The sequence below is a fragment of the Reinekea sp. G2M2-21 genome (assembly GCF_015687175.1).
Lineage (GTDB): Bacteria > Pseudomonadota > Gammaproteobacteria > Pseudomonadales > Natronospirillaceae > Reinekea.
On the sequence record NZ_JADPQG010000001.1, the window covers coordinates 1,614,143 to 1,671,813 of the forward strand.

At 47.9% G+C, this 57,671-nt stretch carries 46 protein-coding genes and 6 tRNA genes (2 of these 52 running past the window's edge); 21 read left to right on the forward strand and 31 right to left on the reverse strand.

Going from position 1 to position 57,671, the window contains the following annotated elements:
* The 6 genes from IYN85_RS07385 to IYN85_RS07410 all read right to left on the reverse strand — a co-directional run.
* Window positions 1-59, reverse strand: partial view of an RNA polymerase sigma factor FliA gene (locus IYN85_RS07385; RefSeq protein ID WP_230390516.1) — the start only. Its footprint begins 661 nt before the window's first position; 59 of the gene's 720 nt are visible here — the first part of the coding sequence; it begins with the start codon at window positions 57-59; the stop codon falls past the left edge of the window.
* 22 nt (window positions 60-81) lie between these two features.
* Entirely contained in the window at window positions 82-906 is an 825-nt protein-coding gene (locus tag IYN85_RS07390; RefSeq protein ID WP_196158170.1) for a MinD/ParA family protein, read from the reverse strand.
* A 108-nt stretch (window positions 907-1,014) separates the two neighbouring features.
* Window positions 1,015-2,349, reverse strand: a complete 1,335-nt coding sequence (gene flhF / locus IYN85_RS07395; RefSeq protein ID WP_196158171.1) for a flagellar biosynthesis protein FlhF — start codon at window positions 2,347-2,349, stop codon at window positions 1,015-1,017.
* 11 nt (window positions 2,350-2,360) lie between these two features.
* Window positions 2,361-4,580 (reverse strand): flagellar biosynthesis protein FlhA, encoded by a 2,220-nt coding sequence (flhA, locus tag IYN85_RS07400; protein ID WP_196158172.1) that lies wholly within the window; start codon window positions 4,578-4,580, stop codon window positions 2,361-2,363.
* A gap of 139 nt (window positions 4,581-4,719) precedes the next feature.
* Window positions 4,720-7,062, reverse strand: coding sequence for a glycoside hydrolase family 31 protein (locus IYN85_RS07405; protein ID WP_196158173.1), 2,343 nt, complete (start codon window positions 7,060-7,062; stop codon window positions 4,720-4,722).
* A 208-nt stretch (window positions 7,063-7,270) separates the two neighbouring features.
* Entirely contained in the window at window positions 7,271-8,926 is a 1,656-nt protein-coding gene (locus IYN85_RS07410) for an AMP-binding protein (protein WP_196158174.1), read from the reverse strand.
* A 266-nt stretch (window positions 8,927-9,192) separates the two neighbouring features.
* Between IYN85_RS07410 and IYN85_RS07415 the strand changes: the two genes are divergently transcribed.
* A complete protein-coding gene (locus IYN85_RS07415; RefSeq protein WP_196158175.1) occupies window positions 9,193-10,113 on the forward strand; it encodes an OmpA family protein in 921 nt (306 codons plus the stop codon).
* Here the strand turns inward: IYN85_RS07415 and IYN85_RS07420 are convergent.
* A complete protein-coding gene (locus tag IYN85_RS07420) occupies window positions 10,095-10,499 on the reverse strand; it encodes a YbaN family protein (RefSeq protein ID WP_370592165.1) in 405 nt (134 codons plus the stop codon). The genes IYN85_RS07415 and IYN85_RS07420 overlap by 19 nt on opposite strands.
* Window positions 10,481-11,791 (reverse strand): M48 family metalloprotease, encoded by a 1,311-nt coding sequence (locus IYN85_RS07425; RefSeq protein WP_196158177.1) that lies wholly within the window; start codon window positions 11,789-11,791, stop codon window positions 10,481-10,483. The genes IYN85_RS07420 and IYN85_RS07425 overlap by 19 nt, the downstream gene beginning before the upstream one ends.
* Before the next feature lie 183 nt (window positions 11,792-11,974).
* Here IYN85_RS07425 and IYN85_RS07430 point away from each other — a divergent pair.
* A tRNA-Glu gene (locus IYN85_RS07430) sits at window positions 11,975-12,050 on the forward strand.
* Between the two features lie 87 nt (window positions 12,051-12,137).
* Window positions 12,138-12,213: transfer RNA gene (locus tag IYN85_RS07435), tRNA-Glu, on the forward strand.
* Window positions 12,214-12,725: 512 nt separating this feature from the next.
* On the opposite strand, the gene IYN85_RS25835 is transcribed toward IYN85_RS07435, so the two are convergent.
* Window positions 12,726-13,169: a cyclic nucleotide-binding domain-containing protein gene (locus IYN85_RS25835; RefSeq protein WP_196158178.1), complete on the reverse strand. Its 444-nt coding sequence runs from the start codon at window positions 13,167-13,169 to the stop codon at window positions 12,726-12,728.
* Window positions 13,170-13,279: 110 nt separating this feature from the next.
* Between IYN85_RS25835 and IYN85_RS07445 the strand changes: the two genes are divergently transcribed.
* Entirely contained in the window at window positions 13,280-13,759 is a 480-nt protein-coding gene (locus IYN85_RS07445; RefSeq protein WP_196158179.1) for a dCMP deaminase family protein, read from the forward strand.
* Window positions 13,760-13,894: 135 nt separating this feature from the next.
* Here the strand turns inward: IYN85_RS07445 and IYN85_RS07450 are convergent, their stop codons facing one another.
* Together IYN85_RS07450 and glpK are read right to left on the reverse strand one after the other, a co-directional pair.
* Entirely contained in the window at window positions 13,895-15,937 is a 2,043-nt protein-coding gene (locus IYN85_RS07450) for a methyl-accepting chemotaxis protein (protein ID WP_196158180.1), read from the reverse strand.
* A 137-nt stretch (window positions 15,938-16,074) separates the two neighbouring features.
* Window positions 16,075-17,559, reverse strand: a complete 1,485-nt coding sequence (gene glpK / locus IYN85_RS07455; protein ID WP_196158181.1) for a glycerol kinase GlpK — start codon at window positions 17,557-17,559, stop codon at window positions 16,075-16,077.
* 222 nt (window positions 17,560-17,781) lie between these two features.
* Between glpK and IYN85_RS07460 the strand changes: the two genes are divergently transcribed.
* From IYN85_RS07460 to IYN85_RS07475, 4 genes are all read left to right on the forward strand, one after another.
* Complete coding sequence (locus IYN85_RS07460; RefSeq protein ID WP_196158513.1) at window positions 17,782-18,663, forward strand: carbohydrate ABC transporter permease; 882 nt, start codon at window positions 17,782-17,784, stop codon at window positions 18,661-18,663.
* A gap of 5 nt (window positions 18,664-18,668) precedes the next feature.
* Window positions 18,669-19,520, forward strand: a complete 852-nt coding sequence (locus IYN85_RS07465; RefSeq protein ID WP_196158182.1) for a carbohydrate ABC transporter permease — start codon at window positions 18,669-18,671, stop codon at window positions 19,518-19,520.
* A gap of 3 nt (window positions 19,521-19,523) precedes the next feature.
* Window positions 19,524-21,632 (forward strand): alpha-galactosidase, encoded by a 2,109-nt coding sequence (locus IYN85_RS07470; protein ID WP_196158183.1) that lies wholly within the window; start codon window positions 19,524-19,526, stop codon window positions 21,630-21,632.
* 181 nt (window positions 21,633-21,813) lie between these two features.
* Window positions 21,814-23,031, forward strand: a complete 1,218-nt coding sequence (locus IYN85_RS07475; RefSeq protein ID WP_196158184.1) for an ABC transporter substrate-binding protein — start codon at window positions 21,814-21,816, stop codon at window positions 23,029-23,031.
* 116 nt (window positions 23,032-23,147) lie between these two features.
* On the opposite strand, the gene IYN85_RS07480 is transcribed toward IYN85_RS07475, so the two are convergent.
* Entirely contained in the window at window positions 23,148-24,176 is a 1,029-nt protein-coding gene (locus IYN85_RS07480; protein ID WP_196158185.1) for an oxidoreductase, read from the reverse strand.
* 140 nt (window positions 24,177-24,316) lie between these two features.
* Here IYN85_RS07480 and IYN85_RS07485 point away from each other — a divergent pair, with 140 nt between their 5' ends.
* Together IYN85_RS07485 and IYN85_RS07490 are read left to right on the forward strand one after the other, a co-directional pair.
* Entirely contained in the window at window positions 24,317-26,083 is a 1,767-nt protein-coding gene (locus tag IYN85_RS07485) for a tetratricopeptide repeat protein (protein WP_196158186.1), read from the forward strand.
* Window positions 26,080-27,168, forward strand: coding sequence for a DUF3524 domain-containing protein (locus IYN85_RS07490; protein ID WP_196158187.1), 1,089 nt, complete (start codon window positions 26,080-26,082; stop codon window positions 27,166-27,168). Before IYN85_RS07485 ends, IYN85_RS07490 begins: the two co-directional genes overlap by 4 nt.
* Here the strand turns inward: IYN85_RS07490 and IYN85_RS07495 are convergent.
* On the reverse strand, window positions 27,161-29,347 hold the full coding sequence (locus tag IYN85_RS07495; RefSeq protein WP_196158188.1) for a YgiQ family radical SAM protein: 2,187 nt from the start codon (window positions 29,345-29,347) through the stop codon (window positions 27,161-27,163). The genes IYN85_RS07490 and IYN85_RS07495 overlap by 8 nt on opposite strands.
* A gap of 165 nt (window positions 29,348-29,512) precedes the next feature.
* Here IYN85_RS07495 and IYN85_RS07500 point away from each other — a divergent pair, with 165 nt between their 5' ends.
* Complete coding sequence (locus tag IYN85_RS07500) at window positions 29,513-30,346, forward strand: Cof-type HAD-IIB family hydrolase (protein ID WP_196158189.1); 834 nt, start codon at window positions 29,513-29,515, stop codon at window positions 30,344-30,346.
* 17 nt (window positions 30,347-30,363) lie between these two features.
* Here the strand turns inward: IYN85_RS07500 and IYN85_RS07505 are convergent, their stop codons facing one another.
* Entirely contained in the window at window positions 30,364-31,179 is an 816-nt protein-coding gene (locus tag IYN85_RS07505; RefSeq protein ID WP_196158190.1) for a crotonase/enoyl-CoA hydratase family protein, read from the reverse strand.
* 218 nt (window positions 31,180-31,397) lie between these two features.
* Here IYN85_RS07505 and IYN85_RS07510 point away from each other — a divergent pair, with 218 nt between their 5' ends.
* On the forward strand, window positions 31,398-31,964 hold the full coding sequence (locus IYN85_RS07510) for an acyl-CoA thioesterase (RefSeq protein ID WP_196158191.1): 567 nt from the start codon (window positions 31,398-31,400) through the stop codon (window positions 31,962-31,964).
* A gap of 256 nt (window positions 31,965-32,220) precedes the next feature.
* Window positions 32,221-32,424 carry a hypothetical protein gene (locus IYN85_RS07515; protein ID WP_196158192.1) on the forward strand — a complete coding sequence of 68 codons (204 nt, stop codon included), beginning with the start codon at window positions 32,221-32,223 and terminating at the stop codon, window positions 32,422-32,424.
* A 401-nt stretch (window positions 32,425-32,825) separates the two neighbouring features.
* On the opposite strand, the gene IYN85_RS07520 is transcribed toward IYN85_RS07515, so the two are convergent.
* The 5 genes from IYN85_RS07520 to rpsA form a co-directional block, all read right to left on the reverse strand.
* A tRNA-Gly gene (locus IYN85_RS07520) sits at window positions 32,826-32,900 on the reverse strand.
* A gap of 59 nt (window positions 32,901-32,959) precedes the next feature.
* Window positions 32,960-33,035 (reverse strand) — tRNA-Glu (locus IYN85_RS07525).
* A gap of 78 nt (window positions 33,036-33,113) precedes the next feature.
* Window positions 33,114-34,238, reverse strand: coding sequence for a hypothetical protein (locus IYN85_RS07530; RefSeq protein ID WP_196158193.1), 1,125 nt, complete (start codon window positions 34,236-34,238; stop codon window positions 33,114-33,116).
* Window positions 34,239-34,468: 230 nt separating this feature from the next.
* Window positions 34,469-34,759 (reverse strand): integration host factor subunit beta, encoded by a 291-nt coding sequence (gene ihfB, locus IYN85_RS07535; protein ID WP_196158194.1) that lies wholly within the window; start codon window positions 34,757-34,759, stop codon window positions 34,469-34,471.
* A gap of 267 nt (window positions 34,760-35,026) precedes the next feature.
* Window positions 35,027-36,709, reverse strand: a complete 1,683-nt coding sequence (gene rpsA, locus IYN85_RS07540; protein WP_196158195.1) for a 30S ribosomal protein S1 — start codon at window positions 36,707-36,709, stop codon at window positions 35,027-35,029.
* Between the two features lie 33 nt (window positions 36,710-36,742).
* Between rpsA and IYN85_RS07545 the strand changes: the two genes are divergently transcribed.
* On the forward strand, window positions 36,743-37,087 hold the full coding sequence (locus IYN85_RS07545; protein ID WP_196158196.1) for a hypothetical protein: 345 nt from the start codon (window positions 36,743-36,745) through the stop codon (window positions 37,085-37,087).
* A 14-nt stretch (window positions 37,088-37,101) separates the two neighbouring features.
* Here IYN85_RS07545 and cmk read toward each other — a convergent pair whose 3' ends face one another.
* From cmk to gyrA, 5 genes are all read right to left on the reverse strand, one after another.
* Window positions 37,102-37,788, reverse strand: a complete 687-nt coding sequence (gene cmk, locus IYN85_RS07550) for a (d)CMP kinase (protein WP_196158197.1) — start codon at window positions 37,786-37,788, stop codon at window positions 37,102-37,104.
* A gap of 133 nt (window positions 37,789-37,921) precedes the next feature.
* Window positions 37,922-38,800, reverse strand: coding sequence for a prephenate dehydrogenase/arogenate dehydrogenase family protein (locus tag IYN85_RS07555; RefSeq protein ID WP_196158198.1), 879 nt, complete (start codon window positions 38,798-38,800; stop codon window positions 37,922-37,924).
* A 148-nt stretch (window positions 38,801-38,948) separates the two neighbouring features.
* Window positions 38,949-40,037: a prephenate dehydratase gene (gene pheA / locus IYN85_RS07560; RefSeq protein WP_196158514.1), complete on the reverse strand. Its 1,089-nt coding sequence runs from the start codon at window positions 40,035-40,037 to the stop codon at window positions 38,949-38,951.
* Between the two features lie 22 nt (window positions 40,038-40,059).
* Window positions 40,060-41,151 carry a 3-phosphoserine/phosphohydroxythreonine transaminase gene (serC, locus tag IYN85_RS07565; protein WP_370592166.1) on the reverse strand — a complete coding sequence of 364 codons (1,092 nt, stop codon included), beginning with the start codon at window positions 41,149-41,151 and terminating at the stop codon, window positions 40,060-40,062.
* A gap of 17 nt (window positions 41,152-41,168) precedes the next feature.
* Window positions 41,169-43,844 carry a DNA gyrase subunit A gene (gene gyrA, locus IYN85_RS07570; protein WP_196158200.1) on the reverse strand — a complete coding sequence of 892 codons (2,676 nt, stop codon included), beginning with the start codon at window positions 43,842-43,844 and terminating at the stop codon, window positions 41,169-41,171.
* Between the two features lie 228 nt (window positions 43,845-44,072).
* Here gyrA and IYN85_RS07575 point away from each other — a divergent pair, with 228 nt between their 5' ends.
* The 6 genes from IYN85_RS07575 (at window position 44,073) to IYN85_RS07600 (ending at window position 50,083) form a co-directional block, all read left to right on the forward strand.
* Window positions 44,073-45,389 (forward strand): TRZ/ATZ family hydrolase, encoded by a 1,317-nt coding sequence (locus tag IYN85_RS07575; RefSeq protein WP_196158201.1) that lies wholly within the window; start codon window positions 44,073-44,075, stop codon window positions 45,387-45,389.
* 138 nt (window positions 45,390-45,527) lie between these two features.
* The gene (gene ubiG, locus IYN85_RS07580) at window positions 45,528-46,235 is read left to right on the forward strand and encodes a bifunctional 2-polyprenyl-6-hydroxyphenol methylase/3-demethylubiquinol 3-O-methyltransferase UbiG (protein WP_196158515.1); all 708 of its coding nucleotides are present in this window, start codon (window positions 45,528-45,530) and stop codon (window positions 46,233-46,235) included.
* Complete coding sequence (locus IYN85_RS07585; protein WP_196158202.1) at window positions 46,232-47,005, forward strand: YciK family oxidoreductase; 774 nt, start codon at window positions 46,232-46,234, stop codon at window positions 47,003-47,005. The genes ubiG and IYN85_RS07585 overlap by 4 nt, the downstream gene beginning before the upstream one ends.
* Before the next feature lie 198 nt (window positions 47,006-47,203).
* Window positions 47,204-48,163: a GGDEF domain-containing protein gene (locus IYN85_RS07590; protein ID WP_196158203.1), complete on the forward strand. Its 960-nt coding sequence runs from the start codon at window positions 47,204-47,206 to the stop codon at window positions 48,161-48,163.
* A gap of 234 nt (window positions 48,164-48,397) precedes the next feature.
* Window positions 48,398-48,961 (forward strand): ANTAR domain-containing response regulator, encoded by a 564-nt coding sequence (locus IYN85_RS07595; RefSeq protein WP_196158204.1) that lies wholly within the window; start codon window positions 48,398-48,400, stop codon window positions 48,959-48,961.
* 27 nt (window positions 48,962-48,988) lie between these two features.
* The gene (locus tag IYN85_RS07600) at window positions 48,989-50,083 is read left to right on the forward strand and encodes an ABC transporter substrate-binding protein (RefSeq protein ID WP_196158205.1); all 1,095 of its coding nucleotides are present in this window, start codon (window positions 48,989-48,991) and stop codon (window positions 50,081-50,083) included.
* A gap of 151 nt (window positions 50,084-50,234) precedes the next feature.
* On the opposite strand, the gene IYN85_RS07605 is transcribed toward IYN85_RS07600, so the two are convergent.
* The 5 genes from IYN85_RS07605 to IYN85_RS07625 form a co-directional block, all read right to left on the reverse strand.
* On the reverse strand, window positions 50,235-51,995 hold the full coding sequence (locus tag IYN85_RS07605; protein ID WP_196158206.1) for a sugar phosphorylase: 1,761 nt from the start codon (window positions 51,993-51,995) through the stop codon (window positions 50,235-50,237).
* A 13-nt stretch (window positions 51,996-52,008) separates the two neighbouring features.
* Window positions 52,009-53,238: a glycosyl transferase gene (locus IYN85_RS07610; protein WP_196158207.1), complete on the reverse strand. Its 1,230-nt coding sequence runs from the start codon at window positions 53,236-53,238 to the stop codon at window positions 52,009-52,011.
* 31 nt (window positions 53,239-53,269) lie between these two features.
* Window positions 53,270-54,076, reverse strand: a complete 807-nt coding sequence (locus IYN85_RS07615) for a mannosyl-3-phosphoglycerate phosphatase (RefSeq protein WP_196158208.1) — start codon at window positions 54,074-54,076, stop codon at window positions 53,270-53,272.
* A gap of 2 nt (window positions 54,077-54,078) precedes the next feature.
* A complete protein-coding gene (locus tag IYN85_RS07620; protein ID WP_196158209.1) occupies window positions 54,079-54,978 on the reverse strand; it encodes a kinase in 900 nt (299 codons plus the stop codon).
* Between the two features lie 630 nt (window positions 54,979-55,608).
* Window positions 55,609-56,445, reverse strand: coding sequence for a WYL domain-containing protein (locus tag IYN85_RS07625; RefSeq protein WP_196158210.1), 837 nt, complete (start codon window positions 56,443-56,445; stop codon window positions 55,609-55,611).
* A 256-nt stretch (window positions 56,446-56,701) separates the two neighbouring features.
* Here IYN85_RS07625 and IYN85_RS07630 point away from each other — a divergent pair.
* Window positions 56,702-56,778: transfer RNA gene (locus IYN85_RS07630), tRNA-Val, on the forward strand.
* Between the two features lie 428 nt (window positions 56,779-57,206).
* On the opposite strand, the gene IYN85_RS07635 is transcribed toward IYN85_RS07630, so the two are convergent.
* Window positions 57,207-57,283: transfer RNA gene (locus IYN85_RS07635), tRNA-Pro, on the reverse strand.
* 44 nt (window positions 57,284-57,327) lie between these two features.
* Window positions 57,328-57,671, reverse strand: the 3' portion of a protein-coding gene (locus IYN85_RS07640) for a MerR family transcriptional regulator (protein WP_196158211.1). Its footprint extends 28 nt past the window's final position; the window shows 344 of its 372 coding nt (coding positions 29-372); its start codon lies off the right edge, out of view; the stop codon is at window positions 57,328-57,330.

A 57,671-nucleotide genomic window follows, 5' to 3' on the forward strand; every position in this document is an offset into this window, starting at 1 on the left:
AGCACACCATACTGCTCGATCAATTGTTCGTAGTTCGGACTGCGTTTGGTCTCATACATAGAATAATTCTGCACTGACATTTCAAGCTGCCCCGGCACCCTGAATGAGTCGCTCCACAAAAAATTCCAGATTGCCTTTAGGTGTACTCGGCAAAGGCCATGTCGCGACCCGCTGCGCCAAGGTACGGTAAGCAACCGCCGCTTTCGATCTAGGGTAGGCTTCTAACACCGCTTTCTGGCGCTGAACCGCTTTGCGTACAGACTCATCCATGGGAATTGAGCCACAGTAATGCAGAGTGACGTCCAGAAAACGATCCGTCACTTTGGCCAGTTTATTGAATAACAATTGCCCTTCTTTGGGCGTTTTCACCATATTTGCCACCACCCGAAAGCGGTTCATGCGGCAATCCCGGTTCAACACTTTAATGAGAGCATAGGCGTCGGTAATAGAAGTTGGTTCATCGGTCACAACAACTAGAGCTTCCTGTGTTGCCCGCACAAAACTGGTCACCGTCTTGGAGATGCCCGCTGCCGTGTCGACAATCAACACATCCATATAATCGGCTAATTCACTAAACGCCGTGATAATGCCAGCGTGCTCAAGCTCACCCAAGTTGGCCATGTGCTGCGTGCCGGATGAAGCCGGAATGATTTTGATGCCAGCAGGTCCATCGACCATCACGTCAGACAACCGTGCATCACCATTTAATACATCACTGATATTTCGGTTGACGGAAAGTCCGAGCAAAATATCGAGGTTCGCCAGCCCCAGATCCGCGTCCAACAGCACAACGCGCTTCCCCTGTTCTGCCAATGCGATGGCCAGGTTGACGGATACATTGCTTTTTCCTACGCCACCTTTACCGCCGGTGACTGCGACGACCTGTACTGGATTCAATCTATTCATTACCTATTTTCCTTCAATTCCAATCAGTATAGATCAGCCTTCGAAAAATGCCGTCTCATGATGAAGAAAGTCGTTAAACGAGGTTTTTGACGGTCATTCGACCGATGATCAACTCGCCGATGCCAATGCGGCTGGCTCATGTGTCAGCCCTTTAACCAGTCGCTGTATCAACTTTCTCGCGTCGGCGACTTCTATATCCTGTGGAATGCTTTGCCCGGTGGTGCAGTACCACAATGGCCATCGGTGCTTCATGACTGGCTCAAGAACCCCGCCAAAACAAGATGATTCGTCCAGTTTTGACACAATCGTCCCTGTAAACACAGGATTTTTATGCAACGCAATAAACTGGTTCACGGCGGAGTTCAACATGGTGGCGGGCAATACCAACAGCGTCTGCACACGATTGACAAGCTCACCGAAACTCATGATCTGATTCCAGTTGGCCAGTGCTTCGCTACTGCCACTGGTGTCAATCAACACCAACCGCTTACCCTTAAACGACTGTAATACCTTCGATAATGAATCTTTTTCGCGCATGGCCTTAAACGAAACACCCAGTATGTCAGAGACAGATTTCAGAATTTCCTGTCCGCCTACCTGATACCAGTCCATCGAGACAATTGCGACAGAATCAACACCGTAGTCTTTCACCGCATGAGCCGCAAGTTTCGCAATCGTGGTGGTTTTTCCCGCCCCTGTTGGTCCTGTTAAGGCAAACACGCCTCCGGTCGATAACGGTTCATACAGCGGAACCGGCAACGCGGAAGCCAGCCTTCCCATCATCCTGCGCCAGTTCTGATCTAAGGAGTCTTCGCGGTCGTAATTCGCTAAGATTTTGCGGATCAACGAACCGCCGAATCCCAGGGTTTGTAATCGTGCTTCGAGCCGTTCATATTGTGGCGTCATTGTTGGTGCAGTGACGGGTTCCCGTAATTGATCTGTTTGTTCTTTAAGCAAATCCTTTAGACTGTCAATTTCCCGACGCAGCAGCGCAATATCTGCTTCAGCCATTCTCGTTGCCTGCTCCACGGGTTCAGATTGCTCGAATCGCGATGTGTGACGGGTTTCCTCTGCCAGAACCTGAGGCGATCGACTGTTCTCTGTCTTTCTGGAATGCGTTGGAGCCACCGACATTTTCACGGGCGTTTTTACGTCATCAAAGGCGGATTTATTTTTATCCGACATCACGCTGAATAATTGCTGCATTGTTTCTTTATCAAGCGACTCCGTTAACTGAGGATTCACCTTAATAATGTCTGAATCATTTTTGGGCGGCTGATTTTGCTGATGTATTGAGAATTCCTGCTCATCGACACCCGCGACAATTTCCAGGCCATTGGCCAAACGCCGGTTCGACAAAATAACCGCTTCAGGCCCCAGGGTTTCGCTGATGGTTTTCAAACCGGCCTGCATATTTGCGGCAGTAAATCGTTTTATTTTCATCAATTCATTCCTCATTGACCGCCAACGGTCCCGACAATCGTGATGTGTTTGTTATCGGGTATTTCCTGGAAACTCAGTACTTTCAAATTGGGAACCCCATGTCGGACAAATCGCGCCAGCAGCATCCGTAACGATGCGGAAACCAGTAATATGGCTGGCTTACCTTCACTGTCGAGTTTCTGAACCATCTCGGTCAATGAGTTCTGCAATCGTTCAGCCATTCCCGGTTCCAGCGCAATACTGTCAAGATTTCCATCAGCACCTGCCTGTTGAACTGTCTTCTGCAATAACTGTTCCAGAGCACGATCCAGTGTCACCACCGGGATTTCTTTCTCGTTGCCGACAATGCTCTGAATAATCAAGCGGGCAAGACCCATACGCGCGGCATTCGTTAACACGCCGATATCCTGAGTCTTGGGTTGCTGATTGGTAATCGATTCTGCAATGGTTCGCATGTCGCGGATTGGTACCTGTTCAATTAACAGGTTTTGTAGCACTTTCAGTAATTGACTTAAAGACAACGAGGTCGGCACTAACTCTTCCGCTAACTTAGGAGAGTTCTTACTCAACAAGTCGAGCATTTGCTGCACTTCCTCGTGTCCGAGCAGTTCATAAGCGTGTTGAGACAACACGTGGTTCACGTGCGTCGCCACAACAGTACTCGCGTCAACCACGGTATATCCCAACGTTTGAGCTCTGTCTTTCTCACCTGCTACGATCCAGGTGGCCTCCAGGCCAAAGGCGGGATCTACTGTTTTAACACCATCCAACGGCCCAAAGACCTGCCCTGGATTTATAGCCAACTCTCGGTCGGGGTAAATCTCCCCATCCGCTACTGCGACGCCCATTAAGGTCAACTGATAAGCGTTGGGCATTAAATCAAGATTGTCCCGGATATGAATAGATGGCACCAGAAATCCCAATTCCTGGGATAACTTTTTACGGATGCCTTTTATGCGACCCAGCAATTGCCCACCCTGTGAACGGTCCACGAGCGGTATGAGTCTATAACCCACCTCAAGACCAATAACATCAACCGGCTGCACATCATCCCAGCTAAGCTCTTTTGTCTCTTGAGGTACATCGGAAATTGGCGGCGGTCCTTCGAGTTTTTTAGCGCCCGGACGTGTAGGACCTGAAAGTGCGTTAGCGGTTTTCATCGGCAACAATGTCTCGCCGGCATCGGTCCGTTCTTTCAAGACAATCCACAACGCGCCTGCGGCAGAAATAAAAGCCAAACTCAAAAACACAAAGTGAGGCATGCCGGGCAAAATACCCATAACAAACAACACAAATGAGGTAATACCCAGAGCCCGGGGAGTGGAAAACATCTGCGTTAAAATCTGGTCGCCCATCTCTTCACTGCTACTGTTTCGGGTCACCATGATGGCGGCCGCAACCGATAGCAATAACGAAGGGATCTGCGCTACCAGACCGTCACCGATGGTTAATAAAGCGTATTTCTGTACCGCGTCATTAAACTCAAGGTTGTGCTGCATGATGCCAATCAGCAGGCCGCCCACGATATTAATGACCAGAATCAGAATACCGGCGACGGCGTCACCACGAACAAACTTTGACGCACCGTCCATAGAGCCATAAAAATCAGCTTCCTGCGCAATCTCGGCACGCCTGGCTTTTGCAGTATCGGCGTCGATCAATCCTGCGTTCAGATCGGCATCAATAGCCATTTGTTTGCCGGGCATGGCATCCAGCGTAAAACGAGCACTGACTTCAGATACCCGCCCGGCACCTTTAGTCACTACCACAAAGTTAATGATCATCAGAATCGCGAAAACAACCAACCCGACCGCGTAGTTACCACCAATCAGCACTTCACCAAAGGATTCAATCACCTTTCCAGCAGCGTCACCGCCCTCGTGCCCGTACATCAGAACGACACGGGTAGAAGCAACGTTTAAAGACAACCGCATCAGAGTTGCAACCAGAATGATGCTGGGAAAGACAGCGAAGTCGAGTGGCCGCAAAACATAAATTGTGACCAACAGAACTACGATAGATAAGGCAATATTGAAGGTAAAAAAGGTATCCAAAATTAATGTCGGCACGGGTAAGGTCATCAGACCCAATAACATTAATAACAGGATAGGAACGCCCAGCAACCGCTGACCGGCTAACTGGGCGCCGTGACGTGTATTCTTAAAAACTGCCTGGCCGTCTACATTGCGGATGTGGGCGCCAGCATTACGAACATTATCGAAAATAGCCATTCGTCAAATTTCAGTCAACTGCAAGGAATTAACTGAGACATCGCAAAGATCAGGCCAAATTCAACGAAACCTCACACTTCAACGCTAACCTCTACTAACAAAAAATGACCAGCCCTTTGATGAAGCCTTGCTGGTTGGACTATAACCACTGTGACGGTTTGACGTATTCGAGTTTGCAACGCAAACCGTCTATCGTTGATTTACCGTCAAAGACCTCACCGTTCAGTAACATTTTCTTTCCCCGCCAAGCGAGAGGAACACCAATGACAATTTGCTGCCATTGGGGCCGATAATGAGAGCGATCCAGTGAAACATGACACTCAATTTGCTTATCCAGACAGTGATAGCCAAACGATAACCGAGCGTAGCGGTTTTTCATTGGGTCGGCTGTTAGACCATCGTCATCCCGATACAGAATCCGATTGTCGATTTCGCCCGCAACAATCAACAGTCGCAATTCTTTTAAAGGTTTAGCGGTGGAATGTCGATAAGGCGCCAACGGCACGATGGCTCCAGTGCGCAAAAATACTGGAATATCATCAATACCCGTTTCCGCCAGAACGTATTGCAGCCCGTCAAAGTGTTGATCACTGTAAACACTCAACCAGCGACCCTTCGGCAACCAAACTGCTCGCGCGCTGGTTCCTGGCGAGACGATGGGTGCGACGAGAAAATTATCACCAACAAAGAATTGATCATTGGCATTATGGCATTCAGATACCTTGTCGTCCGCCCATAACATGGGCCGCATCACTGGAACCCCAACTTCATGTGCGTCCCGCATTAGCTGATACAAGTACGGTAACATTTTGTAGCGACGATGCATCGCAGTGCGTATCGCTGGCGTCCAATTATCGCCAAACGACCAGGGCTCCTGGGCTACCTGACTAATAGAGCAATGATTACGCATGAATGGATAGAAGACCCCTAATTGCATCCATCGGGTGAATAATTCCGGGCGGGTGTCATTCATAAACCCGCCAATATCAACTCCGGCAAACGCAACGCCAGACAGCCCCAGATTCAGCAACATTGGTACACTCAGACGGAGATGCTCCCAAGATGAACGGTTATCACCTGTCCATACCGTGGCACAGCGCTGAATGCCCGCGTAGCCGGCCCGAGTCAAAACAAAAGGTCGCTGGCCGCACTGTTCAATGATGGCTTGCTGGGTAGCTTCCGACATTAACAGGCCATAAGCGTTATGAACGGCCTCGTGCTCTACCCGAAAACCATCGTACAGGTGAGTCGCGTCAGCATCGATCGTCATCCGCTCATTAAACACGGCTGGCTCATTCATGTCGTTCCAGATACCCTGAACGCCCATATCGGTGAAATAACGATGCAACTCTTTCCACCACTTGCGGACGTCAGACTGATAAAAATCTGGCCACGCCGATTCACCGGGCCAAACTTGGCCTTTCCAGACATCCCCTTGTGCCGAATGCGTAAAATAATCGGCACTGACGCCCTGCTGATAAATCCGATACTCAGGGTCAACTTTAACGCCAGGATCGACAATTGGGACCAGACGAACACCCTGCGTCAACAAATCGTCGACGAGTTCCGGCGCTTTCTGAAAATGCTCAGGGTGGAAGGTGAAGACCCGGTATCCATCCATGTACATGATATCGAGATAAATAGCATCCACCGGCATGTCATGCTGGATGAACCCCTGAACGACGTCGCGGACTTGCTGCTCTGTTTCGTAAGAGTGGCGCGATTGATGGTACCCCAACGCCCATTTGGGCGGTAAATACGGACGGCCCGTTAACCGTGTATAGCCGTCAAGTACATCAGATATCTTTTCACCCGAAAATATATAAAGATCGATGGCACCTGCTTGAACACTGATACACAACTCATCAGTCAAACTCAAATCCAGTACAACCCGTCCGGGGTTATCCACAAACAAGCCCATCCACCCTTGATCAGTCGATACAACCATAAACGGAATGGACTGGTACAGTTCATCATTGGCGTCAGTATGTGGTTCGAATACGTCGGAATTCCAGAATGACCATCGTCTTCCCTGCTTATTTAATTCACCTGTTTTCTCGCCTAATCCATAGACAGGCCATTGATCGGGCAGCTTCAAATACAAATGACTCCAACCCGCCTCATCGCAATACAGGCCGCGTGAGGTGCCAATACCTTGACCATGTCGATGAATAGCCACTTGCCATTGGGCCCCTGGCAACCAAGACCACTCAATCTGATTCAAAGCGTTCGCGGGCATGACCGGCAATTGATCCGGCAACACCGCAAAGGATGACCCAAGAGGAATGCCGGTACAAACCCTCATAACGTAGGGTCCCATCTGGCTGACAAGTACCGGATGGCTTTCGTGTTGAACCCGAGCAAATTGAGCGCCGGTTATCGGTACACCATAGTTTTCAATTCGGGTTTGCTTGGGTCGGCCTTGCCCTAAAACCAATTCAGGTTGCACGGCTAGACTAGACTGCGTATCGAGGTCCGTCATAAGGTTCCATTCATTGTTTTTTTTATTGGTCACTATCGTAACGACGAACCGGAAATTGACACAGGCGGAATCTCAGAACAGGTTGATTGCGAAAAGTTGAGTTAGGCTGGGGGTTGAGATGGCTGTAAAACCCCAATGCCTGGCTGAGCAGGCATTGGGGTACACATTAGAAGCATTTTTGACACGCTGTTGGTGCTCTGGCCCCTATTTAATGGACTGAGACCTCATCTTCCCAGATGACCGCACTGGATTCAGCCGCCTGGGCAATTTTGTTGTAACGATCCTCCAGTAGATTACGGCGGATTTTCAACGTAGGCGTCAAAAACTCATTTTCGATAGTCCACTGATCAGATGCGACAATCAGACAATCCAATTTCTGGTGACTTTCTAGTTGGGCATTAACCTGATCCAACGTTTCTTTCAGCCCGGGACGCAACAGTTCACGATCACCATGAATCAAATGCTCTGCCAGCACTACCACGGCGACGGGCTGTTTACGACCAGACCCCATCACACAAATCTGTTCGATATCTGGATTGGATGCTAATGCCGATTCGATCGGTACCGGCGCCACATACTTACCCTTGCCGGTTTTGAATTCTTCTTTGACGCGGCCGATGATTTTGAACGCACCGTTACTCAACAATTGGGCCTTGTCGCCAGTACGGAACCATCCTTCGACAAAACTGGCTTCTGTGGCTTCCACATTTTTATAGTACTGCTTAAACACGGCATCACCACGAATCAGAATTTCACCCTCATCAGACAGTTTCATTTCGACACAAGCACAAGGTAAGCCGATCGTGCCGATTAGGTCGGCCCGAAATGGCATATTAGTGCACGACAGCCCGGTCGTCTCTGACATGCCCCAACCTTCACAGATATCAATACCGATTGTTCGATACCATTGCAAAATACTTGGTGAAATCGGTGCAGAACCCGATCCATACAAACGTGCAGAGTCTATACCCAGACCTTTGCGGATTTTCCGTGCAATCAAACCACCCAGAACGGGAATACGTAAAATTTTGGTCAATTTTTTGGCCGGAAGTTTCTCGAAAACACCGGTTTGAAAGCGAGTCCATAATCGCGGAACAGACACAAACAAAGTGGGTCGGGCGACTTTCAAGTCATCAACAAAGGTATCCAAAGATTCAACAAAGTAGAATGAAGCGCCACCGTATAAACCCGGTCCTTCGATAACACCTCGCTCGGTAATGTGGGCCAATGGCAGGTATGAGATCAGACGATCTTCGCCGGTTACCTTGAAGCTCTTACTGTGAGCATCACTCGCCGAGGCGTAATTTCGGTAGGTTAAGACAACCCCTTTTGGATTTCCGGTACTGCCAGAGGTGTAAACAATACTCATGGTTTCGTCGAGCGTTGGCGCATAGATATGCTCCATGGGCTCATATTGTTCCAGCCATTGCGACCACTGATGTTGCGCGCTGATAGTATCATAAGGATAGGCAATGACCGGTATCTGGCCATCCAAAACCGATTGTGCCGCTGCTTTGTCATCCAGTTTTCCAACAAATACCGCCTTGGCTTCACTGTGTTCCAGAATATAACGTAACGTGGCTTCGCCCGCTGTGGCGTAGATAGGAACACTGATCATGCCTGCCATCATGATGGCCCAATCGTTAATAAACCACTCCGAGGAATTCTTGGCAACGATGGCGACCTTGTCTCCTTTTTTCAATCCAAGTGACACCAATCCAGTCGCAATTTTCCGCGCATTCTGTTCCGCCTGTCCCCACGTGGTTATTCTCAGGGTCCGGTTAACGGGTTGATGTAAAAAGGGTTTATCCGGGTGGCGCTGACTGAAGCGAAGCAACATCTCAAGGGGCGTTGGATAAGTCATAGTTCATTCCATTTTGTTATTGTTGTGTTTGTGGCAAACAAAGACATGTCAGTTCGAGCTTATAAGCAACAAATTGCTGCCTCTGTTTGCAGTAGCTGAGTTCTTTCTAACTTCAGCAAAAAAAACCACAACGTGCAATACAAACCGAACAAATCTACAAACTTATGACATTGCGGACCTAAGTACGGGTATTTTTTTTGCTTCTTGTGTATTACCGGATTAAGTTCATACTGTGCTTTTACATTCACAATCGGGTAATGAGCAAATTGAGCCGCTTAACTGCCACTCAAATAATAATTTTCACGTCTACGACGCTGGTCGCTTCGCTGGGTGCAAATATCTGGTTTTTCACAGACCAGTCGGCAATGAAAGCCGAGTATGACCAGCAACAGCTTGAGATCCAGTCCCTCACCCTTGAGTTAGCTAGCAACAAAGAGCTGAAGAGTGATCAGATTCAGCGACTGGAACAGATGAATGGCCAGCAATCTGAGCTGGCAGAGATCATCAATGATTTGCAGGTCGAGTTCATGACACTGAACCAGCAGTATCTTAATACGGTAGACACCGCCGATCAGACTCGCCAACAATTAACGGCAGCGCAAAATAAAATACAAACGCTAGTGCAGCAATTGGCCGATCAAAAACGGCAATTGGAAGAAGCAAATATCACCATTCGCAATCAACAACGGTCATTAAAGGCGACCGTGTCAGACAGCCAAACCAATAACACCATTTCACAGATAAGCGCTGAGCTAACAAACGCTCTCTCGGAAAAATATAACGAGCTTGCGGTAACGCAAACAGCGAGTGGCGACCTTACATTAAACGTTCCTTTGGAATACATCTTTAAAGACAGTTTTCTTAATTTCTCAGAAGATGCTGAACCCCTGTTGCAGCTCATCGCTGATCAGGTCAAGCAATACCCGTCTATCGATGTCACTGTCGTCGGTCATTCAGATGCCCGGCCGATCGTTTCTGACTTGGCAGAACGGTATCCCACCAACTGGGAATTAAGTTCCGTGCGTGCCAGTAAAATAGTGGTGCAATTAATCGAACTTGGGGTGAATGAAAGTCAGCTGATCGCCGCCGGTAAAGCATCGAATCAACCGGTCAGAGATCAAGCCAACGCAGAGGCCTGGTCGCTGAATCGTCGCATTGAAATCCGTTTTCACGGTATTGTTCGCTGAGAAGCTGGAACGGTGGAGAGTCGAGCGATGAAAAAACTACAGGTGAACCAAAAACACACTAACATGATACGTAGAGCCGAGACATCAACCATCCAGATGGATAGACCAAACGTCACTGCGACGATCATTAGAGCACGCCTTTTTGCAACCGCCGTTATGAAACGCTCTTCTTGCCAGTTTTTTATCAGCGGTCCGAAAATTTGGTTTGCCAACAACCAACGATGGAATCTCGGCGAGGTTTTTGCGAAACAAGCAGCAGCTAACAGCATAAATGGTGTCGTTGGCAAAACTGGCAACACGACACCAACGGCACCCAATCCAAAACAGAGCCAGCCCGCTGAAAAAACCAGCGCATGACTTATTCGGTTCATACCATAAGGCCCCATTCTTTCAATCGACTGTAGGCATGTTCGGCTTGCTGCCCCTGTTGCACTTGCTGCAAATATAATCTGTACGCTGTTGCAGCATTCGTTCGCTCTTCCATTTGTTCATAACTGTATCCGACAAAGAAATCGACCAATGGATTTCCTGGCAATAACTGACGATATTGTTGAAAGAGGTTCAATGCTTGTTCCGGTTGTTGCTCTTCCAGGTAATTCACGCCGAGCATATATTTGGGCAGATGTTCGCCCGGCTTTAGAGACTGTGCTTTGTTCAAATCCGCAATAGCGATGTTATTGCGCTCCTTGGCCATATTCAATTTCGCAGAGATAACCCAAAGTGCATAGTCACTGTCGTTAAGTTTTTTCGCTTGGGCCAGTTCCGCTTCTGCGCCAGTAAAATCTCCGGCAGATAGGGCGAGGTCTGCATTCGCCAATGCTTTGATCATCGCTTTCTGACTACGCAGCGCGCGGGTGTAATCCATGTAACGTTCCCGCCCCAGATTCCGAGACATTTGCGTCCGATACGACGCGTTCATTTGCGTATTGGCATTAATTAACCGCTCATCACTCATGGGGTGACTGGAAAACATGATATCCAACGCACTGGGTTTGGCATCGTGTAAGCGATTCAACATGGTCATCAGGCTTACCATCCCCTTTGGGTTGGCACCGGCATTAACGGCATATTCCATACCCAAAGAGTCTGCTTCTCTTTCATTATCACGACTGTATTTCGCCAACAGTGCCGTGGCACTCATCATGCCCACACCCGCGACGATTTGCTGCGCCTGAGCATCGCCAACAGCAGTACTGGCCAGACCAACCGCTGCTTGTGCCAACAACCCCTTGGTGGCTCGCTCGGAAGCATGACGCGCATTAACATGACCTATTTCATGACCAAGCAGAGCCGCCAGCTCCGCTTCAGATTCCAACTCAACTAAGATACCTCTGGTAACCCCCATACTGCCTGCTGGGAAGGTATAGGCGTTCACATGGTTGGCATCAATGACGCGATAATTGTATGGCATATGAGCACGATGGCTGGTGTTGGCTATCGCCTTGCCAACACTGGTGATATAGCTGTTTAAACGAGCATCTGTATGTGAACCATAATCCGCAGAGAACTGATGTGGGCTCTGCTGTTTGTCTAGGGCAATTTCCTGGTCCTCACTCACCAATGAGAAAGTAGCCTTTCCGCTCACCGGATCGATGGCGCATCCACTTATCAAACCAGACACAGTTAAGGAACCGGTGGCGATTCCGGTCAACCAAAGAAAATCACGACGATTCATCATTTTGTCTTCTCATTAATTTCCCCGCAGTATAGCGAACATTGTCCGTCAGTTGCGATGCCTGATACAGCCAGATTATTGGCGAAAAAATTAGCTAAGGCACTGATTTTTCGATTTTTTCTGAAAAATGATTGCAATCGAAATATTGAATGGTAACATGCGCCCCGCTCTCGACATGAGCACAGTGTCCCGTTCGTCTAGTGGCCTAGGACACCGCCCTTTCACGGCGGTAACAGGGGTTCGAGTCCCCTACGGGATGCCACTAACGCCTTAACAGGTGTTGCTTGAGGTTTAGTGATCAGCTCTAGGCCAGCTGTAAACCACAAGCGCTCATGTCACTGGCATCTGCGTCCCGTTCGTCTAGTGGCCTAGGACACCGCCCTTTCACGGCGGTAACAGGGGTTCGAGTCCCCTACGGGATGCCACTTTCTTTTTTCTATTCAATTTCCCTTATTTATTGTTCCGTGACATACGGTGTCCAGACACCGCACCATTGCCATTCGCACGGCGGTAACAGGGGTTCGAGTCCCCTACGGGATGCCAATTTTTTTCTATTCAATTTACCATAATTATTGTTCCGTGACGTACGGTGTCCAGACACCGCACCATTGCCATTCGCACGGCGGTAACAGGGGTTCGAGTCCCCTACGGGATGCCACTTTCTTTTTTTCTATGTAGTTCTCTATATTAATCATTGTTCCGTGACGTACGGTGCCCAGACACCGCTCCATTCCCATCAGCACAGCGGTAACAGGGGTTCAAGTCCCCTACGGGATGCCACTTTCTTTTTTTTCTATGTAGATCCCTATATTAATCATTGTTCCGTGACATACTTTGCCCAGACACCGCACAATGATTAAATGAACGCACGCGAGAGCACCCTCCGTTACAGAAGACGGGAAAAAGATTTTGATAATTTCAAAGGTAAAAACCAATATCAGGTCATGTCGTTAAGGTTTTCGATGGTCTTTGCCAGTTTTACAATGATTTGATCTTTGATCTTGTCACGGGACGAAAAATCCAGATTGTTCATCAACATCTGGTCAATTCGCATCAATGCACACATATTCTGCGCCAAAACCCAACTGGTTCGAGGGGTATTCAGCACAAATCCAATTTCGCCAAAAATATCCCCCGGACTTAATTCAGCAACCGGAGCGATATCCTTGTCTAAACGAACCTCCGCATGACCACTTAACATGACGTAAAAGCACGTATCCCGAGCACCACGCTCAATGACAGGTTCGCCAGGTTCGGCGATAAAAATCTGTGCAAATTCAGTTATTTGCGCAAGCTCAGTATTGGTAAATCGGGTAAAAAATGGAATTTTGGTCATCAGGCTGACGAGCTTGGCCGGTGAGAGTTGATGGGTTCGCTTCACTTTGTTTCCTTAAACGATAACTGCAATAAAGCATAGTCGAGTTCTTTCTTGTTGCGATTTTTACGCCGCAATCCCACAATGCGACACCAAACGATATTGGATTCCGGAACATGATTTCAAAATGGGCGAAACGCTTTTATCAAATGGCACAATTAGTAGGCTCTTGGAGCAAAGACCCTTCTACTCGAGTAGGCGCGGTAATCACCGAACACAATAGAATCGTCTCGCTGGGCTTCAATGGCTATCCCCACGGCATCTCCGACAGTGCCGAAACCGATGACCGCGACATGAAATTGCTGAAAACCTTACACGCAGAAGAGAATGCCATTCTGTTTGCCAAACGGGATTTGACTGGATGCGAAATCTGGGTAACGCATTTTCCTTGCCCAAACTGCGCCGCAAAAATCATTCAAACTGGCATTGCTACGGTACATTGTCCTGAACAATCCGAAGACTTCCTCTCTCGCTGGGGTGACAAAATTAAAGTCAGTCAGGATATGCTCGGGCAAGCGGGCGTTACCGTTCACTGGCTGCCCCTCAATGATATCGAAGAACTGTCATCGACATCAGTACCACCGGAACAGGAATAACTGACAGATATTTAAACCAGTACGTGTTTATCACAGCCAGTGGAAAACCATTCGTGCTCTCCGTATGGGCACGAATGAACCTGAGGCTTAGGTAGGAGGTGGTTCCCTTAGGTACTTAGCCCCACTCATGAACGACTATTTTTTTGCATCGGTTTTGAAACGATGAACGGCCTTATCCAGATCGCTGGCGACACTATTTAGCGACCGAATGCCTTTGGCTACTTCCTGGGTAATATTTGTTGTTTCGAGTGTCAACTCGCCGATAGCCTTCATCATACGACTCATATCTTCAGTCGTGGCACTCTGCTCCTCAGCGGCAGCAGCAATTGATACGTTGGCGGTACTCAAATCGCGGATATCCGACATAAAAGCAACAAACTTTTCGCCAGCACCCGTCGCGGTTTCCGCAACCTTGGCCGTGGATTGCTGCGAATGCGTTATGGTTTCAACGGCCTGAGTGGACTGTCTTTGAATAGCGCTAATTTTTTCTCGAATTTCTTCTGTAGACGCCTGAGTTCGGGTTGCTAAGGTTCGAACTTCATCGGCAACAACAGCAAATCCACGCCCCTGCTCACCTGCCCTAGCTGCTTCTATCGCAGCATTCAAAGCCAACAGGTTCGTCTGCTCAGCAATGGTTTGTATAGTCTCCAGGATACTTTCAATACTGACGACTCCACTGTCTAACGCATGAATCACATCTACAGCGGTTTGCATTTTTTTGTTCAGATCCGCAATCGATTCAACGGTCGCAGATATGCCCTGATTAATGGACTGTGCCTCAACTTCCCCGGCTTGCATGTGTTGACTGGTGTGTTCCGCCGTTCGCGCAACTTCCTTGATAGACTCAGTCATTTCACCGATCGATTGCACAGACAAATCAATTTCATGTTGCTGTCGCTTTGACTTGACCTGAGTGTCGTCAGACAACTGACTGGTTTGCTGGCTTACCTGGTTCACCAGTGAGGTCTGCTCGGCTATTTCCAGCACAACTTCCTTCAATTCAACCACCAACTGATCCATAGCTCGACTGATGTCGCCAATTTCATCTGCGCTGTAGTGTCCAATTGTAGAGGTCAGGTCACCATGACCGACTTTGCGTATAAAGCTGCGCAACTCATTTAAAGGTTTCTTAATGGAGCGCACAACCAAAACGCTGATCAGAATACTTAGCAGAACGACAACTATTGTCGAGATTAATACGGTTAACTGCGCCTGCTCCCTATCATGATTAGCGGTCACGGACGCGTCGCCAGAAACCTTCGTAAACTGCTCATCAATGTCATTAAGCGTCTTAACATGATTAGTCAGACTGTCCTGAATTTCTTCCAACTTTGTGGTGAGCGACGCCCGTAGCTGCAGATATTGATTCTGAATAACACCAATACCGCCTTCCACTGTCACAAGCTCGACCAACTTAGAAGTCAGACTGGCAACTTCCTGCATATTCTCTTTAAAAACTGCGTCGTTACGGGCAAAACCGAGCATGCGAAATCCCAGAGAACCGTAGCTGTCTGAAAAATCCCGAAACAATTCTTGCGAAGCCTGAAAGTCGGCCAGATTGCTCGTAAAAGTCATTTGCAGTGCCAAACTACCACCACGCTCAACCAAACTTTTGGTCTCATATGCCAGCTCTTTGGCACTCGGGTCAAAGGCGTCGCCAACAAACAATTTTAAGGCAAGGCGCAAATCTTCATTGAGTATGACCAATTCCTGCCGCTTCGCTTCAATTTGCTGGACGGAGTCGAGGCTTTTCGCGTAAGCACTCATATTGCCTTCGATATTATCCAAAAGACTGCCAATATCGGCGGACATGGTCACCAACTGATCAGCGGCATTTGTCAATTGTGGAAATTCCGCAATACGATCGAGAAGCGTTTGATCATATAGCGAATAGGCCTCTTTTGCCGTTTGGTAGTCTGCCTGGATTTGTCTCAGCTCATCGACATCACGCTCATTAAAGTAAAGCGACACGATTCGAGATAAGTTGACCGATTCTATTTGCAGATCGGCTAATGCGTTTTCGGCAGGAGATACGTCGTTGACAATAAAATCCATACTCTTTTGTATATTGCGCATGGACGCCAAACTGACAACAGTGATGATAAGCACACCCACACTGACGGCGGTAAAGCCCAGAAACAAGCGATTTGCGACGGTCAATCTTATATTTATTTTCATTGGCTAACACACTTCAATTTGTTTTAAAAAGCAACAACTTATTGGTACTACATAGCTGCCAAACTAACTAAAACTTTAGCTGAGAAAATAAAAAAGGCCTTATCTTTTTTAAAAGAAGAGGCCTTTACAAGAAGGATTTACTCCGCAATCGCCTGCACACCCTTAACAGCCTTACACCATCCGCTATAGAGACGCTCAGCAGCCATAGTCGACATTGTGGACTCGAATTGGGATTCACAACGCCAAATGTCTTTCAGCGTATCTAGAGAGGGGTATACGCCGAGTTGCAAGCCTGCCAAAAAAGCAACGCCTAACGCAGTTGTTTCCGTCACTTCGGGTCTATCCACCCGAATATTCAGAATATCAGCCAAAAACTGCATAGCCCAATCATTAACCACCATGCCGCCGTCAACGCGCAAACCTTTAAGCTGAACGACTCCGTCTTTGCGCATCGCTTCAACAAGATCCCGTGTCTGGTAACCCACACTTTGCAATCCTGCCGTTACGATTGCAGCAGGTCCTGTATCGCGCGTCATGCCCACGATAGCGCCACGGGCATTGGGGTTCCAATAGGGCGCCCCTAAACCGGTAAAGGCCGGCACCAGGTAAACGCCCTGCTCCGGCCCCGTCTGGGCTGCCATATCGCTGGACTCGCGCGCATGCTGAATCAACCCAATACCATCCCGCAGCCACTGCATGGTTGCACCAGCCATAAAAATACTGCCTTCCAAGGCATAGGTGGTTTCACCATTTAGCCGATACCCGACCGTGGTCAGCAGTTTGTTTGCTGAAAGCAAAGGCGACTGACCCGTATTCACAATCATGAAACAACCGGTTCCATAAGTACTCTTGATCATGCCTGGGTCAAAACAAGCCTGTCCGAATAGGGCTGCCTGTTGATCACCGGCAATTCCGGCGATAGGCAAGCTCCTGCCAAACCATTTAGATGTTGTCGTGCCGAAATCGGCGGCGCAATCCAAGACCTCAGGCAGCATATTTTTGGGGATATCAAACTGATATAGAAGCTCATCGTCCCATTGCTGTGAATTGATGTTAAATAACAGTGTTCTGGATGCATTCGTCGCATCCGTCGCATGTCGCTCTCCATCGGTGAGGCGCCACAATAAAAAACTATCTACGGTGCCAAATAATAAACGCCCCTGCTCGGCTTTATGTCTCGCGCCGGGGACATTTTCCAAAATCCAACGCACCTTGGTCCCTGAGAAATAGGGGTCCAAAAGCAATCCCGTTTTACCGGCGACAACCGTCTCAATGCCCTGAGCTTTCAACTGCTTACAGTAATCGGAAGTACGCCGATCCTGCCAGACAATGGCATTATAAATTGGCTTCCCAGTCTGCTTATCCCAGACAATCGTGGTTTCACGCTGATTGGTAATACCAATGCCAATGACGTCGTTTTTATCTACCCGTTCAAGAACCTTACGACACACCGAAAGAGTGCTTGACCAGATATCTTCCGGATCGTGTTCAACCCAACCATTTTTGGGGAATATCTGTCTGAATTCCTGCTGTTCGCTTGCGACTGTTTTACCACTGAGATCGAACAGAATCGCCCGGGAACTGGTGGTTCCCTGATCAATAGCGAGAATCATTTGAGTCATTCGTGCGCTCCATTTTCTTATTTTTTTCTAAATTTCCCGATAGGTTACTACCTGCCTGCCCTGTTCGACAAACGTCGAATGGCCGAATCTCCGATCGTGATGGATCCGACCCACGCAAACAGGCTGATAAAAATCTTTTTGAAGAAATTCTTGAAAACGTTACCAAGGCTATCCATAATGAACCAAAGCCTACGCAATGCCAACAATAAAAAGGCCAGCACAATGCAGTCAAACAACACGCAAAACATGTCTGATAAAGCCACACCATGGCTCTTCATGGCCCCCGCAATGATTTTTTTTGCGGTCTATGTCCTCTACCCGATCATCCAGTCTATCCTCATGAGTTTTTATCAATGGGACGGCATTGGTGAGAAGGTTTTCATAGGATTTCAGAATTACGTCGATCTTTATTATGACCCGCAGTTCTGGACCAGCCTGACCAACAACTTCCTTTGGTTAATTTTTTACATGCTGGCTGTACCCTTCGGTTTAGGCATCGCGTTATTTCTGAATCAACAGGTGTTAGGTATTCGGGCCGTTAAATCTTTGTTTTTCTTTCCGTTTGTCATCTCGCAAGTCATTGTCGGGATTGTTTTCGCGTGGTTTTACGATCCTGGTTACGGTCTTCTGCAGGATATTTTGGCGTTATTCGGTCTGGGTCCCATGCCCGTGTTGGCCGATGAAACCCTGGTCACGTACGGCATTATCGCGGCAGGCCTGTGGCCGCAAGTGGCCTACACGATGATTCTGTTCCTAACCGGCTTGAATAACCTTAACCCTGAGCAGATTGAAGCTGCAAAGATGGATGGCGCAAAGGGTTGGACAATGCTGTGGAATGTCATTCTTCCACAGCTCAGACCAGCCACATTCATTGCAATTGTAGTGACGGTTATTGGCGCATTGCGCTCGTTCGACCTCGTGGCATCGATGACTGCCGGTGGTCCTTATGGCAGTTCTTCCGTGTTGGCGTTTTTCATGTACGAACAGGCCATATTTAACTACCGCATGGGTTATGGCGCTGCGATCGCGACCGTACTGTTCCTGATTATGTTGATTTATATCGCCTTCTTCCTGTGGCGAATGCTGAAAGATGAGCGAGGTTGATCACGATGTTTCCAACACCTATTGCCCAAACAAAACCGCTGACGCAGATCAGCTATAAAATCGCACTGCCGCTATCCATTATTCTTTGGCTTTTACCCTTGGCGGCTATCTTGATGACCTCCGTTCGCTCGATGGGTGACATCAATGCCGGTAACTATTGGGGTTTACCAACCGAATGGAATATTGTTGAAAACTACACTTCCGTCTTTGCCAATACGGCCATGGGGCGCTATTTGTTGAACAGCATCTTGGTGACCCTTCCGGTCATGGTGGGTTCCGTATTTCTGGCCACTCTCGCAGGGTTTGCATTGGCGAAATTTAAATTCCGCGGCAACCTGGCGATTTTTGCGATGTTTATCGGTGGCAATTTTGTGCCGTTTCAGATTTTGATGATTCCGGTACGTGACCTGACAATATCCATGGGGCTTTATGACACCGTATGGGCATTAATTATCTTTCACATCGCCTTTCAGACCGGCTTTTGCACTCTTTTTATGAGGAATTTCATCGTCGGCATTCCTGATGAACTGCTGGAAAGTTGCCGACTAGAAGGCGCCAGTGAATGGAAAATCTTCTACACCATTATCCTGCCGCTAACGCGCCCGGCTCTCGCTGCTTTGGCGGTACTTATTTTCACCTTCGTCTGGAACGATTATTTCTGGGCATTGGTTCTGGTGCAATCCGATGAAGTCCGCCCAGTCACCGCCGGCATTAGTGCCTTACGCGGACAATGGCTGGCATCTTGGAACCTGATTTCCGCTGGCTCTGTTGTTGCGGCGCTACCGCCGGTCATCCTGTTTTTTGCTATGCAGAAGCATTTCATCGCAGGCTTAACATTGGGCGCGACAAAGGGTTAATTCATGCGAGTGATTCACACGAAGTCCGTCAGTTTAGTGATTGCAGAACAGAACCAAACGCCAGCCATTGTTTATATAGGTCGACGTTTGGAACAGCCTTTGCTGGAATCGTCTTTGACGACTTTAATGCAAAGAGCCATTCCGCAGGGTGGTTTAGATGAGGCGGCGCAACTGACGATCGCATCAAGCTTTGCAGACCCAACTTTTTTAAACCCGGCCTTGCAGATTCATCAACAAGGGAAAGCCTGGGCGCCACAGTGGCAACTGCAGGAAAATGAAGCGACAGAAAGCTCGGTTCAATACAAGCTCGCTGACAGTAAATCTGGACTGGTCTTGTCCTGGCATTTGATCGCCGATGCCCAAAACGACGTGTTTACGATTGAAACCAGTCTGGAAAACAAAGGCAGTCATAACATCAGTTTGCAACAATGGTTAACGACTCTGCCAATCCCTCAGCAGCTTGACACCGTTACCAGCTTTACGGGTCGCTGGATACATGAATTCCAGCCTCAGCAGCAACCGCTGTCGTTTGGCAGTATTGAATTCAGTAACTGGAAAGGACGAACGTCTCACGATCACTTCCCTGGCTTGCTCCTCGGTAGCCAACGAACCGATTTTACACACGGAGAATGCTTTGCATTTCATCTGGGCTGGAGTGGTAATCACCAGCAACGCGTTGAACGAAGTCAAAGCGGCCAATGCCAATATCAGGCAGGTATTGCGCTAATGCCCGGTGAAGTCGAATTAGCGCCGGGCGACCAATTCAGCGCCGTGCCATTGTTTTTCACCTACGCCACTAATGGCTTCGCAGGTGTTGCCGAACGGTTTCAGCCTTTCGTCCGCGATAACATTTTGTCGTTTCCAAACGCGACCCCCCGACCGGTCCACATCAACACCTGGGAAGCACTCTATTTCAACCATGAGCAAACCGAACTGGATTCACTTGCCGCCGCTGCCGAGCATTGCGGTGTAGAACGCTACGTACTGGACGATGGTTGGTTTTCAGGTCGCCGTGATGACACCGCTGGGCTTGGTGACTGGGTTGTTGATGAATCCATCTACCCCAACGGTTTACATCCGTTAAAAACCACGTTGAAAAAACATAACCTCGGCTTTGGATTGTGGTTTGAACCGGAAATGGTCAATAAAAATTCTCAGCTTCATCGTTCGCATCCAGATTGGGTGCTGCAATTGCCCGGGCAGCAACAAGCTTCCGGACGCAATCAATGGGTATTGGATATCACCCGTCCAGAAGTACAGGATTATCTTTACAAGCAAATAACCGACATCCTGCGCGACTACCCCGTTGAATACATCAAATGGGACATGAACCGAGATTTACTGCAAGCTGGCGACCATCAGGGTAAGCCGGTCTACTACCATTACGTGAGGAGTCTTTATCGACTATTGGACCGTATTCGCAAAGCCTATCCGCTGGTTGAGATCGAATCCTGTGCTTCCGGAGGCGGCCGCATGGATTACGGTATTTTAAAATACACCCACCGATTCTGGCTGAGTGACTGCAACGACGCCAACGAAAGGCAAATCATGCAACAGTGGGCAAGCCTGTTCTTCCCCGCTGAAGTTTTGGGCAGTCATATTGGTCCAACAAAAAGCCACACCACATCTCGTTCACACGCGTTAAATGTGCGCGCCGGAACGGCACTGTTTGGTCACCTGGGTATTGAATGGGATATTCGCCAAGCGAATGAATCGGAACAAGCGCAATTGGTTCAACTTGTATCGTTATATAAAGATTTACGCAATACCCTGCACCAGGGTATTCGCAGGCCAATGGCCGGTGCGGATAAACATCAGATAGCGTTCAGTGTCACGCATGGCGACACCATGCTAATCAGTATTTTTCAACAGAAAATGCCAGAGTTTTCAGTTCCGGCACCTTTGCGTATTCCTGGTTTGAATAACGCCCGTCATTACGCAATTGACATACTGATCGAAGCCGAACAGACGGGACATTTGATGAAACGCAAACCAAGTTGGATGCACAATCGAACCAAGGTATTTTCTGGTGAACAGTTAATGCGGTTTGGGTTACCACTGCCAGTTATGGATCCCGAATCCCTGCTGGTATTGCAACTGACCGACTGCTGAAGAATGCATCAAGTTACCTAAATTGGTGGTTTGATACATAAGTGTTTGGTCGACAGATCGGACAGCCTTTGGGTTTTGGAAATCCCATAAAAATTTCCAGAAACCGCTCTGGCACTGCACCCTTGCATGGCTGAGTAGTAAAAAATAATTCGTCACAAAACAATTAAAGAAGGACGATACTATGACCCTTAAAAAACTCCTTACCGCCGGTGCGTTGACCGCAGCCATGGCCACACAGTCATTCGCGGGCACGCTGGTCATTAACTCCAACCAATCGGATCCAGCGCCTAAAAAAGCCTGGGCTGAAATGATTGCGCAGTTTGAAGCGGAAAACCCAGACATCACCGTCAAGGTGAATGAATACGACCACGAAGGTTATAAAAGCGCCATTCGTAACTGGCTGGTAACTTCACCACCAGATATCGTGTATTGGTTCGCTGGCAACCGAATGAAGTACTTCGTTGATCGCGGTTTGTTTGACGACGTATCCGACGTTTGGGAATCCGAAGGTTTGAGTGACTCTATGTCTTCAACCAAAGCCTCCATGACCGTAGATGGCAAGCAGTACGGTGTACCTTACAGCTACTATCAATGGGGTATTTATTACAACAAGAATTTGTTTGATGAATACGGATTGTCTGAACCAAAAACGTGGGATGAATTTCTCGCTGTTTGTGAAACGTTGAAGTCGAATGGCGTTACGCCAATCACCATCGGTACCAAGTACTTGTGGACTGCTGCAGGCTGGTTCGACTACCTGAACATGCGGACCAACGGCTTGAAATATCACATTAATTTGATGGATGGCAAAATTCCTTACACCGATGCTGGTGTCCGAAAGACATTTGCCAACTGGCGCCAATTGATCGACGGCGGTTATTTCCTGGAGAACCACGCGTCTTACAGTTGGCAGGAAGCTCAACCACCTATGTTCAATGGCGAAGCTGCGATGTATTTGATGGGTAACTTCCTGACGCCAAACTTCCCAGACAACATCGAGTTCGACTTCTTCCAGTTCCCGGTAATCGATCCGAGTGTTGGTATGTTTGAAGATGCGCCGACCGATACGGTGCACATTCCAGCGCGAGCGAAAAACAAAACCGACGCACGTCGTTTCCTGGCGTTTATCTCATCACCTGAGAACCAAACAAAAGTCAATCAAGTGCTGAATCAATTGCCACCGAACAAGAACGCGAAGTCGGCTGACAATAAGTTCTTAAACCAAGGCAATGTGATGCTAGGTGCGGCAGATGGAACAGCGCAGTTCTATGACCGCGACACAGACCCAGCCATGGCTTCTGAAGGCATGAAAGGCTTCCAGGAATTCATGGTAAATCCAGATCGTCTGGACAAAATTCTGGAGAATCTGGAACGGGTACGTCAACGTGTATTTCGTTAATGTATTTTTGGTAAACAAATGAAAGGTGGCTTCGGCCACCTTTTTTCACCAGTCAATGTTGCGGTCTATATGGTTCTTAACGAAAGTCCAATATCCATGGCGCTTCAATAAGCGTTTCAATCACCTTGAACGATCAGTTTTTTGCCAAGCCGACTCGACTCAATTGCCAGCTCAATTAACTCTATGACCTGAATGGATTCTTCAATAGGCACCGGCGCTTGTGCCGACTCCAGAATGGCTTGCCCCAATTGATGCCAGAAAACACCATAATTGCCGGGCTTAGTCGGAACCAGTTTACTGCCCGATTCCTGATATAAAATACCCCATGAATCTTCCGACTCTTGCCCCCAACGGTCATCCAACACATCAGCGCCATTTTTCAGGTCTTGCTCCTGAACGTCCAGACCGTATTTTAAATAACTGCCGCCCGTCCCCTCCAAGGTAAATCGGTTATTGGGTCCGGGTTGAAAAGAACTGCTACCGAGATGAACCTGCTTATCTGGATATTCTAACCAAATTTCAAAATTATCATCGACATCTGACCCTTCCCGAAGAGCGCTGACATTCGCCTGAATCGCGATAGGACAACCATACAAACAAACAACTTGGTCCAGCAAGTGCGGACCGAGATCCCATAAAACACCGGCGCCTGCCCCACGTTGTTCACGCCAACGCTCACGGACAATAGGACGAAAACGATCAAAACGGCTTGTCAATCGCTTCACGTCACCGACCGCACCAGAGTCAATCAATGACCGTAACGTCAGAAAATCACCATCCCAGCGTCGGTTTTGAAAGACAACCAAATGCACGCCTTTGTCGGCAGCCAATTTAGCCAACTCAACCGCCTCATCGGATGTAAGAACAAAAGGTTTTTCAACCACAACATTCAGACCCAATGACAAGCAAAAATGCACTTGTTGGTAATGCAAGCGATTGGGTGAGGTAATAACAACCAGTTCAATTTGGTCTGGATCCAGAAGCGACAGGTCAGTAACAACATGGCATTCCGGAAATTCCAACTTTACGGCATCAGCTTTGCTGGACACGATACTCGTTAATTGAAAATTGGGATCTGCCTGAATGAATGGGATATGAAATGTCGAAGACGAAAACCCATAAGCGACTACCGCTGTTCTAATCATAAAATCTCCTCTAACATTCATTCAGCATAGCGCAGGACAAGTCATCAAATATGTAACCTAGTGTGACATAACGTTACTTGTTCCGCTGGTTGAGATCCTATACTGAAATAAGATAAAAGATTAGAAAGGCCGCCCGCAGTATGACCGAAATCTCACAAGTAACATTAAGCTTTAGTAATGACACTCCGAACGGTTTCTGCTCAGTCTGCTTACCCGATGATATGGCTAGCCAATTTCCGTTTTTCTCCGCACTGCTTTACTTTCACAAAACCGTTAATCTAGAAGAAGACTTCAGTCTTTATCGGTTTACGCCCAATTTTGAAATGGAATTTCTATGGCAGCCGCTGCTGAGTCAAGGCAAGTTACCTTCCTATTTGGCTTTTCCGCCAGAAGTCAGCAAGGATTTTGGAAAGGTATTGGAATTGCAGGCGATCCGCATGTTGTTACAGGCTTGCCAGACCCTCAAACTGACCTATCAGATTCAGTTCTTTAAATCAGATTCGCCATCATCCGTCGTGCAAATGCTCAACCCAATCGTGCAAGGAACAGCGCCCAATAGTATGCAACTGGAGTATTTAATAGCCGCACATTGCACAGTAATCGACTATAACGTTGAGAACTATACACCAAGTATTAAATACTACAGCGAACTACTCTCCCTCAACACAGAAGATCGTACCCTATTGGCGTTTTGGCAAAAAGATGAAGACTTTTTTGATAACCTCCACACCGTTACAGACACCATCATCGGTCGACTCTGGCAATATCAGAATCACGGCAACTTGACGATCATCGAGACCACCGAAGACTTAATCGCAAGACATTATCTACACGCTTGTATTTCCATGCACGATGAAATCATCGTCGACCTCTCATTCACGCAAGCAGCCCGCACTCAAGCCATGAACTTGAATGCAAATCTATTGAATGCGTACGCACACATAAGGTGTAACGTGCCATTTTCGATTGCGACATTGGATGCGTTAATTGAGCAAAGCCGAGCCCCAGGATTGCATTATTGGCGAGCTTACTTACTCGCCTTTGGCCATATTATCCGGTCGTTCCATATAAAGTTTTCACTTAAGCATGAAGCACCAAGATTTACAGAAGCGCACCGGACGTTTAAAGCACTGGGCGATATTGTTGGAATTACCCGCGTTTTCCACGCACGCGCATCCTTACTGGCCAAAAACGATCAACCGCAAGCAGCCATCAAATTGTTAACGATGTGTAAAAAAATCAGGATGTCGCTTAATGAACCCATCGGCGTAGCCCGGGTTCTGAATGGTACTGCTTACGTATACTTGCAACACGACCGCATCGAAGAATCTAAACGGAGTCACTTGGAGGCTGTAAATTACTTAACTCAAGAGCGGGCACCGGATGAACTGGCTTTTACCTACACCCTGATATCCTGGCTGTGCTTTTTGCAGGATCAATTTGCCGAAGCCATCGAATATGGCGAACAGGCACTCTCTGTCATGCAACAATACGGCTTGCACACGCTACCGTTCCGAACAAAACCAGATATACATGCACAACTGGGTTTGTATTATCACTATTCGGACAAACAAGAGCAGGCTTTAGAACAGTCTGACTACTGTGAAGCACACAAAGTCGACTCATCGGCCACCGGCGAAATATTGCGCACTCTATTGCGGGGGCTGATTAATGACCAGCGCGGTGCTGAACACTTAGCAGACATCAGTTTTAACTATATTCCGGAATTACTGCTAGCAAATTCAGAGGTCGATTTACATCTGGAAGCACTTTATTATCGCATCATAATGAGGCGATTTGAAAAACTCTCAGACCCATGGCGTCACAACGATATCCAACAGCGCGGATTGGCATTCTGCAAGGCTCACCATTTATCTCAAACACAAGGTTGGTTTGAATCTACATGACGTCAAAAGCACTGCTTATATCTGGTTACCACGCATTGAGCCAAAAACACTGGGCAGAATACGTTGTACGTACATGCTCCGATTATGATTGGAACATGCTTGCCCTGCCTGCAAGGTATTTTTCCTGGCGTATGCGAGGCGCCCCGCTCTCGCTGTCAGCATTAAACAGCGAGATGCTGAGTGAGCAATATGACTTAGTCGTTTCAACATCGACGGTCGACTTATCGGTTGTACAAAGCCTCTATCCTACCCTGCGTAACACATCCAGTCTGTTGTATTTTCACGAGAATCAATTTGCTTATCCGAAGGCTCACACTCCACAATCGGTGGTCGACTGGCAGATGGTCAATCTTTACTCCGCGTTACGTGCCGACAAGGTAGTCTTTAACAGCCAGTATAATCAGACCAGTCTGCTTGAGGGAATAAGCGCACTACTCTCTAAATTGCCGGACCTTGTACCCAAAAACATAACGCAGAGCATCGTTGAAAAATCCATTATATTACCGGTGCCAATCCGAGACGCTGCTACGCCTCCTCGACGACCTGAATCTCAGCGCCCCCTAAAAATACTGTGGAATCATCGATGGGAGTGGGATAAACAGCCCGAGTTATTACTAGCCATTGTCGAACAGCTTGAAGCATCGGGTATAAACTTCCAACTGATTCTAACGGGTCAGCAATTTCGCAACACACCACCTGCGATGACGCATTTATTGTCAGCTTTCAAACACCGAATTTATCATGCTGGGTTTATTGAAGACGACGCAGATTACCATCACATTCTGCAGCAGTGCCATGTCGCTTTGTCCACCGCCATTCACGAGTTTCAGGGCATCGCTGTATTGGAAGCCGTAAGCCAGGGTTGTATCCCATTGTTACCGGCTCGGCTCAGTTACCCTGAATTCTTCGACTCGGATTTCTTATACAGCAACCACTCGAACGTGACCAAGCAGGCAAAGTCAGCGGTCAATAAAATCACCCACTGGTTGGCTCACGGATTTCCAAAAGTTCCGGCAGTTGACGCTTTCTACGAATCATCCCTGACAGGTATGTACCGAAAAGAAATAAGCCACAAAGCTATTTAGGCTTATGACTTTTTTGTTTGACCTTTTTGATTTTTTTAACCGGCTTACTGCCTTTACTAAACTTTCTGCTTTTTGCCGGTGCCTGATATTTCTTGCCAGTCGTCGCTTTTTCTTCCGCCGGAATCAATTGGTTCGGGCCATTGCCAATCAAACGTTCCAAGCCCATTTGTGTTAAGGCTTGACGGATCATTTGCCAACCGTTTTTGTCGTGATAACGCAGCAACGCTTTTTGGAGTTGGCGCTGCTCGATTTTTTTCACCACATTCACCCGGCCACTTTTATAGGTTACTTTCTTCAGCGGGTTTTTGCCGGAATAGTACATGGCTGTCGCGAGGCTCATGGGAGATGGATAAAAGGTTTGCACCTGATCAACTTTCATGTCGTGGCGTTTTAACCACAGTGCCAGGTTCACCATGTCTTCATCTTCGCAACCCGGGTGCGCAGCAATGAAGTACGGAATTAAATACTGTTTTTTGCCCGCTTGCTTTGAGAACTGATCAAACATTTTCTTGAACCGGTCATAACTGCCCATGCCCGGTTTCATCATCATATTAAGCGGACGATCTTCTGTATGTTCAGGGGCGATTTTCAAATAGCCACCAACATGGTGTGTCACCAACTCTTTCACATATTCCGGATCTTCAACTGCCAGGTCGTAACGCAGACCCGACGCTACGGCGACGGTATGAATACCGGGAACCTTACGGACCTTGCGATAAAGTTCAGTGGTTTTTTGATGACTGGTTTTTAGATTCTTGCAGATAGTCGGATAAACACAGCTTAAGCGTCGGCAGTTCGCCTGAATTTCATCGTCCTTACATTGCAGGGTGTACATATTTGCAGTTGGTCCGCCAAGGTCAGACAGACTGCCGCTGAAACCGGGTACCTTAGCTTTGATATCGTCAACTTCACGTAGTATGGAATCATGCGACCGCGATTGAATAATTCGTCCCTCATGTTCGGTAATCGAACAGAAGGTACAACCACCAAAACAACCCCGCATAATGTTAATGGATGTTTTAATCATGTCGTACGCCGGTATCCGCGCTTTTCCGTAGCTCGGGTGTGGAACACGCGCGTAAGGCAGATCAAAAACGCCATCTATTTCTTCGGTAGTCAATGGGATCGGTGGCGGATTCACCCAGACTTCGCGATTGCCGTGCTTCTGAACCAGCACATGTGCGTTATGCGGGTTCGCCTCCACATGCAGCACACGACTGGCATGGGCGTAAAGCGCTGGGTCGTTACGGACTTTTTCGAAAGACGGTAAACGTATGCACGTTTTCTCATGCTCTACATCGAATTTCCGTTGCAGTGGCATGGGGATGATTCTTACCGCCTGAACATCGCTCGAATCACCAGGACTGCTGGAACACTGCTTTTCAGCAACGTCCGATAACGCCTGCCTTTGCTCATAGGGATTCGGTACATCAAACTGTGCGTCTGCCGCAAGGTCATGAGGCCAGTCAATGCGACTGGAGTCGATCTCTGTCCAACCCTGTGGCACCGATTTGCGTACCACCACGGTTCCGCGAACATCGGTAATTTCGGAAATAGGCACTTGGTTTGCCAATTGATGCGAAACCTCAACCAAAGCACGTTCGGCGTTGCCATAAAGCAGAATATCGGCGTTTGAATCAAACAGAACCGAATGCCGGACTTTATTGCTCCAGTAATCGTACTGGGCAATACGGCGTAAACTGGCTTCAATGCCGCCGAGCACGATTGGCGTTTCCGGGAATGCTTCTTTACAGCGCTGACTGTAAACCAATACAGCGCGATCTGGTCGGCGACCGCCCTCATTATTCGGTGTATAGGCGTCTTCATTGCGGACTTTCAAATCAGCCGTATAGCGGTTGATCATCGAATCCATATTACCTGCGGTTACCCCGAAATAGAGATTCGGCTGCCCCAGGGCTTTAAAGTCGTCGGCACTCTGCCAATCTGGCTGGGCAATTATTCCAACGCGGTACCCCTGCGCTTCCAATAAACGACCGGTCACCGCCATGCCAAAACTTGGGTGATCCACATAGGCATCTCCGGTAACCAAAATAATATCGCAACTGTCCCACCCCAACGCGTCCATTTCCGTACGGCTCATGGGCAAGAACGGCGCAGGATCAAAGCAAGAGGCCCAGTATTTCGGGTATTTGAACAATTCAGGGGCAGTTTTAAACATGGTTTTCTAACGTCTGTAAATGATCGCGCATACTAGCAGATTTCACCAATAAGGTTATTGACTTGTGGGTTCAACAAAATTTCCATAGGCGACTGGTGTTCGATCAATACGTAAGGCTTTTTTATGCGTATAATTCGCGCTTTTTTTAAGCTTCGAGGACAGCAAATGCCCTTTACCAACATTCAAATGATCGTGATGGATATGGACGACACTCTGCTCGGCGCCGACCATCAAATCAGCCCGGAAAACAAACTGGCCATTGAACAAGCTCAAGCAGCGGGCATTATCATTGTACTGGCCTCGGGTCGACCAACTCCGGCGATGACCCCCTTTGCTGATCAGCTGAATCTGAACAATGGCGGTTTTGTGATTTCCTATAATGGCGCCTACGTAACCGACTGGTCCAACCAGCAAGTGTTGTTCGATACCTGCCTGACGAAATACGAACACGACATGCTGGTTGACGCTGCTCACGCGCATCAATCCAATCTGCACACTTATGTCGATGGTGACATCGTAACCGATGCGCTCAACCCCTATACCGACATTGAAGCGGATCTCACCAACATGCCGATTCGTTGTGTAGGCGATCTGAAAGAGGCTGTTCAGGGTTCAGTACCCAAAGTGTTGATGGTCGCAGCGCCAGATAAAGTAAAAGCCATGTCTGAAGAGTTGAAAACCTCTTTAGGCGGACGATTCACGATCAGTATCTCTAAGCCATTCTTCCTCGAATTTACCAATCAGCAGGTTGATAAAAGTGCGGGAATCAGCGTTCTCTGTAGCAAACTCGGAATTGAAAAAGCGCATGTGATGGCCATTGGTGATAGCTACAACGACCTCACCATGATTCGGGATTGTGGCGTTGGTGTGGCCATGGGCAATGCGCCGGACGACATCAAGGCTATCGCAGATGTCGAAACGCTTTGCAACGAAGAGCATGGTGTGGCCGCCATTATTCAACGAGTTTTGCGCAGTCAGCAAGTTGCCGAACAAGCTTAGCCCATTCAGAGACCGGATTACTTGAAACTCGAACGATTCACAAATGGCTGCGGGTTCGCAGCCTTCGATAAACCATTGTTCATCGCGATTCGCTGATTTTTACGACCTAAGACACGTAATTGCGTAAGACGTTCCCACAACAATGCACCACGCGAATCTTTTTTCCAGATCTTCTTAAACAAATACTTGGTTGCCGCGATTGCATCCGGACTATTGGACGAAATTTCCCGAGCTAACGTCATGGATTTTTCAAAGGGTTGTTCATCGAGATGGGAAATTAAACCATACTGATACCCTTCGACACCAGTGAAGATCCGCCCAGTCATCGTCAGCTCTTGTGCAATATCGAGGCGGGTTAAACGCGACAAATTCACGGTACCACTCATGTCTGGAATTAAACCCCATTTCATTTCCATAATGGATAGCTGAGCTTGAGGTGTTGCAATACGAAAGTCACAACCTAGGATTATCTGAAACCCTCCCCCGAAACAATTGCCATGCACGGAAGCGATAACCGGTACCGGCAAATCACGCCAGCAATTCGCAACCCGTTGAAAGCGATTATCCCGACCCCAAGGCGCTTTAAGAAAGTAGCGCGCTATAAACCCGGGGTTTTTAGCGACAAAGGAAAAATCCAGGCCCGCGCAGAACGAATCACCTTTCGCAGTCATCACAACAGCCCGAATGTCACGATTTTTACGAATGGATTTTGCAGCAGCCATGAGCTCGTCCATCATTTGCTTATCCAGACCGTTATGTTTCTCAGGTCGATTCAACGTCACGACCGCGATGTGATCTTCTACTTCAACGAGTACTCTGGGTTGTTCATTCATTTCCGCTTTTCTCTGAGCCTGGGTATGCTAATAGAATTTCAGAAACAAACGCACCCGGCAACGTATTACGCGGATTATTGACGAGGGATTCATGATTCGACAGCCTTTTGGCTATTTCAAGCACATTCCGCAAAGTTAAACGGCATTTTGCTCACCGCAGATATAGCACTTGACTGCTACAATGCGAATTATGCCGATCAACCGACAGGAACACATGCATGACAGAAGCGAAATTTGGTTCAAATGAACCAGTCATCATCACCATGCTAATGACACCCGACATGGCCAATTTTTCCGGCAATGTTCATGGTGGAAACTTACTGAAAATTCTGGATCAGGTCGCCTACACCTGCGCTGCGCGATACAGCGGCAAGTACGCTGTTACACTCTCAGTCGACCAGGTCCACTTCAAAGAAGCCATTAAGATCGGAGAACTGGTGACTTTCTATTCTTCCGTTAATTATGTCGGCAAAACATCGATGGAGGTCGGCGTAAAAGTGGTTGCAGAGGACATTCAAACGCACAGAAAACGACATACCAACAGTTGCTATTTCACCATGGTCGCCGTTGATGAGGACGGAAAACCAACCCCTGTCCCACCTTTGGATTTTAAAGGTCATCATCAGAAAGGCAGATACATCGCGGCAAAACTCCGTAAAGAGTTACGCCTGGAACACAAACGTCGGCTCGAGGAAGTCCATCGTGAATGGGTTAAAAACTACGACACCCTGACTGAAGCGGAAATCGATGCTGAATTCCAAAAAGTGTACGAACCAAGGGATTAAACAAACGTTTAAGCAACATCGGGACAGCAAAAGAACACGTGACTATACGGGCTTGGTTCCAAGGCACAACCCATGAAAGTCGCGGGTATAACAAAACCGAATCTTCCGATTCGGCTTTCTTATTGAATTTGGAGCGGAACGTGATTCAACTGGTCCGGCATCCCGGTCTGACCCATTCCGGTGTGAACCCAAAGGTCGCGGGCATTAAAAAACCGAACCTTCCGATTCGGCTTTCTTATTGAATTTGGAGCGGAACGTGATTCAACTGGTTCGGCATTCCGGCGTGACCCCAAAGGTCGCGGGCATAAAAAACCGAATGATCCGATTCAGATTTCCTATTGGACTTGGGGCGGAACGTGATTCAACTGGTCCGGCATTCCGGCGTGACCCCAAAGGTCGCGGGCATAAAAAACCGAATGATCCGATTCAGATTTCCTATTGGACCTGGAGCGGAACGTGATTCAACTGGTCCGGCATCTCGGCGTGACCCATTCTAGTGTGAACCCAAAGGTCGCGGGCATAAAAAAACCGAATCTTCCGATTCGGCTTTCTTAATGAATTTGGAGCGGAACGTGATTCAACTGGTTCGGCATCCCGGCGTGACCCCAAGGTCGCGGGCATAAAAAAACCGAACCTTCCGATTCGGCTTTCTTATTGAATTTGGAACGGAACGTGATTCAACTGGTTCGGCATCCCGGCGTGACCCCGAGGTCGCGGGCATAAAAAAACCGAACCTTCCGATTCGGCTTTCTTATTGAATTTGGAGCGGAACGTGATTCAACTGGTTCGGCATCCCGGCGTGACCCCGAGGTCGCGGGCATAAAAAAACCGAATCTTCCGATTCGGCTTTCTCATTGAATTTGGAGCGGGAAACGAGATTCGAACTCGCGACCCCAACCTTGGCAAGGTTGTGCTCTACCACTGAGCTATTCCCGCTGATGTTGCAGCTTTCACTTTGCAACGTTGCTCCCGAGTTTCAATTCAACGAATTGAGTTGGCATCCCGTAGGGGACTCGAACCCCTGTTACCGCCGTGAAAGGGCGGTGTCCTAGGCCACTAGACGAACGGGACACTGTGTACCTCAAGAACGAGCGCTATATTAAGGATATTTCTGATCAATGCAACTTTTTTCTTATAGAAATCAATGAATTAAGTGGCTTTTTTTAATTTCTGCTCAATTTTTAATTCGTACCGAGAATACAAAGTTTCCCAAGATCCACATTGAGGACACAACCAAACCATTTTTTCTGAATGAAAACCGCATTCTATGCACAGGTGATCATCCGCACTATCTAAAAAGTTCTTTTTGAGGGCTGGCATCAATGGCAGGATGGATTCTTTTACGACCGAGGGCTGCTTCGCTAACCAATATTGAAGTACCGATTCAGAGTCCCCTTCTTGCAATTGCTTCTCGACGTCGGTATCCAAATCGTCAGTGAGCGTTTGATTTGATGTTAAATTTTGATCAAGTAGTACATCCAAAATCCGAACAGATGGGTGCCGTCGATACAGTTGCTTCATAAACCTTGAAAAACTGTCCAAACTACCATGAACTGTCGATAGATGACGCATCGGCACCAGAACCAGATTTATCCGGCGCGGATCTTTCAACAATAATTCACGGTAAATCGAAATGGCCAACCCTAATTGATTCTGTTCCGTAGCCAATTCAGCTGCCAACATTTCGGCGCGTGCGCTAACCCCCAACCGAGAGGCTTTGCGGATGATTTTATTCAACGCACTGGCAGACTTCTGACGTCGGACCTGTTGAACGTATTCACAATAGAGATTCGCCAAGCGCAAACCACCTGAACCCGCTATACCATACTGCTCGACAAGCTCTACGGCCCGCTGCCAATCCTGTTCACTTTCAAGAATGGCCAACCATAAACGAAACGCCTGCCTGGACAACCCCTCATCTGCGTCCTCCAACGCCCTGACCAACAGTTCTTCTGCGTGCCCTAACACACCAGCAGCGTAGTAATCTTGTGCGATTTCGAGCGTAATTTCTGAAAGGCTATGCCCTTCTAAATTGGCCTTTGCCAACGCCTCATGAACCGAAACCGCTTTATCGAATTCACCACGGCGACGAAAAAGCTCCGCCAATGCAAAGTAGATTTCGACATTTTGCTGGCTGATTGGAAACTTATTCACCCAATCGGAGACATCGCCTTCAAATGAAGTCAGATCGAAATGATATTGATCCAATAAAAATCGCCGCCCGCGAAATCGTTCGGGAATATAGCGCTTTAAAATACTGAGGAGTTTACTCATGGGAGTGAATTACTTTTTTTTGACCAAGCGACCCAGAATTAGCCCTATAAGCAGGCCAACAAACAAAAAAATCAGATAATAAAAAAAGACTGGCAACGCAGGGGAAGACCAATAGAGAAAAGAAAAAGATAGGCTTGAACTGTTAGACCAGCCGACAAGCCAGCCGAGGGCTAACAACAGCAATACCAAGACGTACTTGAGTACACGCAATGCGAATCTCCCTTTAGCGATTACTCATCCAGACTGTCGTTTACGGATTCGCGCAACTCTTTACCTGGTTTAAAATGAGGTACATATTTCCCTTCGAGCTCAACAGATTCACCCGTTTTCGGATTTCGACCAACCCGAGGTGAACGGTAATGCAAAGAAAAACTACCAAAACCACGAATCTCGATTCGCTCGCCCGCGGCCAGCGCTTGAGCCATATGGTCTAACATCGTTTTAATCGCTAATTCAACGTCGCGAACCGACAACTGCCCTTGCCTATCAACTATACGTTCAATTAGTTCGGATTTTGTCACAATTGAACCCTCCAAGCATCTTTACATAAGTGCCTGATATTTAGACTAAATCAGCCTACAAAATAACACAAGTAATTATTTTTAAAGGAGTTTTTGGCGAACAGTCGGCCGCTACCACGATTGCTTTTATGCCTCGGAAGAAATCCAAGTTCATACGTGAACTTTGAAGCAGCTATTCTAAGGAAATGATGGGTCAAGTTTATGACTAAAGAAGCGCAAAACAAAAAAGCCGGCATACGCCGGCTTTATGCTGAATCAGACTACAACTTAGTTGTTGCCTTCTTCCAATTTTGCTTTGATCAGGTCACCGATGGTGGTTGGACCTGCAGCTTCAACAGCTTTGTCTTTCAGGTCTTTCACAGCTTGCTTCTCGTCATCAAAGTCTTTTGCTTTGATAGACAGGCTGATTACGCGGTTCTTACGGTCGATGCTAACAATCTTAGCTTCAACAGCATCACCAACGTTCAACACGTTACGAGCATCTTCAACTTTATCACGTGAAATTTCAGAAGCCTTCAACGTACCTTCGATATCGTCCTGCAAAGTGATGATGGCTGCTTTCGCATCAACTTCTTTAACAACACCGTTTACGATAGTGCCTTTGTCGTTTTCAGCGGCGTATTCAGCGAATGGATCCATATCCAATTGCTTGATACCCAATGAAATGCGCTCACGCTCAGGGTCGATAGACAGAATAGTTGTTTCCAACTCTTCGCCTTTCTTGTACTTACGAACAGCTTCTTCACCAGACTCATTCCAGCTGATGTCTGACAAGTGAACCAGACCGTCTATACCACCTTCCAGACCAATGAAGATACCGAAGTCAGTAATAGACTTGATCTTGCCTGAAACTTTGTCACCCTTGTTGAAGCGGTTACCGAAGTCTTCCCATGGGTTAACAACTGTCTGCTTGATACCCAGAGAAATACGACGACGCTCTTCATCGATATCCAGAACCATTACGTCGATATCGTCACCAACCTGAACCACTTTAGATGGGTGAATATTCTTGTTGGTCCAGTCCATTTCAGAAACGTGTACCAGACCTTCAACGCCTTCTTCCAACTCAGCAAAACAACCGTAATCTGTCAGGTTGGTTACTTTAGCAGTTACTTTGGCGTCTTCTGGGTAACGAGCTTTGATATCTACCCATGGATCTTCACCCAATTGCTTCAGACCCAGTGAAACGCGATTACGTTCACGATCGAACTTCAATACTTTAACGTCGATTTCGTCACCAACCTGAACGATTTCGCTTGGGTGCTTAATACGCTTCCAAGCCATATCAGTGATGTGCAACAGACCGTCAACACCACCCAAGTCAACGAAAGCACCGTAGTCAGTCAGGTTCTTAACGATACCCTTAACTTCCTGGCCTTCCTGCAGGTTTTCCAGCAACTCTTCACGCTCAGCGCTGTTAGAGGCTTCAAGAACCGCACGACGCGATACAACAACGTTATTACGACGTTGATCAAGCTTAATTACTTTAAATTCAAGCTCTTTGCCTTCCAGGTGCAATGTGTCACGAACTGGACGGATATCAACCAAAGAACCTGGCAAGAATGCACGAACGGAGCTGACGTCAACGGTGAAACCACCCTTAACCTTGCCGTTAATAACACCCTTAACAACTTCTTTTGCTTCGTATGCTTTCTCTAATTCAGACCAAGCTTCCGCACGCTTCGCTTTTTCACGAGACAGACGTGTATCACCGAAACCGTCTTCAACCGCTTCCAGGGCAACTTTTACTTCATCACCAACAGCGATTTCCAATTCACCAGCGTCATTTAAGAACTGTACGCGCGGAATAACACCTTCAGATTTCAAACCGGCATGAACGGTTACCCAATCTGAATCGATGTCGACGACGACACCGGTAACAATGGAACCAGGTTCCATTTCAATGGTTTTTAAGCTTTCTTCAAAGAGTTCAGCAAAAGATTCAGTCATTTAAGTTATTTTCCTAAGCTATAAACGCCGTAAATGAATTCATTTACGACAAGGCCGCAATCCAGCTCTTACGGGTCTGTCAATAATACCTGGGTCATCGACGCTGCTGGTCATGTGATGACTCAAGCCCAGTTCAAAACAGTGTTAAAAACACAATTTGCGCTGAAATTAGGGTGGCGTATTATACGGATGAATAAAAAAAACCCAATAGCAATTGGGCTTTTTTCATCAAATTTCGGCGGGTTTTCTGCTTTTGCAGCATTTTTTAGACATTTATCTAAATTTGACGCACTCAGCGACGCCAACAAGGCTAATCGTCAAATACAGGCAAATATAGAATTTGGGGCGCGCATTACGTTAAAAACAGCGAGATCCTGACCTTCAGTCAAACGTCAGGACATCAGCCCACGCTCACGTGCCAACGCCAAAATATGGCTAACAACGGCGTCAATCGACATGGATGTCGTATCCAGCTGAAATGCATCCGCTGCTGGCTTTAAGGGAGCCGTTGCCCGGTTAGTGTCGCGTTCATCTCGCTCCACGATATCCGCCAAGACGGTATCGAAATCGACATCCTGTCCCTTTTCGGTCAGTTGCAAAACCCTTCGCTTTGCCCGCTCTTCGGCGCTGGCCGTGAGGAATATCTTCAACGGCGCTTCTGTGAATACGACGGTTCCCATATCCCGACCATCGGCGATCAGACCGGGGGCCACTGCAAAGGCGCGCTGTCGCTTCAGCAGTGCATCTCTGACCCGATTGTAGGCTGCCACAACGGACGCATTGCGACCGACAGCTTCATCACGTATTGCCTCGGTGACGTTGTCGTTTTCGAGGACAATTTTGGTCCCCTTTTCGGTTTGTTCAAAACGTACATCCAAATGCTCGGCTATCACAGCCACTGCAGCCTCATTACTGAGTTCCACACCGTGGTTCATCGCTGCTAACGCAGTTAATCTATAGAGTGCGCCTGAATCGAGAAAATGCCATCCTAACTGCGCGGCCAATAATGTACTGACTGTGCCCTTACCTGCGCCACCCGGACCATCTAATGTAATTACGGGTGTATTCGCTAAATTCATAACATTTCCTAACCGAATCTGGATGTAATATCGCGCGCATTCTTACTGCACTACCCGCTAATATCAACCTAAATTTGAATAAAATCCCGGACAGAATCAACGAACGGCGTTACTCAGAGCCGACAGAAAACACTTATTTCTGACGACTCTCCAGTATCTCGGTGAAGTAATCCCGGGCTGATTTCGCGCGGGTAAAAACGGTTCTCAATAAATCACCATCGGCGTGCTCAATTGCCTGTTCTAACAAGCTTAGATCCGATTGAAAACGCCGAAGAATGCTTAAGGTCGCATCGCGATTGGTCAGAAAAATATCGTGCCACATGGTGGGGTCTGAGGCTGCTATACGTGAGAAATCCCGGAAACCGCCCGCTGCGTATTTAAATATCTCCCGATTCTCCGATTCGCGTGCCAAGGTATCCACTAACGAAAAGGCCAACAGATGAGGTAAATGACTGGTCGCCGCCAATACTTCATCATGACGCTGAACAGTCATAGCCACCACTTCAGCACCGCAAGCCGTCCACAAGCCCGTTAATAACTCCACCGCTGCAGGGGAAGAATTATCCAATGGTGTCAGAATGTGCATATGGTGCTTGAACAAATCGGCTTCTGCGGCCAAAACCCCGCTTTTTTCACCACCGGCGATGGGATGACCTGGTACAAAGCAGGCAGGTAAGTCTCCCAACACACCGGCTACCGATCTCACGACTTCACCTTTGACACTACCGACATCCGTTAAGACCGTTAAATCGGCCACTAAGTGCCGAATCTGCTCTACGACGCCAGCTATCGCCATTACCGGAACAGCCATGACGACGACATCAACGGACGTCACAGAACTCAAATCAGCGACTGCCTCGTCTATAACCTGAGTATCGATGGCCAAGCCCGGCACAGCCGGGTCCCGGTCATATCCCAGAACATATGCAACCCCAGCCTGTTTGATGGCCTTAGCAAAGGAAGCTCCAATGAGCCCCAACCCAACAACCAGCACTCTGGTTTTAACGCTCATAACTCTCCTCAAACATTATGCACCTTGACGCTGGAGCAACCTGTCAAGCCAACCCAGCAACTGGGCCGATTTACATTTATCTGGTCAACTCTTTCAAACAGGCAAAACGCGCCAAACACAAGCGACACCGCAAACCCTATTTAACAGCCTACAAAACCCCTTTCGGGTAAGAGCCTAAAATTTTCACTTCAACAGCGGTTTTCTTGATTACGTCGAGAGCTTCCTGGACATTCGGGTCGTTCGTATGCCCCACAAAATCTATGAAGAAGACATAAGTCCAATTACCCGACAAGGATGGGCGGGATTCCAAACGCGTCATGTCCACACCAAAATCATTGAACGGCTTCAACAGATGATAAAGCGCACCTGGTTCGTTGCGCATGGACACGACAAGCGACGTTTTATCGGCACCGGAGATATCGACCTCTTGCGTTCCAATGATCAGGAACCGCGTGGAATTATCAGGGGAATCTTCAATTTTGGTTTCAATAATATCCAGATCGTATAACTCAGAGGCCATTTCACCAGCAATAGCTGCTGAGTTCCATTCACCTTGAACCCTTTTAGCCGCCTCAGCGTTACTATTGACGGCGATGCGTTCAGCCAGTGGCATATGGGCGTCCAGCCATTTACGACACTGAGCCAACGATTGCTGATGACTGTATATCCGGGTAATTCTATCCCGCTTAGTATTCGGACCCGCCATAAGGTGGTGGTGTATGCGTAGTTCAACTTCACCCACAATCTTAACGTTGGAGGAGATGAAGGTGTCCAGGGTGTGATTCACAACCCCTTCAGTAGAATTTTCGATTGGTACAACGCCATATTGTACAGCACCCGCCTCCACCTCACGGAAAACCTCATCGATGGCGGGCATCGGCTTAGTCACCACCCATTGACCAAAATGCTTTTTAGCAGCTTGCTGGGTAAAGGTACCTTCGGGTCCTAAGTAGGCAACCTCCAAAGGTTTCTCCAAGGCCAGACAGGCAGACATGATTTCGCGAAACAGACGCGCCATATCCTCATTACCCAGAGGACCAGCATTGCGCTGCATGACCCGGCTGAGTACCTGTGCTTCACGCTCTGGACGATAGAAAACCGCACCAGCTGGATCAGCCTTCATCTTGACTTCTGCGACCCGCATGGCACAGCTGGCACGCTTTGAAATCAACGTCAGGATCTCGGTATCTAATCGATCGATTTCCTCACGCAGTCCAATCAACTCGGATTCATCCAAGGCGTTTGTAATTTGGCTTTCATCAGGCATAGCGGTTCTCAAAAATCTCTAAAAATTCAATTAATCGCATGACACCGGCTTTGGGCATGGCGTTATAGATACTGGCTCGACAACCACCACTGGAACGATGACCTTGCAAGTTCAGCAAACCGAACTGAGTCGCTTCTTCCAGAAATACGGGAGTCAGCGTCTCTTCTCGCAGAAAGAAAGGTACATTCATTTTTGAGCGATACTGAGCGCGCACATCATTATAAAACAGTTTGCTGCGATCAAGCGCCCCATACAACAGTGCAGCTTTCTCAATATTATGTTGTTCAATCTGCGGGACGCCGCCTTTTCTTAGCAGCCACTGAAAGACAAGATTGGCCAAATAAATCGCAAAGGTAGGCGGCGTATTAGCCATGGACACCTGATCACTGACGATTCGGTAGTTCAATAGCCTGGGCGTACTGGGCAAATCAAGGCGGATCAAATCCTCCCGGACGATAACCACGGCCAGTCCGGCAGGACCGATATTCTTTTGCGCACCAGCGTATATCAACCCAAAACGGGAAACATCAATGGGTGCGGACAGAATACAAGAGGACATATCTGCTACCAGGGGCACGTCACCGACATCAGGTATCTCGGTAAACGCCACACCATCTATGGTTTCATTCGGCGTGTAGTGCACGTAATCGAGTTGTTGAGGGATATCTACTTCACCGGCAGCGAAAGCGGTTTTAAAATTGCTGCTTTGAGCACTCGCGAGCTCAACAGTAGAGCCATATCGCTGCGCTTCTGCCATCGCTCTTTGCGACCAATAACCGGTATTCATAAACCCTGCGCGACGAAACTCAGACATGAGATTTAAAGGCACGGCACTAAATTGCAGGCTTGCGCCACCTTGCATAAACAACACCCGGTAATTATCAGGGATGGACATCAATTTACGCAGGTTTTGTTCAGTAGAATTAAGAATAGAAATAAAGATGTCGGACCGGTGTGACATTTCCATAACAGAAATACCAGTACCTTGAAAATCGAGCAGCTCGGTCTGGGCCTGCTGCATTACCTCGATGGGCAACATAGCTGGACCAGAGCAAAAGTTAAAAACAGGTTTTGCACTGGTCACAACTATTTTCGCTCCGATTAATTATCGCTGTCAGGCAGGTCGTTATCTGTAACGTCGTCGTCTTCAGCAACTTCTGCGTCGTCCGAAGCCAGTACATCCTGGTTACCGTCAGTTGAATCAGATTCACCTTCCAGTAATTCTGCCGCCTTCAGTAATTCTTCTTCAGAGGGTTCAGCAATGCGCTCAATGGAAACCAGCTTCTCATCTTCGGCAACACGGATTAATGTAACGCCTTGTGTGTTACGGCCAAGCGTTGAGATTTCCTCGACCCGAGTACGCACTAGCGTGCCCTGATCAGAAATCAACATCACTTCATCACCACTGAAAACCTGCTTAGCGCCGACCAGCTTACCATTACGATCGCTACACACCATAGCGATTACGCCTTTGGTGCCCCGCCCTTTGGTTGGGAACTCGGTAATTGCGGTCCGCTTGCCATAGCCACGCTCAGAGGCCGTTAAAATCGTACCTTCTTCTACTGGCACAATTAACGAAATCACCCGTTGACCTTCCGCCAGGGTAATGCCACGCACACCTCGCGCCGTACGCCCCATGGCACGTACATGCTCTTCTTTGAAGCGCACTACCTTTCCAGCGTCAGACAGCAACATCACTTCTCGCTGCCCGTCAGTTAACGCTACACCCACCAGATGGTCACCCTCATCTAATGAAAGGGCAATCAAACCGCTGGTTCGCGGACGAGAGAAAGAATCCAGTGAGGTTTTCTTTACGGTTCCGTTAGAGGTCGCCATAAAAATGAAATGATCGGCATCGTATTCACGAATCGGCAAAATCGCCGTAACGCGCTCGTCGGCTTCCAACGGCAACAAGTTCACCATTGGCCGCCCTTTGGCAGCGCGCGACGCTTGAGGAATTTCAAACACTCGCAGCCAATACACCTTACCCCGATTGGTAAAACACAAAATAGTATCGTGTGTGCTGGCGACCAGCAGATGTTCAATAAAATCTTCGTCTTTCAAACTGGAAGCTGAGCGCCCTTTACCACCACGCTTCTGAGCTTCATAGTCGGTCAGCGGTTGGGTTTTCGCGTAGCCTGCGTGCGAAATGGTGACTACCATGTCTTCTTCGGTAATCAGATCTTCCATCGACAAGTCTTGACGACTGGCGATAATTTCCGTCTTACGCTCATCGCCGAATTCATCCTTAACCTGCAACAACTCTTCACGAATCACTTCCATCAACCGCTCATAGCTGTTCAAGATGCGTAGGAACTCACCAATGTCGTCGATAATCTGTTTGTATTCACCAATCAGCTTATCGTGTTCCAGACCGGTCAGCTTCTGTAAACGCATATCCAGGATTTGCTGAGCCTGCTCGGCAGACAGGAAGTAGCGCTCATCATGAACACCGTATTGATCTTCAAGATCCTCTGGACGACAGACATCAGCCCCAGCTCGCTCGAGCATGGCAGATACATCACCCAACGCCCAGCTGCGGGCTAACATACGCTCTTTGGCTTCGGCGCCTGTTGCAGACGTACGAATCAGCTCGATCATTTCATCAATGTTGGCCAATGCAATCGCCAAGCCTTCGAGAATATGACCGCGCTGACGGGCTTTACGCAGATCAAAAACTGTTCTTCGCGTGACAACCTCACGGCGATGACGGATAAACGCTTCGAGCATGTCTTTCAGGTTCAGAACTTTCGGCTGACCATCAACCAACGCCACGGTATTGATACCGAACACAGTTTCCAACTGGGTCTGTGCGTAAAGGTTATTCAGCAAAACGTCGCCGGATTCGCCCCGCTTCAGATCAATCGCGATGCGCAAACCGTCTTTATCCGACTCATCACGCAGCTCGGAAATGCCTTCTATTTTCTTCTCTTTTACCAGGTCGGCAATTTTCTCAATCAAACGCGCCTTGTTCACCTGATACGGGATTTCATGGACGATAATAGATTCACGACCGGTTTTAGCGTCGACAACCACTTCGGCTTTCGCCCGCATATAAATTTTGCCACGGCCGGTACGGTAGGCTTCCACGATACCTTTACGGCCATTGATGTAAGCACCTGTTGGGAAGTCTGGACCCGGGATGTACTGCATCAGTCCGTCGACATCCATATCTGGATTGTCGATCAGAGCCAAGGTACCGGCGATCACTTCGTTCAGGTTGTGCGGAGGAATGTTCGTTGCCATACCCACCGCAATACCGGAAGAACCATTAACCAACAAATTAGGGATTCGGGTCGGCAATACGTCCGGGATTAATTCGGTACCATCATAGTTTTCAACGTAATCGACGGTTTCCTTTTCCAGGTCTGCCAGCAGCGCATGGGCGAGCTTTTCCATACGGATTTCGGTGTAACGCATGGCCGCTGCAGAGTCTCCGTCGATTGATCCGAAGTTACCCTGACCATCCACCAGCGTATAACGCATTGAAAAGGATTGCGCCATACGAACAATGGTGTCGTATACTGCGGAATCACCATGTGGGTGATATTTACCGATGACATCACCAACCACACGGGCGGATTTTTTATAAGCCTTATTCCAGTCGTTACCCAGAATATTCATCGCAAACAGCACTCGACGGTGCACCGGCTTCAAACCATCACGAACGTCGGGTAACGCCCGCCCGACAATAACGCTCATTGCGTAATCGAGATATGACTGTTTTAACTCTTCTTCAATGTTGACGTGAAGAATTTCTTTGGCTAATTCACCCATGAGGTATCACTATCCTTCTTATCGTTCAGTCTATTTTTTGACCGATCTTTATATCGGGAATCGGCAAACAATTCCCATGGTGACTCGATTTTTCGAAAGTGCGAAATCATACCACAAATCAATAAGATAGACAGTTTTAGAACGCTCAGTATCAATGCAAACTGGCGAACTGCGACCCTTTTGACTAGCATATGCACCTTGACCACTCAGACAACTAAGAGAATACACATGCAAAGCATCGACACCCTCATTAGCGCACGCTGGATAATCCCGGTGAACGACGCACGGGAAACCCTTGAAAACCACAGCATTGCCATTGACCAGGGCGTTATTGTTGCCATATTACCCAATGCCAAAGCCGCTCAGGAATACCAGGCTTCCCACTCAATTGATCTCGGTGATCAGGCGTTAATCCCGGGTTTTGTGAACACACATGGACATGCTGCCATGGCCATTTTCCGTGGCATGGCCGATGATCTGGAATTAATGACCTGGTTGAACGACCATGTCTTCCCCGCAGAAAACAAATGGGTTGACTATGACCTGGTTCGCGATGGCACTGAACTGGCGACGGCGGAAATGCTGCGCTCAGGGACCACGACCTTTTCAGACAACTACTTTTTTCCCGATGCCTCAGCTGAAAGCGTTTTAAAAGCGGGCATGCGCGCTCAGCTTTGCTTTCCGACCATTGATTTTCCTACAGCTTGGGGAGCCGGACCCGATGAGCACATCGACAACGGCTTGAAAGTAATGGCAACCTACGCTGGCCATTCACATATCAAGGTTAACTTCGGTCCGCATGCCCCCTATACCTGTTCAGACGAGCCTTTGCTGCGCATTAAGGCACTCGCCGAAGAACACGGAGTGGGTATTCAGATGCACGTTCACGAAACCCAGGTTGAAGTAGACGGAGAGCTCGAAAGACGTGGTCAACGTCCGATCCGTCGCTTGAAGGACCTCGGCTTGTTAAGCCCTAACTTCCAGGCTGTCCATATGACGGCGCTGTCCGAAGAAGATATTAACGATATCGTCGAAACCGGTGCTCACGTCATGCATTGCCCTGAGTCCAATTTAAAACTGGCCAGCGGATTTTGCCCGGTACACGAACTGCAGAAACGCGGTGTGAATGTCGCCCTGGGCACCGATGGCGCTGCATCAAACAACGATCTCGACATGCTCGGCGAAATGCGCACTGCCGCCATGCTGGCGAAAGCCGTCAGCGGCGACGCAACAGCGCTTTCGGCATACGATGCGATTAAAATGGCGACCCTGAACGGTGCCAAAGCACTCGGCTGGGACAAGGAAATCGGCAGCCTTGAGGTGGGCAAGCGAGCGGATATAACAGCAATCGCGCTTAACGACCTGGAGTCACAACCCATTTATGACCCTGTGTCCCATATCGTCTACGCGTCCACCCGCGACCAGGTCACCAACGTTTGGGTAGACGGCAAACAGCTGCTCAACAACCGAGAACTGACAACTTTGGACAAAAACACGATCATCGAAACCGCCAAACAATGGCGCGACAAGATCGTCAAAGGCTAAGCCTTCTGCCCGGCAACGTTGCCGGGCATCCTTGCTTTCATTGCACACGTAAAATCGACATCTGCTCTCTACTTTCCCGCGTAAAACCGACATAATGCCCGCCAATAACGTGACAACTTTTTTGGAGTGACCGTGTCAATCAATGTAGATCCTGCAGAAATTGCAAAATTCGAAGCCCTGGCCAGCCGTTGGTGGGACCCTGAATCCGATTTCAAACCCCTTCATGATTTGAATCCGATACGGATGAACTACATTGACTCATTCGTTAACGTCGCCGAGTTGACAGTCGCGGACATCGGTTGCGGTGGCGGCATTCTGAGCGAAACGCTCGCTAAGCGAGGCGGTGTCGTCACTGGCATAGATATGACGGACGCGCCGTTAAAGGTGGCTCAGTTGCATGCTCTGGATGAAGGCGTTCAAAACATCACTTATCGTCAAATGACCGCTGAACAGTTGGCCGAAGAACAACCCGGTCAATTCGACGTAATCACCTGCATGGAAATGCTGGAACATGTCCCCGATCCAAGCTCTGTCATGGCGGCAATAAACACCTTGCTGAAACCTGGCGGCAAAGCATTCTTCTCAACCATTAATCGCAATCCAAAATCATGGCTTTTTGCCGTTGTCGGCGCGGAGTATGTGCTCAAATTGCTGCCAAAAGGCACACATGACTATGAGAAATTCATTAAACCATCCGAATTGGCCAGTTGCGCGCGCGAAGCGGGTTTAAAGGTAACTGACTTTAAAGGCATGAGTTATAACCCTGTTTTTAAAACCTTCCGATTAACCGGGGACGTCTCGGTCAATTACCTGATGGCCACAGAAAAGCCGGAACAAACCTCATGACTCAGCAGTTAAAAAGTCGCATAGACGCACTACCCGAACAGAGTTTGCGCGATAAAGTCATTCTCATTACCGGCGCTTCCGATGGCATCGGAAAAGCGGCCGCACTGGATTTTGCTGCCCAGGGTGCGCACCTGATTTTAATCGGTCGTAGCCAGGAAAAACTTGAAGCCGTTTACGACGAAATAGAACGCAGCTCCGACACCCGCCCCATCATTTTTCCTTACGATCTGAACACACTGTCATTGGAGGTTGCTCGCGAAATGGCTTACGCCATCGAACAGGAATATGGCCGACTCGACGGCGTTCTGTTTAACGCGTCTATACTGGGCAGCAAAATGTCGATTGCCCAATACCCAGAACAGGAATGGATGGACGTAATGAACGTCAATCTCAACAGCAGTTTCTACCTGACCCGGGCGCTGCTGCCGCTGTTAGAGGCCAGCGAACACGGCAGAATTTTATTCACGTCATCCAGCGTCGGCCGCAAAGGTCGTGCCTACTGGGGCGCTTATGCTGTTTCAAAATTTGCCACCGAAGGTTTAATGCAAACTTTAGCAGATGAGCTCGGCAACACCACGAACATCCGCACCTTTGCCGTTAATCCGGGCGGCACCCGCACCAACATGCGTACCAGTGCCTACCCGGGTGAAAACCCTGCAGATGTACCGGAACCGAGCATACACATGCCACTGTATCGTTTTCTGATGTCCTCTCAAAGCGCCGACCTGAATGGAAACTCATTCGACGCAAAGGACTTTAGCGCCAGCTAACCGCCTCAAAATACCGACGCCACCCTCATTTTCGGCGTCGGTTTTATGGCGTAAATCCCCTTAAAAAGCGGCAAACTATCTCCGTATCTGAACGAAAATCACTAATTTTTTCGGTAAGCCATTGATATTAAAGAACTTTATCGTTCTGGCACAAAAATCGCTAATTGGACACCAAGACTCCAAAAGCGGTAATTCATCATGGCAGGCAGCTTCAACCAGTTCAGTTTCGGCGGGCAAACCACCCAATCTAAGCCTACTATCGGCAACATTAGCCCGATAACGTTTGAAATGCTGTCTCCGGATCGCGTTAAAGATTTCCGCTTACAACTGTTCAGTCAGCTGCAGACGACATTGGATGTTGAACAATTGGTCTCAATATTTTTCCGACACTTAAAGCAATATCTGCCCATCTCAGGTGTCCAGTATGTCAATGGCGACAAAATGATTGATACTCAGATCGGACACATGGCAAAGCATCGCGCCCAATATCAACTGACGATGAAAAACGTCGAATATGGTGATATTTCATTTACCCGTGGCAAACGATTCAGTGAGAAAGAACTGACCTTCATAGAGTCGGTCATGGACGTTATTATTTTCCCCTTGCGCAATGCCATTAAATACCGGGATGCACTGGCAACGGCAATGATTGACCCCCTAACCGGCATGAACAACCGGGGAGCCATGTCCATTACGCTGACCCGCGAAATTGAACGCGCCCGTCGTCATGACGATCAGAACGTCAGCATTATCATGATTGATGTCGACCATTTTAAAATGATCAACGACCGCTACGGGCATCTTTCCGGGGACGATATTTTGCGCCAAATCGCGCATCTTATTCAGCAGTCCATTCGTGGCAGCGATGCCTGTTTCCGGTACGGTGGTGAAGAATTCTTAATCTGCGTCAGCAACTCAAATCTTGCTTTAGCAAGGACCGTCGCCGAACGGGTTCGAGGCCTTATCTCTGAACAGGTTCGCCTGCCGGACCGAGCCAAGCCGGTTACTGCCAGTTTCGGCATTGCTCACTATAATGGAGAGTCCGACTGGCCAGATTTAGTCGCACGAGCAGACAAAGCTCTTTACGCGGCTAAGCAAAAAGGCCGTAATTGCGTTGTTTCTTCTATGGAAACTAACGTACCAGTCAACTCGCTTTAGAACGTCGCTGCTCTCTGCTTGAACAGGGATCAAAATACACGAATATCGCAACGCAATATTCGTGTGCTGACCTGCCCTACCGTTGCTCGCATTATATACCTCTTTAGAGCTACATCGCACCAATCGTGCGCATTTGCCCACGATTTATAGCCGCTACTGGCGTCCACAACAGGCACGCTGCTTGCTAAATCATAGACAACCCTCTTTCATTACAGCGATGACACAAACCCATCCATGAATATCCTAATAATTGACCAGGTTGCCAAGCGCGCAGAACCATTAGAGCAGGCGCTCAGGGATTTAGGCCATGAAGTTCTGGTGCGTCCACCGGGAAAATACGCCATCTATAAAATGGTTGAATCGTTTCAGCCCGATGTGGTGATTGTCGATGCCGACTCTCCAGATCGGGATACCCTGGAAGATGTTTCAATGACATCGGACCGTCTGCCACGCCCGATTATCTTCTTTGCAAACGATGAAGACGATGATGTGATCCGGCAATCGATTCAAGCCGGCGTCAGTGCCTACATAGTGGATGGACTGCAACCCAGCCGTGTAAAAACTTTACTGAATGTTGCTATATCCAGATTCGAAGAACACCAGCGTCTGAAAGGTGAACTGAAAAAAACGCGTGATGAATTGGCTGACCGGAAAATCATTGATAAAGCGAAAGGTTTGCTGATGAAACATAAACAATGCGATGAAGACGCAGCCTTTTCCGCCATGCGTAAAATGGCAATGAACAAGAACGTACGGCTGTCCGAAATTGCACAGGACGTCATTGACCTATTTGGTTGAACGAACCCTTAACGGAATTCTTTTTTTATGTTCAATACACTACTCGCTACTAAGACCAACGTTAAAATCGGCTATGTCCCCTTATTGGATTGCGCACCGCTGATTGTCGCTCAGGAAGCCGGTTTTTTCGCCGAACAGGGCGTCAATGTTCAGTTCAGTCGTGAAAATAATTGGGCGAGTATTCGGGACAAACTGTCTCTGGGGATGATCGACGCTGCCCACTTACTTGCACCGATGGTCATCGCCAGCCAAATCAAGCAGCCCAATAACGACCCCAACAAGGCCTTTACGACATCGCTTGCACTGGGTTACAACGGCAACGCCATAACCATTTCAAACAGCCTCGCAAAGCAACTAGATTTAGGCGAACAGGATTTACCCAAAGCGCTTTCTGGGTTGGCTGAATTTTGCTCACAATCTCAGCGAAAAATTGTTATTGGCACTGTACATCCTCATTCGATGCACACCTACCTCATTCATTTACTGCTCCATAAAGCGGGCATTCATCCGGACGCTGTCGAAATTAAAGTACTACCACCGGTACGCATGGTGGATGCAATGAAACAGCAGGACGTCGATATGTTTTGCGTTGGAGAACCATGGAATACAGCAGCACAACTGGAACGGGCTGGTAAAATTTTATGTTATGGCAGTGAACTCTGGGAATTCTCGCCAGAAAAAGTACTTGGCGTAAACGCCAAATTTGCAAAAGACAAACCAGAAAGCCATCGAAAAATAGTCAAAGCGCTAATCAAAGCTTGCCAATGGCTTGAAGAACCAGACCATATGGCACAAGCGGCATTATGGATGGCGACCGAAAACTATTTGAACTGCTCTTCTGACTTGCTGATTCAGGCAATGATCAACCAATGGCACAGTCAGAGTCGTCGTCATTTGAAGCGCAAGATATTCTTCAGTCATCATGCGACGGCACCCTGGCCTGCACACGCTCAATGGATCGCTGAGACCATGCGAACGTTAAATAGCAGCATGAGCAGCGAGACCGAGAACCCTTTACTCAGTCAAGCTTATGACTGGCAAACCTATGCCAAGGTACTTGAAGAATTGGAACTTGAGATTCCGGAACCGTCGCGCCCACCCGGTGATATTCCGGTGTTTTAATAATGCGGCGCGGTGAAATGAGGATGAACCCATGCCGATTCGACGTAAATCACGGTGCAAATAGAAGAGATTCTAACGTGCACCACTCATTAACGAATCGCATGCAATGCCGGTAGCCCGAGTATGCAACTGACTCTCATGGAGTCAGTTGTCATTCATTGGCGAGCCAAACCGACTGATAGGGTTGCAAGGTAATTTCACCAACGATATCGGGCATGACTGCACCGCTGATCAAATCCCGCCATTGGTAAGTTTCAATCAAGTTTATTTCACTTAAGGAAATGATCGTCGGCTCGACCGACACATTGTTGATACAGAAAATACTTTGCTTTCGATCCAGCGACTGTCGCCAGATTCCGAAAACATTTGTGCCCAGTTGCAGGGTAAATTGCGTTGCATTCGGGTGAAAAGCTTTCTGCCGTTTGCGAATTTTAATTAATGAGATAAGACGCTGGTAAACCTTGGCATGGGGCGACGAGTCATCCGCTAAAGTCGCCATCAGCTCGCTGTAGTCCCAGCGATGTCGATTGATGTGACGATTGTGCTGAGTGTGTTCAAGCCGCTCATAATCATTTCGAGTCCCCAGCATGCTGTGAATATAAATACCGGGAATACCTTCCAACGCTAACATAATGGCATGTGCGCAAATAAACCGTTCAAAACCCCACTTGTCGGGCCCATTATGCGTCCCCTGCAAGGCATCGAACAACGCTATATTAATTTCATAGGGTTTAGTGGAACCATCATCCAAGGTACGCAGTGACACTCGCCCACCAAAACTCAGCATGGTACTGATCAGGCGATTCAACTCAACCTCACTGAGCAGCCCCTCAGCCGGACGCAAACCGATACCATCATGTGAAGCAATAAAATTAAAATAGGCTGTGCCGTCCTGGCTCGGTGGCATACTCATCAGCCATTGTTTCAGGTAAGTACAATCCCCGCTAATGAGTGTGTTTACCAATAATGGGGGCAACGAAAAATTGTAAATGCAATGTGCTTCGTTGGCGTTCCCAAAGTAGGTGAGATTCTCCTGATTTGGAATATTGGTTTCCGTAATGATGACCGCATCGGAACAGGCGTGTTCAATTAACAGACGCAACAATCGTATGACTTCATGAGTCTGTGGCAGGTTAATACAATTAGTACCGACCTCCTTCCATAGAAATGCTACCGCATCCAGCCGGAAAATCTTTACCCCTTCGTCGAGATACTGACGAACAATCCTCACAAACTCAAACAGCACATCTGGGTTGCCAAAATCAAAATCGACCTGATCATGCGAAAAAGTACACCAAACGTATTCCGTGCCATTAACCGTCTCGGTTTCCCGTAACAGCGGCGACGTTCTGGGTCGAACGACTTTTCCATAATCCTGCTGAATGTCTCCGGTTTTAAAGTAATGGCAACCGGGTTCTTCACCTTTAATGAACTGATCAAACCAGAGGCTCCGACTGGAGCAATGATTAATCACCAGATCTGACATCAGCCGAAAATTAGCAGCAATCGCATTGATGTCGGACCAATCGCCCAACGATTCGTTTACGACAGAGTAATTGATTACCGCAAAACCATCGTCAGAACTGTAAGGATAAAACGGTAGTATGTGAACGGATTTAAAGGCTTCCTTTATCGGACCTTCGAGAAACTCCGCCAGAGTTTTCAACGGTGGTTCGAGCACCCGATACCCATCTTTCTTTTCGATACTGTCACCATAGGTGATGAGAATTGCATCCTGTTCGCTCCAATGGTTCGAGTGTGGTATCGGGCTGACTTCTACGGCGTTCAATCGCATCAGAGAAACCAAATTCTCAGCGATATCCGGATAATTCTGCGCCAGCGGTATACCGTCATAGATCACCGCTAATTGATGCTCAACGGTACTTATCAATTTACTCAGCGTGTCATTCATAACCACTCTGCCTTTAGGCTTGTTGTAGAAATTCTTCGCGATCCGCCTCAACGGCTTCAATCAGTCGGTCAAATACATTTGGCATGGCACTGACCACCCGATTCCAACTGGGAATGAACGGTCGTTCCATAGGTGCATCCAGGAACCGCTGCCCCGCTGTCATGATGTTCTGCGCAAACATCTCAACCGCTTTTTCTTCCTGATGAATATCCAATTTAAGCCCATTCATAATGGCATCGTTGTGGCAGGTCTCGACAAAATCCAATGCAATCCGATAATAGGTTGCCTTCAGTGAGCGGAACGTCTCGGTATTAAACGTCTGCCCATTGGTTGCCAACTTGCGGAACATGGCCTTGGTAATATCGATGGACATTTTCGACAGACCGGCGTTGGCGTCTTCCAGACTTAAGTCCTGATGTTTGTGATCGTACACGCGGGCGATATCAACTTGACACAAGCGGTTGTTAGCATAATTACGGTACATTTCTGATAGTACGCCTATTTCCAAACCCCAATCCGATGGAATGCGAATGTCATTGAGCACGTCTCGCCGGAAGGAAAATTCGCCCGCCAAGGGATAACGGAAGCTATCCATAAATTCCAGATATTCATTGGGACCCACAACGCGTTTGAACGCACGGATAAGCGGCGTGACTAACAGACGAGAAACCCGGCCATTGATTTTCCCGTCGGCCACGCGTGCGTAAAAACCTTTACAGAATTCGTAATTAAACTGAGGGTGCGCGACTGGAAACAGTAACCGGGCTAACAATGCACGGTCATAAGTCACAATATCGCAATCGTGCAACGCAATGGACTCCGCGCGACCTGTTGCCAACATATAGCCCATGCAATACCAAACATTTCGTCCTTTACCTAACTCTTTAGGCGCGACCTCCAACGCTTGTAATTCTGCATCCAGTGCCTGCAACCTTGGACCGTCATTCCATAAAACCCGATGATGCTGAGGCAAATCGGAAAAGAAACGCATGGCGTGATGGTATTGATCTTTGTCTGCCCTATCCAAACCAATCACAATTTCTGACAGGTAGGGAACTTCCTTCAGGTTCTTAATAATATTTGGCAGTGCGTCGCCTTCGAGCTCAGAAAAAAGTGACGGCAATATCAAGCCCAGGGGTCGAAAACGTGAAAAATGCAATAGATCGTATTCCATCTCTTCAATGGAACGTTCGGACAAGTTGTGTAAAGTGGTTATGATGCCGTTCTGATGAAAATCTGCCATAGTACCAAGCCTCTCTGTCTTTATTATCGGGTTACAGCAATGCGAAAATTGCTTCGTTCCAACCTGCTGGTCCCTCCTGTTGTGTGCGATATAAACGCTCGTGATGGAAATCGGGAAAATGATGCGTCGGTGACTTAACCTGCACCGGAATATCAGCGCAAGCAAGCATGGCCAGATCGTTTTCACCATCCCCCAGCGCAATCGAGGTTGGCTTTGAACCCCTGCTTTGCTCATACTGCCGTTGCGTCCAGCTTACCGCCTTCCCTTTATCAGCCCCACTTAACAAATGAACAAAACGACCACCTCGCACCACATCCACGTTGACATGGGCACAAAGCAGCTCTAACTGTTTAAACTGGGATTCACTGCCATACCAATACAATGGGTCTGAGTATTCACGACGACAGGCCTTGCCGGCCTGTTCATGATCTAAGCCAGTCAATTCAACAATCTCATCTACCGTGAGTTGGCTGAACGACTTAAAGGCGTCGACCACACTCACCTGAAGTTCTTCGATGAGTGAGGTCCAATAAACGATATCCGGCGAAAACGACTTGACCCAATACTGGCCTTGTTTTTTTAAGCCTGCTTTATCAAAGCTTTGAAAGACATCGCTGTCCGGAATAAACACCGCAGCACCGTTTTCGACGATGAAAGGCGACGTGAGTGATAACCGCTGACGTAATGGTTCAATTTCCGCCCTGGTTTTCGAACTGACCGGGATAATGGGTATCTCCCTGTGCAACAACGCATCTATTGCCGCTTGAGCCTGTTCACAGCTGTAGTCGTAGTGATCTAACAGAGTACCGTCGAGGTCGGTATACACAACGTATTTCATCCTTAACTTTCTCCTAGCGTTGCGGATTTAATTTGTCGCTGCGCATTGAGCGAAAACACATCGCTCGCCCGGGTCGGCAACTCTGCTAAAGAATGTTCAGTAATGCGCTGATAATGCTGAATAAACCGCGAAATTTGTTCGGCATCCATAACGCCCGAGAGATCACCCTGCTCCATTTCCACTTTTTGTCGCAGTTTGGTTTCCTGTTCCATGCGCCAATTTTGCACCGCAAAAAAACCCGGCGCTTTTAACATAACTAACCGATCTAGTCTCTTAAAAATCGGTTGATAATCAACCGCTAGCCGCTCATTAACATAAGTTCGCCAAACTCGATCCCGATCTTCAAACTCTTCTAGAGCATTCACAGGTATCACCAAATCTTGCGGACATTGCGGACCAGAACCAACGCACCAACCTTCTAACAAAATGATCTCTGGCGCAGACCTCACTTGGGTCCAATGAGTTGATGGATAGCGATCATCCTGTGCTTTATTAAATCGGGGAACTGAAACGGGACCGTTGAAGTGAGACAAAGCCGTCAACGTATCGGCCAGAAACGCGGTGTCGTGAGTACCGGGAACACCCCGTGTAATCAGCAGCGGATGGACAGATGTTGACAGCTCAAGTCTCTGCAGACGTGTCAGATAAAAGTCATCAATCGACATCCCCACGGCGGCGATATCAAAATGATGTTCAAAGAGGAATAACAAAAACTCCGTTAACGTTGATTTTCCTGATCCCTGACAACCGTGAATCCCCACCAGAAGTGGTTGTTCTTGATCACGAGACTGGTCTACTAACCGTTGGGCAAGCGGTTCAAAGCAGCTCAAAGCCGTTTCACGATAAGTCTCGGGAAGCCTCTGCTGCTGGATGAATTGATTAACTTTATCTGTTACGGACACATCCTGCTCTCATAAATAACCTATCTATGAGCATTGCACATTACGTACCAGATAAAAACCACGACTCCAGCCTCCAAACAGGGCAAAAGAGCCAGAAAAAACGCACCGAGCCACCTTAGCAGGTGCCATTTCGCACTATTTCAGGGCAAAAAATCACTCTTCGCTAAGAATTTCACCCAGCTCTTCGAAATCAAAGCCCATTTCAGGGAAAGGCAAACAATTCCGACTGGTGACCGATGTTAGTTCGCGCTGGCAAATCGATTCCGATACTTGAAGAATCTCCTCGAAAGATCGTTCAGTGTTTGATTCAGATTTCACTTTGTTGTCTAACATGACGCCCTCTGTTTTTTGTTTTTAATCCATATACAAAAAACAGATACGCTAAGACCATACCAACTTACCCAAACCCAGTAATTACGGGCCTTTAACGCCAATCTGCCCGAATATCATCAGACAATTCATCCAATTATCGGGGCCAAATGTGACCCAATCAGTCACTTTATTGTCTCCTAATATAGCTATTTACAACGTAATATTGACCAAATTGAAAAGCTGTTAACACCCAGACACAAAAAAGCAGGGATAAACCCTGCTCATTGAATCCCTCTGTAAAAGAGGCGAATTATCCCGTTAGGGTTTCACTAGCCATAACTGATACTTGCCAACCTCGGTTGAAGGAGTCGCCGCCATATCGACATTCCATTTCGATAACATGTAGCTTTCCAGTGCCGCTCGGCAGGTCATTTTCAGAACACCGCCGTGCATACCAAACTCCTGCGCAACTGCATCGGGATAAGCCAGCGCGGGATGCGGCTTTAAGGTCAGGTTAATAATACGATTCCAATCAGCGTCGGACTCTTTCAGCTCATGCAATTGCGGGGCATCACTTTCCCCCAACACCTTCGTTACACGATTGATCACAAAATCGTTAAACGACTCCTGACCGCGATCATAGGCTCTCACCAACCAACGGGTACCAGAATTGATCAACGCGTGAGGCACAATGGCCTGGACTCGGGAGCCTTTCGTTTCAGATATGTACTCAACAGACAGCGCCTGCTGCTTGTGAATGGCCCGGGTAATGGCCGCTAACGTAGGAATGAATGGCAGTGGCGTCTGACTCGGGGATTCTGTCGCAATTTCCGGGAACTTAGGCCCGGCATAGTCATCCCCAAACCCGTAGGTTAACGCGGTGAGCACCTGAGTGGCGGTATAAGAATACAGCGGTACAAACGTATCCTGCGGAATATAGGATTTGATGCCATAGTCGTAAACGACATTTTCAGGCGCCAGTTTTTTGTAAAGGGCAATATCACGCGAGGCAGAAGACTCTTTTAACCCAAAGCGCTTCTGCAAATCACTCCGATTAGCATGACCTAAAAAATAAAGACGGAACTCCAAGTAAAAAAGGCGCTCCTGCTGTGGTTGACTTTGTTCCTCGAGCTTCGGTTTTGTCGAATCATTCATCCTGTCGATCTCTGACCTGTTATTTTAAATTGTAGTCAACTGTAAAGTTGCCTCGAAAACCTGTCAATGCGCTTGAACAATATACTACTACACCATTTTGACCCACATAGGGTGCAATGGCCGCAATAAAGCCCTGTTGCATTTACATTAAATTCAACTGCAAACCCATTAGACGGGCTAAGCTACTGAAAAACAAGATTTTTTCGACAAATCTCTTGCACTGATAAAAAAGATCCGTATTATACGCCCTCGATTCAGGACTATAGCTCAGTTGGTTAGAGCGCTGCCTTGACATGGCAGAGGTCTCCAGTTCAAATCTGGATAGTCCTACCAAAATTCTAAAAACCCGCCTTCTGGCGGGTTTTTGCGTTTAAGGGCTCTGAAACTAGGTCTTAAAGGCGTACCCTAGCCCTATGGGTACAGTTTTTTATTTACTCATAACCGCACACAGCGTTATTAAAAGCCTCTAAAGACAAACAACCGAAATGATTCTCACTAACCCAAAACCAACATTAAGAAGCCTCAGCTCACGAAATCGCTCAGACAAACATGCTTCATTAATATCAATTGCACTTGGCTTTGATTAATTTGAGGCTTTGAGGCTTTGAGGCTTTGAGGCTTTGAGGCTTTGAGGCTTTGAGGCTTTGAGGCTTTGAGGCGACCATGGTCTGGCTCAGAGAGCCGACTACGACATCGAATTTGTAGAAAAGCACCTCCAAGAAACGCAAAAAGCAGCCCGAAAGCTGCTTTTTTAAATAAATTGGTCGGGCATACAGGATTTGAACCTGTGACCCTCGCCACCCCATGACGATGCGCTACCAGACTGCGCTAATGCCCGACTGAGCCGTTAGTTTAAGCTAACTGTTTGATAAATAAAAGCTTTTAGCGAACTCTTTCGACACTTAATAGTTCCAGCACAGCTTCCAGCTCCGCAATCATCTCGCGAATCAGCGCCTGATGTTGCTGCTGAACTTGTTCTGCATCTTCGGGTTCTGAGAGTTTTTGACGTGCACCGCCTATGGTATAACCGTCTTCATACAGCAAATGACGAATCTGACGAATCAGAATGACGTCTTCACGCTGATAATAACGGCGATTGCCTCGTCGCTTAACAGGGCTAAGTTGTGGAAATTCCTGCTCCCAATAGCGCAATACATGAGGTTTAACTGCGCACAATTCGCTGACTTCACCAATGGTAAAATAGCGCTTCCCTGGAATTACAGGTA

Excerpts from the sequence above, each read along its gene's own strand:
- IYN85_RS07390 (WP_196158170.1), bottom strand. The coding sequence starts at position 906 with ATGAATAGATTGAATCCAGTACAGGTCGTCGCAGTCACCGGCGGTAAA.
- flhF (WP_196158171.1), bottom strand. The coding sequence starts at position 2,349 with ATGAAAATAAAACGATTTACTGCCGCAAATATGCAGGCCGGTTTGAAA.
- flhA (WP_196158172.1), bottom strand. The coding sequence starts at position 4,580 with ATGGCTATTTTCGATAATGTTCGTAATGCTGGCGCCCACATCCGCAAT.
- IYN85_RS07405 (WP_196158173.1), bottom strand. The coding sequence starts at position 7,062 with ATGACGGACCTCGATACGCAGTCTAGTCTAGCCGTGCAACCTGAATTG.
- IYN85_RS07410 (WP_196158174.1), bottom strand. The coding sequence starts at position 8,926 with ATGACTTATCCAACGCCCCTTGAGATGTTGCTTCGCTTCAGTCAGCGC.
- IYN85_RS07420 (WP_370592165.1), bottom strand. The coding sequence starts at position 10,499 with ATGGGGCCTTATGGTATGAACCGAATAAGTCATGCGCTGGTTTTTTCA.
- IYN85_RS07425 (WP_196158177.1), bottom strand. The coding sequence starts at position 11,791 with ATGATGAATCGTCGTGATTTTCTTTGGTTGACCGGAATCGCCACCGGT.
- IYN85_RS07445 (WP_196158179.1), top strand. The coding sequence starts at position 13,280 with ATGATTTCAAAATGGGCGAAACGCTTTTATCAAATGGCACAATTAGTA.
- IYN85_RS07450 (WP_196158180.1), bottom strand. The coding sequence starts at position 15,937 with ATGAAAATAAATATAAGATTGACCGTCGCAAATCGCTTGTTTCTGGGC.
- glpK (WP_196158181.1), bottom strand. The coding sequence starts at position 17,559 with ATGACTCAAATGATTCTCGCTATTGATCAGGGAACCACCAGTTCCCGG.
- IYN85_RS07460 (WP_196158513.1), top strand. The coding sequence starts at position 17,782 with ATGCAGTCAAACAACACGCAAAACATGTCTGATAAAGCCACACCATGG.
- IYN85_RS07465 (WP_196158182.1), top strand. The coding sequence starts at position 18,669 with ATGTTTCCAACACCTATTGCCCAAACAAAACCGCTGACGCAGATCAGC.
- IYN85_RS07470 (WP_196158183.1), top strand. The coding sequence starts at position 19,524 with ATGCGAGTGATTCACACGAAGTCCGTCAGTTTAGTGATTGCAGAACAG.
- IYN85_RS07475 (WP_196158184.1), top strand. The coding sequence starts at position 21,814 with ATGACCCTTAAAAAACTCCTTACCGCCGGTGCGTTGACCGCAGCCATG.
- IYN85_RS07480 (WP_196158185.1), bottom strand. The coding sequence starts at position 24,176 with ATGATTAGAACAGCGGTAGTCGCTTATGGGTTTTCGTCTTCGACATTT.
- IYN85_RS07485 (WP_196158186.1), top strand. The coding sequence starts at position 24,317 with ATGACCGAAATCTCACAAGTAACATTAAGCTTTAGTAATGACACTCCG.
- IYN85_RS07490 (WP_196158187.1), top strand. The coding sequence starts at position 26,080 with ATGACGTCAAAAGCACTGCTTATATCTGGTTACCACGCATTGAGCCAA.
- IYN85_RS07495 (WP_196158188.1), bottom strand. The coding sequence starts at position 29,347 with ATGTTTAAAACTGCCCCTGAATTGTTCAAATACCCGAAATACTGGGCC.
- IYN85_RS07500 (WP_196158189.1), top strand. The coding sequence starts at position 29,513 with ATGCCCTTTACCAACATTCAAATGATCGTGATGGATATGGACGACACT.
- IYN85_RS07505 (WP_196158190.1), bottom strand. The coding sequence starts at position 31,179 with ATGAATGAACAACCCAGAGTACTCGTTGAAGTAGAAGATCACATCGCG.
- IYN85_RS07510 (WP_196158191.1), top strand. The coding sequence starts at position 31,398 with ATGACAGAAGCGAAATTTGGTTCAAATGAACCAGTCATCATCACCATG.
- IYN85_RS07530 (WP_196158193.1), bottom strand. The coding sequence starts at position 34,238 with ATGAGTAAACTCCTCAGTATTTTAAAGCGCTATATTCCCGAACGATTT.
- rpsA (WP_196158195.1), bottom strand. The coding sequence starts at position 36,709 with ATGACTGAATCTTTTGCTGAACTCTTTGAAGAAAGCTTAAAAACCATT.
- IYN85_RS07545 (WP_196158196.1), top strand. The coding sequence starts at position 36,743 with ATGAATTCATTTACGACAAGGCCGCAATCCAGCTCTTACGGGTCTGTC.
- cmk (WP_196158197.1), bottom strand. The coding sequence starts at position 37,788 with ATGAATTTAGCGAATACACCCGTAATTACATTAGATGGTCCGGGTGGC.
- IYN85_RS07555 (WP_196158198.1), bottom strand. The coding sequence starts at position 38,800 with ATGAGCGTTAAAACCAGAGTGCTGGTTGTTGGGTTGGGGCTCATTGGA.
- gyrA (WP_196158200.1), bottom strand. The coding sequence starts at position 43,844 with ATGGGTGAATTAGCCAAAGAAATTCTTCACGTCAACATTGAAGAAGAG.
- IYN85_RS07575 (WP_196158201.1), top strand. The coding sequence starts at position 44,073 with ATGCAAAGCATCGACACCCTCATTAGCGCACGCTGGATAATCCCGGTG.
- IYN85_RS07585 (WP_196158202.1), top strand. The coding sequence starts at position 46,232 with ATGACTCAGCAGTTAAAAAGTCGCATAGACGCACTACCCGAACAGAGT.
- IYN85_RS07590 (WP_196158203.1), top strand. The coding sequence starts at position 47,204 with ATGGCAGGCAGCTTCAACCAGTTCAGTTTCGGCGGGCAAACCACCCAA.
- IYN85_RS07595 (WP_196158204.1), top strand. The coding sequence starts at position 48,398 with ATGAATATCCTAATAATTGACCAGGTTGCCAAGCGCGCAGAACCATTA.
- IYN85_RS07600 (WP_196158205.1), top strand. The coding sequence starts at position 48,989 with ATGTTCAATACACTACTCGCTACTAAGACCAACGTTAAAATCGGCTAT.
- IYN85_RS07605 (WP_196158206.1), bottom strand. The coding sequence starts at position 51,995 with ATGAATGACACGCTGAGTAAATTGATAAGTACCGTTGAGCATCAATTA.
- IYN85_RS07610 (WP_196158207.1), bottom strand. The coding sequence starts at position 53,238 with ATGGCAGATTTTCATCAGAACGGCATCATAACCACTTTACACAACTTG.
- IYN85_RS07615 (WP_196158208.1), bottom strand. The coding sequence starts at position 54,076 with ATGAAATACGTTGTGTATACCGACCTCGACGGTACTCTGTTAGATCAC.
- IYN85_RS07625 (WP_196158210.1), bottom strand. The coding sequence starts at position 56,445 with ATGAATGATTCGACAAAACCGAAGCTCGAGGAACAAAGTCAACCACAG.